Consider the following 57,671-nt stretch of genomic DNA (forward strand, 5'->3'; position numbering starts at 1 on the left):
CTCGGCTTCGCGTTCAAGGCGAACCAGCCCATCGACGCGGGCCGATTCCGGCGACGGTTCGGCATCGAGCTCTTTCGTGACGAGCCGTTCGCGGGGGTCTTCGCCGAACTCATGGACCGGGGACTCGTCCAGCCGGTGCCCGGCACCCCGGAGAGCGTCGCCCCCACCCTGGACGGCGAGGCGCTCCACGAGGAGATCATCAGCGTCTACTTCCACCAGCGCATCGGCGGCTTCGCCGAGGCCGTCTGCCACAGGTGATCCGATGAACGTGCATCAGCGCACCCAGTGGCGCAAGGACCCGGACGGCGCGCGGTACCGGATGCGCCGGTCCTTCCCGGCAGAACCGGCGAACGCCACCGTGCTGCTCGCCGCGCCCGGCACGGTCTCCATCCTGGACGGGCAGGGTCGCGACGACCGCCTCCTCGACGAACTGACCGGGCGGCTCGTGGCCGGGGGCGCACAAGTGCTCTCGTGCGACATGCCCGGCTACGATCCGAACGCGCCTTCCACGGCGGACGATCAAGGCGAGCGGGCCGCACGACTCTCCCAGCTCATGGACGCACACGCGCACTTGCTCGTCCCACCGCTCGTCCTGCTGGGGTTCTCGCTGGGCGGGCAGGCCCTGCTGCGCCTGCTGCGCTCCGGTGAGCCCCGACAGGCGGACCGGGTGGTCCTGGTCGGCACAGTGGTCGAGGAGGACGTCTTCATCAACTCCCTCGTCTCCTCGATCGATCTGGTCTACGGCAGCCTCGACCTCGTCGGATACGTGACCGACTCGGACGACGAGAGTCTGCCGCCCGCCGTGTTCGCGCCGGACATGTACGGCCAGTGGTCGGCGAGCCGGCTGGTCGGCCGGCGCTCCTTCGAGGTCCGCGTGCATCTGCTCGAAGGGCTCGGACACACCCTCCACCCGTGCGGCCCCGGTCCCTCCAGGGACCCGCTCCCGGCGCTCACCTCCCTGATGAGCACCGCTCGATGACGGATCGTCAGTAAGCCAGAAGAGGAAGAAGGCGGCGCAGGACATGCTCTCCAGCCAGCGATTCGACAAGATCGCCGAAAACTTCGCGACCAGTGAGGTGCACCGGTCGAGCCCCACGATGGAGGCGCTGCACGAGACGCTCGGTCCGCAGACGGGCCGCGAGATCTGCGATGTCGCCTGCGGCGCGGGGCATCTGGCGCTGTCGTTCGCCGACGAACTCCCGGCCCGTCTGGTCGCCGTGGATCCCGCGCCCAACATGCTGGCGTCCGTCCGCAAGCTCGCCGCCGAACGTGGCGCCACCGTCGAAACGACGCAGGCGTACGCCGAGGAACTCCCCTTCCCCGACGCCTCCTTCGATCTCGTGGTGTCCCGTCTGGCCCCGCACCACTTCCGTGACATGGCGAAGGCGGTGGGCGAGATGGCCCGGCTGCTGCGCCCCGGCGGACGGCTCGCCGTCATCGACCTGGAGGGGCACGAGGACCCCGACATCGACGCGCTGAACCACGAGTTGGAGATGCTGCACGATCCGACGCACCAGCGCAGCTACACCCTCACGGAATGGATCGGCTTCCTTCAGGGCGCCGGGCTCAACGTCCCGGTGGCCAGGGGCTCGCAGTCCGAGAGCCGTACCGGGGTACCCGTCAAGCGCTGGTGCGAGATCGCCTCGTCCGGCGCCGAGGCGGAGCGGGCGATCCGGGCACGGCTCGCCGAGGCGCCCGCGCGGTACCGGGACGCACTCGGGATCCGTCAGGACGGCGACGAGTTCTTCATCCCCGTGCGCACCTGCATGGTGATCGGCGTCAAACCGCTCGGCGGGGTCCGCTGACATGCCGGTGATCAGGCTCTTCTCGCCCGCCCCCAGCCCCGGAGCGGCCGTGCTCGGTGAGTTGGCCGATTCCGTGACCGCGCTGCTCGGAATTCCACGCGGCCACTGCTGGCTCTGGTGGCAGACACTCGGACCCGACAGCTTCCACCGGCCCGAGTGGCGCGCGGGCGAGGCGGCCCCGGCCCCGGTCGGCTTCGTCGTGTGCAAGGAGAGCTACAGCAAGTCCCAGGTGCGACAGCTGCTGCGGCTGCTCCAGGACCGTCTCGGTGATCTTCTCGACGTACCCCGCGATGAGGTCTATCTGACGGTGCAGCGCGCCGTCGCAGGTGAGTTGCTCGTACGGGATCAGCTGTGGTCTCTGGACGGAGATGCCGCAGGGACGGCCCTGGCCGGCGCAGACGGAGGGACTGACATGACCGGTGACGCGATCACGGACCTGGTGCCGATCGCCCATGTGCACAACGAGCGGCGTGAACTCATCGACGACAACTGGGGCGAGGTGGCCTCCGTCATCCGGCTGGACGCCGAGCGGTTCACCACGGACGCGCTGCTCTCCCTCGACTCCTTCTCCCACCTCGAAGTCGTCTTCCACTTCCACCGGGTGCCCCTGGACAAAGTGCAGGAAGGCGCCCGCCATCCGCGCAACAACCCGGAATGGCCGCTCGCCGGCATCTTCGCCCAGCGCGGCAAGAACCGGCCCAACCGCATCGGGGTCTCCCGCTGCCGGCTGGTCAAGACGGACGGCCTCGATCTGCATGTCGTCGGGCTGGACGCCGTCGACGGCACCCCCGTGCTCGACATCAAGCCGTATCTGCGGCAGTTCGGACCGCGTGAGGAGGTCGTCCAGCCGGAGTGGGTGGACGACCTGATGCGCACCTACTACTGAACTCCTACCGAGTGAGGGCGACATGACACAGGCAGCGGAACGGGCGCGGCGCGGGCCGCTGTCCGATGCGGCGGCCGCTCTGCTCGTCGCGGTGTTCATCGACGCCCTCGGCAGCGGTCTGTACATGTCCGTGTCGGTCGTCTTCTTCACCCGGTATCTGCATCTCAGCGGCGCCGAGGTGGGCATCGGGCTCTCCGTCGCGGGTGCGGTGTCCTTCCTGTCCCTGGTGCCGATCGGTGTCCTGGCGGACCGGGTCGGCCCGCGGCGCACGCTGATCGGCGCCCATCTGGTGCGGGCCGCGCTGCTCACCTGCTACCCGTTCGTGTCGGGCTTCGCGCCGTTCCTCCTCGTGGTGTCCTTGCTGGCGGTGGCCGACCGCGCGGCCTCCCCACTGGTCCAGGGGCTGTTCGGTACGGCGGTCGGCAAGGAGCAGCGGGTCCGGGCCATGGGGCGCGCGCGGTCGCTGCAGAACCTCGGGCTCGCGCTGGGCGGCCTCGTGGCCGGTGCGGCGCTGGTCCCGGACAGCCATGGCGTGTACGTGGGCATCGTGTACGCCAACTCGCTCTCGTTCGTGCTGGCCGCGGCTCTGGTGGCGCGACTGCGGACGGCGGCGGACACCGCGCCGGGCGGCGGGCGGCCGCTGCCCTGGAAGCAGCGGATCAGTGTCTTCCGGGACCGGCGGTTCGCCCTGCTCACCGGCCTGAACTCGGTGGTGAGCCTGCATGTCACCGTCCTGACGGCCGGTGTCCCGCTGTGGGTGCTGGCCCATGACCGAATGCCACGGGCGGCCATCGCCTGGACCCTGGTGCTGAACACGGTCGTCGTGGTGATCTGCCAGGTCCGGGCCACCCGCGGTATCGAGACCGCCGAGGACGGTGGGCGCGCGCTGCGGCGCAGTGGTCTGCTGCTCGCCGTGTGCTGCTGCGGGCTCGCGGTCACCGGGGCGGTGCCCACGGGCGCCGCCGTGGCGTTGCTGCTGGGCGCCGTCGCGTTCCAGGCGTTCGCCGAGATGTATCAGCAGGCCGGGGCCTGGGCGATCTCGTACGACCTGACGCCGGAGGACCGGCGGCAGGTGTATCTGGCCTTCTTCGGCCTGGGGAACGCGGCGCGCAATACCTACGGGCCGCTGGTCATCGCCTTCCTCGTGGTGCAACGGGGCGCGGTGGGCTGGCTGTTGCTCGGGACGCTGGTGCTGGGTGCCGGCGCGTGGGCGGCCCGGTTCAGTCGGTCGCTCGCCACACCCGCTCCCCTGTCGTCGTCACCCGTGCCCCACGTCCAAGGAGGAATCCGTGGCCATCGCTCCTGAACAGTCCGTGATCGTCGTCGGGGCCGGGCCCACCGGTCTCGCCCTGGCCTGTGAACTCGCCGCCGGGGGTGTGTCCTGCACGGTCCTCGAACGCCGTCTCGTGCCGTCCACGCAGTCCCGGGCCATGGGCCTCTACAGCAGGACCATGGAGGTGCTCGATCTGCGCGGTCACGCCTACGGGCTGGTGGCCCTGGGCCGGCCGGTCAGCCGGATGGTGCCCGCCCGCGGGGCCCGCGTCGACTTCGCCGAACTCGACACCCGGTTCCCCTATCTCAACGTCATCCCGCAGAGCCGCACCGAGGAGGTGCTGCAGCAGCGGGCCCTCGACCTCGGGGTCACCATCGAGCGCGACGCCGAGGTGTACGGGCTCGCACAGGACGGCTCGGGCGTCACACTCCAGGTGCGGTCGGGCAGCGGGGAGTGGGAGGAGAGCGCCGATTTCGTCGTCGGCTGCGACGGCGCCCACAGCGTCGTACGAGAACTCGCCGGGATCGCGTTCCGCGGTCGTACGTACGGGATCGCGCCGATCCTCGCCGATGTGCGGCTGCGCAAGCCGCCGCCGGACGATGTGCTGATCCTTTCCGGCGGGGGCGGCGTCATGGTGTCGGTGCCGTACGGCGACGGGCTGTACCGGATCGCGGTGGCGCGCCGGGACCGGCCGTGGACACGGGAACCCGTGACGCTGGAGGAACTGGGCGAGGTGCTCACGCGGGCGCTGGGGTTCGATCCCGGGCCGCACGATCCCGAGTGGCTGGCCCGGTTCAAGATCCATCAGCGGATCGCCGACCAGTACCGGCTCGGGCGGGTGCTGCTGGCCGGGGACGCGGCGCATCTGCACTCGCCGCTCGGCGGACAGGGGCTCAACCTCGGCATCCAGGACGCCGTGAATCTCGGGTGGAAGCTCGCCGCTCAGGTGCAGGGGTGGGCGCCGGTCGGGCTGCTCGACTCGTACGAGGCGGAGCGGCGGCCACAGGCGGAGCGGATTCTGCGGGCCACGGACCGGGCCACACGGGTGGCCACCACCGCGTCGCCGACGGTGACCGCGTTGCGTCGTACCGCGATGGCTAAGGCGCTCTCGTATCGGCGGATCCGCAAGGTCGCCGGGGAGTCGATCTCGGGGCTGCGGAACGGGTACGCGGCGGGGCGTGGGGCGCGGGTGCCCGGTGGTGGCCTGCGCGGTCTTCCGGTACGGGCGGGGCAGCGGGTGTCGGATCTGACGGTGCCTCGGGTCGGGGCGGCGCCGGTGCGGCTGTACTCGCTCATGCGGGACGGGCGGTTCGTACTGCTCGATCTCGGGGAGGACGGCGGCTGCGCGGCGGTCACCGAGGCCTGGGGGTCGCGGGTGAGTCCGGTGCGGGTGGGTGCCACGATGCCCGAACTGCCCGGCGTGGGCGCGTTGTTGGTGCGACCCGATGGTTACGCGGCCTGGGTCGATGGCGACCAGGACCCGGGCGGGCGGGAGGAGCGGATGCGGCTGGCGCTGCATCAGTGGTGCGGGGTGGAGGGGCCGGCTCCGCAGCCGGCCCCCGAGGTGACGGGCGGTGTGGTGAGCGTGGCGCCGGAGCCGGCCGCCTCGCAGGAGCCCGCCTCTGTTGACCAGGCCTGATGCGCCTGCCGGTCGGTGGTGGGTCGGGGCCGTGCCGGTACCTCCACCCGTCGCGAGTCGATCAGACGTCGGGTTCGTGGGAGGCGCTTCCAGATCCGGACGTGAGCGACGCGCGCGCGACGTACCGGCAGGGCCCTCCCTTGCGTTCGCGGGTGCGGGTGGTGGGGCGTGACTGACTAGGAGGGCGTTGTGGAGCAGCGCGTGACGTCTCGGTCGTTGCGTACGCGTGAGGCGATTCTGTATGCCGCGCGCGTGCACTTTGCCGCGGACGGGTATCAGCGGGCGACCATACGGGCCATCGCCTCTACCGCGGCCATAGACCCCTCGATGGTCATGCGGTATTTCGGGAACAAGGAGCGGCTGTTCGAGGCCGCGCTCGATGTCGAGCTGAGGCTTCCCGATCTGACGGGGACGCCGGTGGAGCGGCTGCCGCATGCTCTCATCTCGCATTTCCTCGCGCCGTGGGAGCAGGATGCGGCCGAGGGGTCGCTGCGGCTGCTGCTGCGGTCGGCCGCGACCAACGAGCGGGCCGCGGAGCGGCTGCGCGGCGTGCTGCACGAGCAGCTGACGAGCAGTCTGAAGGGGGTGCTGGGCGCCGAACGCGCTGCTGCGGGAAGTGGGCTGGTCGCCGCCCAGTTGTTGGGAGTGGCGTTCGCCCGGTATCTGCTGCGGCTGCAGCCGATCGCCGAGTTGTCCGTGCAGGGCCTGGCCGATCTTGTCGCCCCTTCGATGAGGGCTGCGCTGGCCGATCTTTGACCGACATAGGGAGGGGGCCCGTTGCCGCTTTTCGGCAACGGGCCCCCTCCCTATGTCAGTTACGCCAGCTCAAGGGGGAGCGGTAGCGGGTGGTGGGCAGGGGACGTTCCCAGAGGGGTACTACCGTCGCCGGTTTCGATTCCTCGGTGGCCGCTGCGGCTCGGGCCAGGAGGACCGCGGTCAGGGCCGCCAGTTCCTCGGCGGGGATCTCGCCGCCCTTGACGACGCGGACCAACGGCGGTGCTGCTTCGGTGGCTGTGGGCATGGTGATCCTTCAGGTCTATTGAGGCGGGTTGCCGTGTTTGCGGGCCGCCAGGTCGGCGTGCTTCGTTCGCAGCATCCGCAGGGATTCGATGAGGACTCGGCGGGTGTCCACCGGATCGATGACGTCGTCGAGCAGGCCGCGTTCGGCGGCGTAGTACGGGTGCATCAGCTCGGCCTGGTACTCCTTGACGAGCTGGCGGCGGGTGGCCTCGGGGTCGTCGGCCGACTGGATGCGGCGACGGAAGATCACGTTGGCGGCACCCTCGGCGCCCATGACCGCGATCTCGTTGGAGGGCCAGGCGTACGAGAGGTCGGCGCCCACGGAGCGGGAGTCCATGACGATGTACGCGCCGCCGTAGGCCTTGCGCAGGATCAGGGAGATCCGGGGGACGGTCGCGTTGCAGTAGGCGTAGAGGAGTTTCGCGCCGCGGCGGATGATGCCGTTGTGCTCCTGATCGACGCCGGGCAGGAAGCCGGGCACGTCGACCAGGGTGACCAACGGGATGTTGAACGCGTCGCACATCTGCACGAAGCGGGCCGCCTTCTCGCTGGCGTCGATGTCGAGGACGCCGGCCAGGACCAGGGGCTGGTTGGCCACGATGCCGACCACCTGGCCGCCGAGCCGGGCCAGCGCGACGATCACGTTGGCCGCCCAGCGTTCGTGGATCTCCAGGTATTCGTTGTCGTCGACGATTTCCTCGATGACCCGTCGCATGTCGTACGGGCGGTGACCGCCGGCGGGAACGAGGTCGAGGAGCGGGTCGCAGGGGCGGTCCGGGGGGTCCTCGGGGAGCTCGGCGGGGGCGGTCTCGCGGTTGTTCTGCGGGAGGAGCGAGAGGAGGTAGCGGACCTCTTCGAGGCAGGTTTCCTCGTCGTCGTAGGCGAAGTGCGCCACGCCCGACACCTCGGCGTGTACGTCCGCACCGCCCAGGCCGCCCAGGGTCACTTTCTCCCCGGTGACCGTCTGGACCACGTCGGGGCCGGTGATGAACATCTGCGAGGTCTCGCGGACCATGAACACGAAGTCCGTCAGGGCGGGGCTGTAGGCCGCGCCGCCCGCGCACGGGCCGAGCATCACGCTGATCTGCGGGATCACTCCGGAGGCGCGGGCGTTGCGGCGGAAGATCCCACCGTAGCCGGAGAGCGCGGTGACGCCCTCCTGGATCCGGGCGCCCGCACCGTCGTTGAGCGAGACGAGCGGGGCACCGGCGGCGATCGCGCGGTCCATGATGCGGTGGATCTTCTCCGCGTGTGCCTCGCCGAGGGCGCCCCCGAAGATGCGGAAGTCATGCGCGTAGACGAAGACGGTACGGCCGTGGACCGTGCCCCAGCCGGTGATCACGCCGTCCGTGTGCGGCCTGCGGTCTTCGAGGCCGAATCCCGTGGCGCGGTGGCGGCGCAGGGGCTCCACCTCGTTGAAGGAGCCTTCGTCGAGGAGGAGTTCGATGCGTTCGCGGGCCGTGAGTTTGCCCTTGGCGTGCTGGGATGCCGTCGCCTTCTCGCCCGGTCCCTGGCGGACCTGCTCGCGGAGCCCGTGCAGTTGGGCGACCCGTGCCCTGATGTCGGGGGCGGCCGCGTCGTCGGCGGTCACGGCGCCAGCGGGCCGACGCGGTCGCCGGCCGTGAGGAGGTGCGGGACCGCGGGGTGCGCGCCGAGTGCGCCGACGCCCTCGTGGGCGTCCATCGACCAGTTCAGCAGCGCGATGCCGAGGCTCATCCCGCCGCCGAACGCGGCGAGTACGACCAGGTCGCCGGGTGCGGCCGCGCGCCTGCGGTTCATCTCGGCGAGGGTGATCGGGACCGAGGCGGCGCCTGTGTTGGCGTAGCGCTCCAGGGTGAGGTGGAGGGCGGCGCGGTGCAGGCCGAGGTCGGGCCAGAGTTCGGCGAGCATGATGCCGTTGGCCTGGTGCGGGACGAAGTGCTGTACGGCGTCTGCCGTGACGGCGGCCCGGCGCAGCAGCCGGTCGATCTCGTACGGGAGGCTACGCGTGACGAAGTCGCGTACGCCACGGCCGTCCATGCGGAAGTAGTGGTCGCCGTCGGCCAATGTCTGCGGCGAGGCCGGGCGGCGGCTGCCTCCCGCGGTGACCTCGATCAGGCGGTGGGCGTCACCCCTGGAGACCAGGGAGATCTCGCGCAGGCCGAGGCCCGGGGCGACCGGGCCGAGGACCGTCGCCCCGGCGCCGTCCCCGAAGAGGGCGGCCGTACGGCGGTCGCTGTAGTCGAGGATGCGGGAGTAGATGTCGGCGCCGATGACGAGGCCGTGCCGGGGTTCGCCGGGGGCCGCGCCGCTCAGCAGCTTCTGCACCGTCTTGAGGGCGTACACGAAGCCGCTGCACACCGCGTTGACGTCGAAGGCCGCGGCGTGGCGGGCTCCGATGCGGTGCTGGACGAGGGCGGCCGTGGCCGGTTGCGGATGATCGGGGGTGGACGTGGCGACGACCACGTATGCGAGTTGATCGGCCGTCAGACCGGCGCTGTGAAGAGCACGTTGGGCCGCCGAGACGGCGAGGTCCGAGGTGGCTTCGTGCGGGGCGGCGCGGCGCCGCTCACGGATTCCGGTCTTGCGGACGATCCACTCGTCGGTCACGCCGGCGCCGTGCCCGATCTCCGCGTTGCTGATGATGGCCTCGGGCAGGTAGGAGCCCACTCCGATGATGCCGATGGACTGCACGATTCCTCCTCGGGCAGCGGCGAGCCACGACTTAACTCACCAGGCGTTGAAATCATCGCAGAGCGGCTTGACAAATTCAACACCGAAAGAGTTCACTAAAGTATGAATTAATCGAGCGGCAGTGCGGCGCCGCACCCGTCGCACACCGGTCAACATGCCTCACACCAACGGGAGTTGCAGTCATGACCGTCACCAGCGCAGGGGCCGCGGCCGAGACCCGGGCCGAGGCGACCCAGGCCCTGATCTCCGCGGGCCGCACCCTCTTCACCCAACTCGGCTACCGACGTACCGACTTCGCGGACCTGGCTTCGACGGCCGGCCTGACGGAGGAGTTCGCCCGCGAGCTGCTGCCCGACAAGGCCGCGGTCTTCGGCGCCCTGATAGAACGGACCGTCAAGGTGGCCGGAATCCTGCGCCCCGTGGTGACCGAGGGTGTCGACGAGGACCTTCCCGTACGCCTCGCCCGAACCTATCTGGCACTGTGGGAGCCCAACGAGGAGGACTCCCCGATGGTCGAGCTGTACCGGGTCGCGCTGTCCGACAAGGAGGCCTCCCAGGTGCTGCGCGAACGCATCTCCAAGACCCTGAACGGCCAGGTCGACCGCGAGCTGCCGAGCGGGGACGCCGAGTTGCGGACCGCGCTCTTCGGCGCACAGCTGGGCGGCGTAGCCTTCGTACGGCACCTCATACAGGTGGACGCCGTCGCTTCGGCGGACCTGGAGACGGTGATCGCGACGATCGCGCCCGGACTGCGGCAGACTCTGCTCGGGAGCGACGCCACGCCGTAACCGCGTCTCGCGGCGAAGGAGACCCGACGGGGAGTCGAATTCCATGCCAACGGTCGGATACCACCATCGAGTTGCTGAGTGCCACCTGTGGATGGAATCCCGGGGAACCGACTGGTAGGATGCTTTTCACTATGCAGTGAATTACCCGCTCACAGAACCCCCGAAGTGCAGTGATCCCATGACATCCACGCGTGCAGACGGTTCGCCCACTCCCGCCCGAAAGTCCGGCTCCCCTCGGCGGGCCGCCTCCCCCGCGGCAAAGAAGCCGCGTCCGGTGCGTGCGCGCAGCGGACGTCGGCCCGGGGACAGCGGCACCAGAGAACAGATCCTGGAGTCGGCACTCCACCTCTTCGCCGAGCGCGGCTACGCCAGGACGACCATCCGCGCGATCGCGGAGGACGCCCAGGTGGACCCGGCGCTGGTGCACCACTTCTTCGACAACAAGGAGGGGGTGTTCGACGCCGCGGTCAACTCGCCGCTCAGCGTCGCCTCCATCTTCGACCAGCTGCCTCCGTCCATGGTCGGCGACGGTACGTCGGAGGCCTCCTGGCTCGCCCGCACCTATCTGGAGTTCTGGGAGAGCGAGGAGACCCGTTACGGCATGACCGCCATCTACCGGGCCGGCCTCGCGGACAGCGCCACTTCCGAGACACTCCGCGCCCGTGTGGAGGAAAGCACCAAGAAGTGGGCGGCGACCTCCGGCTACAAGGACCGCCCGGACGCCGAGACCCGCGCCACCCTGGCGTCGAGCCATCTGATCGGTCTCGCTCTCATGCGCTATGTGCTCAGGGTCCACCCACTGGCCGAGATGGACTTCGAGGAGTTCCTCGCCTGGGTCGTCCCGTCGCTGGAGATGCGCCTGTCGACCGACCTGGAACCCCGCAGGACGCAGGCGAAGGACTGACTCCGTCCGTCCGGCGGTCCGCCGGGCGAGCGGGAGCGATGTGCCGGGCGGACCGCCGGGCATGCGAAAGCCGGTGGCTCCGGACCGGAGCCGCCGGCTCAACCATCGTGCGAGCGTGGCCATTCATCGCGCCGCGCAGCTTCCTCCAGCGCGCGAGCGTGGCCATTTCACCGCGCCGCGCAGCTTCCCCATCAGTCCCACGGACGCCAGACGGCTCGCACGGCGATCAGGGACACACCCGGACCCGCCGAGAACAGCAGGCCGTGATCGCCGTCGGCGGGCGACTTGGCGAAGGTCCGTTCCAGGACGTCGAGGACCGAGACCGACCCCACGTTGCCGACCTCCCGCAGCGAGTCCCGGGCGAGGTCCACCATCTCGGGAGCGCAGCCGAGGCCGCTGACGACGGCGTCCAGGATCCTGGGACCTCCGGTGTGCGAGACCACGAAGCGCGGCGCGGGATCCGTACCGGGTGGCGCGATGCCCTTCAGCCACTCCAGCAGACGCGACATCCCGCCCTCGATCGTGTGCCGCAGCCCCGGCGAGTTGTGGGCGTGCAATCCGTCGCCGTCCAGATGAGTGCCCACCATGTGATGACTGTTGGGAAGAACGTACTCCCAGGAGTCGGTGAGCTCCATACGGGGCCCGTTGGCTCCGGCACGCACCACGCAGGCGCCGGCCGCGTCGCCGAACAGGCCCTTAAGGATCATGCCGTCCAGGGCAGCGTCACCCCGGTGCATGTAGTGGCTGAACACGTCGGAGCAGACCACGAGGATCGTGGAATCCGGGCGGGCCGCGGCCATCTCCATGGCACGGGCGAGGGCGAACACCCCTCCGGCGCAGCCCACTTGGCTCACCGGTATGCGACGGACCGAGGGAGGCAGGCCGAGCCTCTCCATCAGGACCACGTCCAGCCCCGGCATCGTGTGCCCGGTGGCGCTGAGGACGACCAGACCGTCGATGTCGGCGGCGGCCAGCCCCGCTTCGAAGAGCGCCCCGAGCGCGGCTTTCTCCGCCAGTTCCAGGCTGTCCAGCAGATGCGTACGTGTTCGCTCCGCCAACGAGGGGGCGGGGAGGAACTGCTGCTCCAGCGGGCGGCTGTACCAACGCGTGCGCACGGTGGTGGACCGGATGACACGCAGAGCGTCGGGAAGACCGGGGTGATCCGGGTACAACTCCGTGATCCAATCCAGCAGTTCATCGGTGGTCACCTGATGGCGAGGCAAGGCGACGACAGGGGCACTGACGACGGACATGGGACCTCCAAGAGCTCTCGGACAGGTGCGAACTGAGAACGAGCCCGCTTCGAACGGCGAAGCACCACTGCGGGTCACCGGAGTCCGGTGACGACCGCCGGTACGTTCGACAGCTCTCGCCAAGGAAGTCTGCGCACGCGAAACACCCCCCAGGTGTCTGATCGTGCTCCCCCCGTTGGGAGCGCCGTACAGCGCGGAAGAAAGTACGTCGAGCTCGATGGCGCGTGACGATCAAGAGCGTGGTTCCTGGGCTCACCGCCGTGCGGGCGCGCCGCGAACGGTGGGGGTGTCCGGGCAGAGCCCTGGGCACGTCCGTCCGCACTGCCCGAGGCCCCGTGCGGTGGGCCCGGCGGGTGAAGCCAACGTGACCGTACGCCAGCGGAGTTGGTGCCAGCAAGCCCCTATTTCAACAAGCGTGGAATCCACCGGAAGACCGTCACACCTTCAACTTTTGCCCACATCCTGGGCCTTGGCGCGCACCCTCCCGGAGCAGATATCAACAAGCATTGAAATCATTACTTGTTGAGTTTATTCTCGGTCTGTGCGAACCGTCCACGCCCACACCGAGGAAAGGGCCGACCGCCATGCACGCACCGGCGCACCACCGTGCGGACACCGACCCCTGGGTGGAGCGCGCGGCCTGCCGTGACGCCGACCCCGAGACCTTCTTTCCGCCCTCCGGAGGCACGGACGACGAACGGGAGGCGGCCGCCAAACGGTTGTGTGCCGGCTGCCCCGTGGTCGAGGACTGCCTGCGCGAAGCCCTGTTCAACGGGGAGAGCACCGGGATCTGGGGCGGTCTCAACGTCCGCGAACGCCGGGACCTGCTGCGGGTCGCCGCCACCCTCGGCGCGATCAGCTCCGAGCTCGCCGCGTTCTTGGCGAACGGAGGCCGGCGGATCGATCCGCACCCACGCCAGCGCCCGGCGTACGTGTGGTTCCTGCGCAGGCGCGGCTGGAGTCCGCAGCGGATCGCCGGCGTGCTGGGACTGACCTCCGGCCAGGTCCAACAGGCCTGGCGCACCGCCCAGTCGGCGTCCGCGTACGTCCGCACCCCCGAGCCGCGCGTTCAAAAGCCTCGTGTCCGAAGGCCCCGTACGCGCAGGACGGGAACGCTCGCCGCCGACCGTGGCCGGGTGTCATGACCGCCCTCGCCCTCGCCGAACCCCGCCGCCTGGCGCGTTCGGTGACCACGGACGACGGTGCCGAGATCGCCGTCTACGCCCACGGCGATCCCGACGCTCCGACCACCGTCCTGTTCTGCCACGGCTGGACGATGTCCGCCCAGGACTGGCGGCCGCACATCGACGCGCTGACCCGCCCGCGCCAGGGCTTCCCCGCGGTCCGCGCGGTCAGCTACGACCAGCGGGGCCACGGCCGCTCCACCCGGGGCGGCGCCCCGCTCGACATGGCGCTGCTCGGCCGTGACCTGGCCCGGGTACTCGCCGAGGCGACCCGGGACGACGCGCCCGTGGTCGTCCTCGGCCACTCCATGGGCGGCATGGCCATCCAGCAGCTGGCCGCCCGTCAACCCGCCCTGTTCGGGGCCCGAGTGACGGGCGTGGGCCTGATCTCGACCTGTCTGAACGAGGTGGCCGAAGGCCTGACCGTACCTGTCGCCCGGCCCGGCGCGGCCGTACGACGGCTCACCCGGGCCCGCGAGCGGATCGCCGACGGACTGCTGCGCTCGCCCCGTTCGGCCAGGACCGTGCACCGGCTGCTCACCGGGCCGCTGTCGCACCCGAACACCGCACCGCTGTGGCGCGCGGTGTTCGGGGCGGGGCCCCACACCGATTCGGTCCGCGAGGGCGCCCGCGCCTTCCGGGACATTCCCGCGATGGCCATCGCCGAGTTCTACGCCGCCCTGACCACGCACGACTGCGCGGGCCGACTCGGTGCGCTGGGTCGGGTGCCCACACGAATCCTGGTCGGCGCGCTGGACTGCGTCACCCCGCCGGCGCAAGCCCGGCGGCTGACCGACGACATACCCGGCGCCGTGCTGCAGACCGTGCCCGGCCAGGGCCACGACCTGCCGTACGAACGCCCTGTCCTCGTCGTGGAAACCGTCCACGCGTTGCTGCGCGAGATGTCCCGGACTCTGCCGTCCGCAGGCCTCGCCCTGTCCACCGCCGCAGCGCGGTGAACGGCACCGCGAGCACCGGATCGACCGGTGAACAGCCCCTGCGCACCGATGTCCTCAATGCCCGTCGCATCGTGGTGAAGGTGGGCTCCTCGTCCCTCACCACGGCCGCCGGGGGCCTCGACTCGGACCGGGTGGACGCCCTCGTCGACGTCCTCGCGCGAACCCGGGCGGCGGGCACCGAGGTCGTGCTCGTCTCCTCGGGCGCCATCGCCGCCGGGCTCGCTCCGCTGGGCCTGACCGAGCGGCCGCGGGACCTCGCCAGGCAACAGGCGGCGGCCTGTGTGGGCCAGGGACTCCTGGTGGCCCGCTACACCGCCTCCTTCGCCCGCTACGGGCTGCGGGTCGGCCAAGTCCTGCTCACCGCGGACGACATCAGCCGCCGCACCCACTACCGCAACGCCTATCGCGCTCTCGCCCAGGTCCTCACCATGGGCGCGGTGCCGGTGGTCAACGAGAACGACACCGTGGCCACCGCGGAGATCAAGTTCGGCGACAACGACCGGCTCGCCGCCCTGGTCGCGCATCTTGTCCGGGCCGACCTGCTGGTCCTGCTCTCGGACGTCGACGGCCTCTACGACGGCGACCCCGGCAGGCCGGGATCGCAGCGGCTGCGGGAGGTCCGCGGTCGCCAGGACCTGGCGGGCGTGGAGATCGGCAGCGCCGGCCGCTCGGGGGTCGGTACCGGAGGCATGGTCACCAAGGTGGAGGCGGCCCGCATCGCCACCGACGCCGGGATCCCCGTCGTGCTCACCGCCGCGCGGCACGCCACGGATGCCCTGGCCGGGCGCGAGACGGGTACGTTCTTCCACCGTACCGGGGAGCGGGCCGCCGACCATCTGCTCTGGCTGGAGCACGCCAGCAGCCCGCGCGGCGCGGTCCGGCTCACCGCGCACGCGGTCTCGACCGTCGCGCAGCGCCGGGGGCCGCTTCTCGCGGACGGGGTGACCCGCGTCGACGGGGACTTCGTCGCCGGTGACCCGGTGGAGCTGCAGGACGAGAGCGGGCGGGTGGTCGCCCGCGGGCTCGTCGGCCTCGACGCGCGCGAACTCCCGCGGCTGCAGGGGGATTCCACCCGGGAAGTGGTCCATCAGGACGACCTGGTGCCGCTGGTGACCACCGCGCTCCCCCCGGCCCCCGCCCCGCCGCCCCCGACCCGCGTCAGGATCCGCATCCACTCCGCGGAGGAGTACGCCCGCTCATCACCGCAGGCCCAGGCCACGGCCCGGGGAGCGCGTGCCCAGGCACGGCCGTGACCGGAGCCGGGGCCGACGCGGGGGTGCGACGGCGAAACCACCCCGCTCCCCCGCCCCCGGGGAGCCCGTACCCAGGCACGCCCCCGACCGGCTCCGGAGGCCGGTGCGGCGAGACGGCGAACCCGCGCCTAACGGTGTGCCGCTCACCCGGGGATGGACGCCGCCCCAGCGGCACGACTACCCGCAGCCAAGTCGACCGCGCCGGTACGGCGGCACGCCCCCACACAGCCGCACTCGCCCACACGCGAAAGAGGCCATGCCCGTACACCGAACGTACGGCGGCACGCCTCCACGCGGCCGCAGTCGCCCACGCGCGGAACGGACCGTGCCGGTACGCCGAACGCGCACCCCTGGACCGGTCGCCCGGTGCCGGACGACACGCTCACCCCGGCCGCAGGCACGCCGACCCATGCGTACGAACTGCTGCGTGACGGCCGCTTCCTGCTGCTCGGCACGGCCGCGCCGACCGCCGGGAGCGCACTCGTCGACGCCGTGCGCGGATGGCGGGACCAGGTGCGCGCGGTCCCGGTGACCGTGGCGCCGGGCGGCGCGCGGTGGCCGGCGGCCGTACTGGTCAGGCCGGACGGCTATGTCGCGGCCGCGGCGGACCGCGTCGACGCCCGGACCGTGACCGACCTGCTGGAGCCCTGGTGCGGCACGCCGAAGGCGACGGCCGCCACTCGGGGCTGACCGCCGCCTTCCACCGATGAGGGGTCCCGCCGAACGCGGGACCCCTCATCCAGTGGATCAATCGATCAGTCGATGCCACGGACGATGTGGAACTCGGCCGGGTCTTCGTCTACTCCGGCCAGCCCCGGCCAGTGTCGGGGCACGGCCGCGGTGTGCCGTTCCCGGCGCGGCTCCTCCTCGTACAGCAGCCGGCCGGACGGATCCGTCGCGGTGATGATGCGTACGTACATGACCGGACCTCCGATCTAAGGCAGCGGGGCGGCGGCTCCGCCCCGGATGTGCCCGTCGCCCACGAGGACGTACTTGGTGGTGGTCAGCGCGGTCAGCCCCATCGGACCGCGCGCGTGCAGCTTCTGGGTGGAGATACCGAGCTCGGTGCCGAGCCCGATCTCCCCGCCGTCGGCGAAACGGGTGGAGGCATTGACGGCTACGACCGCGGTGTCCAGGGCCGCGACGAACCGGCGCGCGGCGCTCTGCGAGTCGGTGACGATCGCCTCGGTGTGCCCGCTGCCGTACCGGCGGATGTGATCGACTGCCGACTCCAGCGAGCCGACGACGGCGCAGGCGAGGTCGAGAGAGAGGTACTCGCGTCCCCAGTCCTCCTCGGTGGCGGGCAGCACCGCGGGGTGGAAGGAACGCACCCGCTCGTCCCCGTGCAAGGTGACGCCGTGGGCCACCAGCGCGGCCAGGGCGCGGGGCAGGAAGGCGGGCGCGACGCTTTCGTGGACGAGCAGCGACTCGGCGGCGTTGCAGACGGACGGGCGCTGTGCCTTGGCGTTGAGCAGGATCGCCAACGCCTTGTCCAGGTCGGCGTGTTCGTCGACGTAGACATGGCAGTTGCCGACGCCGGTCTCGATGACGGGGACCGCGGAGTCGCGGACGGTGGCCTGGATGAGCTCGCGGCCGCCGCGCGGGACGAGAACGTCCACCAGGCCCCGCAGCGACATCAGTTCGTGGACGGAGGCGTGGGTCGTGCCGGGAACGAGTTGCACGGCGTCGACCGGAACGGCGGTGTCCGCGAGGGCTTCGCGCATGACCGCGACGAGGGCCGCGTTGGTGTGCCGGGCGGTCGAAGAGCCGCGCAGGAGGGCCGCGTTGCCGCTCTTGAGGCAGAGCGCGGCGGCGTCGACTGTCACGTTCGGGCGTCCCTCGTAGATCAGGCCGACGACGCCGAGGGGCACCCTGATCCGGCGTACCTCCAGGCCGTTGGGCATGACGGAGCCGCTCGCGACCTCACCGACCGGATCGGCCTCGTCCGCCAGGGCGCGCGCCGTGCCCGCGAGCGCTTCGAGTTGTTGCTCGGAGATGGTGAGGCGGTCCAGCACGGTCGCCGACCGCCCGGTCTCCCGGGCCGCCTCCAGATCCTGCCGGTTCGCCGCGAGGATCTCCCCCGAACTTCCGCTCAGCCGAAGGGCCATGGCCATCAGCGCGGCATTCCGCTCACCACCGGTCGTGGTCGACAGCCGCGTGGCCGCGGCACGAGCGGCCAGCGCCGCGCCGCGCACGGTACCGGCACCGGTGGCTGCGACAGAACCAAGACCGGTACCAGTACTCGTGCCCGAACCGGAGCCCGCGCCAGAACCCGACCCGGACCCCGGACCCGACCCAAAGCCCGAACCCGAGCCCGACCCAGAACCCGAGCCCGACCCCGACCCGAAGCCCGAACCCGAGCCCGCGCCAGAACCAGACCCAGCCCCAAACCCAGCCCCAGGACCAGATCCAGCCCCACACCCGGTACGACCACCCACAACCCGCGAGGCCGCCCCGCTCACTTCTCGCCCCCGTCCAGCACCACGGAGTCCCCGCCGTCCACCCCGTCCCCCGGCGCCGGTCCCCCCAGCGCCCAGACCACGTCCGCGCAGCCGGTCAGCTCCGCGAGCATCGCCCAGCCAAGAGCATCGGCGGAGGCGATTCGCTCGGAGTTCGTGCTCGTCATCTGCTTCCTCCTTGAGTCGGACGGTCAGCCGTACACCCGGAATCCGGCCCCGGACTTGCGTCCCGCCCGGCCCGCGGCCACGAGGTGCCCCAGCAGAGGTGCGGGGACGGTACGGGGATGACGGTCCGCGTCGTGCAGCACACGCTGGATGCTCAGCGAGATGTCCAGGCCGATGATGTCGAGCAGCTCGAAGGGGCCGAGCGGGTAGCCGCAGCCCAGCTTCATCACATCGTCGATCTCGTCGGCGGTGGCGTAGTGGCTCTCCGTCAGACGTACGGCGCCGTTCAGGTACGGGAAGAGCAGCGCGTTGACGATGAAGCCCGGCCGGTCCATGCACTGCACCGGATGCTTGCCGAGCCGTAGGCACAACTCACGTGCCACGTCGATGTGTTGGGGTGCGGTCTCCAGCGAGGGAATCACCTCGACGAGCCGCATGAGTGGGGCCGGGTTGAAGAAGTGCAGCCCGATCACGTCCTCGGGGCGCCCGGAGGCCAGACCGCATTCGATCACCGGCAGGCTGGAGGTGGTGGTGGCCAGCAGAGCGCCCGGTCGGCAGAGCTCGCCCAGCGTGCGGAAGAGCCGCTTCTTCACGTCCAGGTCTTCCGCGATGGCCTCGATCACCAGGTCGCAGTCGGTGAGTTGAGCCAGATCCCCGCTCGGAGTCAATCGCTCCAGGGTGGCGTCGCGCTCCGCCTCGGCCAGCTTGCCGCGGCGTACCGCCCGTGCCGTCGAGGCGGCGACGGCCTCCCACGCGGCCTTGGCGCGTTCGTCGGTGCGGCCGACCAGCACGGTGGCGACGCCGCCCTTGGCGAAGACCTCCGCGATGCCGGTGGCCATGGTGCCGGTCCCGACGATGCCGACCGTGCGGAACGGCGTTTGTGCGGGTGACCGCCGTTCGGCGGTGGGCGCGGTGCCGTCGGACTCCCGGTAGTCGTAGAAGCCGCGCCCGGACTTGCGGCCGAGAAGGCCCGCGAGCGCCATGTGCCGTAGCCGGCGGGCGGGTTGGAGCGTCGGTTCGGCCCAGCGGGCGGCGAGGATGTCGAGGATGTCGCAGGCGGTGTCCGTGCCGATCAGGTCGAGGAGTTCGAGCGGCCCCAGGGGCAGTCCGCAGCCATAGCGCATCGCGGCGTCGATGTCGTCGCGCCCGGCGAGCCGCTGGTCGTACATGGTGACGGCCTGGTTGAGGAAGCCGAAGAGGAGCGAGGTGGAGATCTGCCCCGCCCGGTCGCCCACGGTCACATGTCCGAGTCCGATGGCTTCGGCGAGGTCGCGGACCTGCGCCACCGCCGACTCCTCGGTCATCACCGTACGGCCGATCTCCGCGAGACCCGCCGTCGGCAGGGGCAGGTGGAGGCCCACGAGCCGGCCCGCGCGCCCGGAGGCGGCCGCGAGGTCGGTGAGCGAGAGGGCCGCGGCGCTGCTGGCCAGGACGGTCTCGGGCGGGCAGGCCCGGTCGAGGGCGCGCAGCACCTCGATCTTGGCGTCACGGCGCTCGGGCACCGCCTCCAGCACGGTGGCGGCCGGGGTGAGTTCCTCGAAGCGCCGCACGAGACGGATGCGTCCGTGAGCCTCGGGTGTCCGCTCGAGGAGCTGCCGCAGCCGCTCCTCGACCCGCGCGTCGGGATCCAGTACGAGGACCGAGTGCCCGGCGGCCGCCGCCCGGCCGGCGAGTGCGCCGCCGATGGTCCCGAGGCCGACGACGCCGACCGTGCCGTACCGGGCGCTCATGCCGCGACCTCGCTCAGGACGGGCGCCGCGTTCTCGGGCAGCGGGGTGCGGAAGCGGTTGATGGCGCTCTCGTGGAGGGCGCGGAACTCGGGGGCCGTGATGCCCAGTCCCTCGGTGGGTGCGAGGCAGCGCACCCCGACCTTGCCGTGGTGTTCGTTGAGGTGGATGGACTGGACGGCCTGGGCCACCTCGTCGAGGGCGTACGTCCGCGAGAGCGTCGGGTGGATGCGTCCCTTGGCGATCAGACGGTTGGCCTCCCAGGCCTCGCGGTAGTTGGCGCAGTGGGAGCCGACGATCCGCTTGAGGCTCATCCAGAGGTAGCGGTTGTCGTACTCGTGGGTGTAGCCGGCCGTGGAAGCGCAGGTCACGATGGTGCCGCCCTTGCGGGTGACGTACACGGAGGCGCCGAAGGTCTCGCGGCCCGGGTGCTCGAAGACGATGTCGACGTCCTCTCCCCCGGTCAACTCCCTTATGCGTGCGCCGAACCGGCGCCACTCCTTGGGGTCCTGGGTGTGCGGGTCCCGCCAGAAGCGGTAGCCCTCCTCCTTGCGGTCGATGATCAGCTCGGCGCCCAGCTCACGGGCCAGCGCCGCCTTTTCGGGCGAGGAGACCACACAGATGGGGTTCGCTCCGCCGGCCAGCGCGAGCTGGGTGGCGTACGAGCCGAGGCCGCCGACGGCACCCCAGACGAGAACGTTGTCGCCCTGCTTCATTCCGGCGCCGTTACGGGTGACCAGCTGGCGGTACGCGGTGGAGTTGACCAGACCGGGCGAGGCGGCCTCCTCCCAGGTCAGGTGTTCGGCCTTGGGCAGCAGCTGGGTCGACTTGACGAGGGCGAGTTGGGCGAGTCCGCCGTAGTTGGTCTCGTATCCCCAGATGCGCTGCTCGGGGTCGAGCATCGGGTCGCCGTGGCCCTCCGCGTGCTCCAGTTCGACGGAGACGCAGTGCGCCACCACACGGTCGCCGATTCCCCAACGTCGCACGCCGGGCCCACACTTGAGGACCACGCCCGCCAGGTCGGAGCCGATGACGTGGTACGGCTGGTCATGCCGGGCGGCGAGACCGCCGAGGCGGGCGTAGCGCTCCAGGGCCGCGAAGGTGGGAACGGGCGAGAACAGCGCGCTCCAGACGGTGTTGTAGTTCACCGCGCTCGCCATGACCGCCACCAGTACTTCGCCGGGTCCCGGGGTGGGGGTCGGCACCTCCTCGATGTGGAGGGAGTCGGCGGGCCGCCGGTCGCGCAGCTCCACCCCCTCGAACATCCCCGCATCCTCCTTGTGGAGGACGGCCGCCCGGAAGGACTCGGGGACTCCCAGGGCCGCCACATCGGCCGGCACCGAGTCCGGGGACTCGATCACCTCCACCAGTTCGCGCATGGTCAGGCACCACCTTCCGCGGTTCACACTCGACAAGAACTCAACAAACAGTGAACTCAACAAGGAAGGAGTTTTGCATGAACCCGAAACCCCGGCAAGCCCCGACTCCCCACCCCCGCACACCCCTTGACGGCGGGGCGGACACCCCGCCGACGCCCCTTGTGTGCACACCACCCCGCATGTAAAACTCATCATCAGTTGAGTTCAACGTATAGTGAATTAAGTTCAATGTCCGACGAGTTTCGATGCCGGAGGAGATGCCGTGACGCATCCGCACGCAGCCGAAGCACTGCAGGCCACCGCCATCGCCGGCATCGCCGGCATCCTGATCGCGGGTACGGTCCTCGCACAGCTCGCCCGACGCATACGCCAGCCCGCCGTCATCGGCGAGATCACGGCGGGAATCCTGCTGGGTCCCAGTCTGCTGGGGCTGCTTCCCGGAAACCCGACACAGCGTCTGTTTCCGGACGAGGTGCGCCCCTTACTTTCCATGGTCGCCCAACTCGGCTTGCTGCTCTTCATGTTCACCGTGGGGTGGGAGCTCGACTGGACGACCATGCGGCGCAGGAAGAGCTCCGTCGCCGGCGTCACCGCGGGCAGCATCCTGGCCCCGATGGTGCTCGGCTTCGGGGTCGCCGCGGTGATCTACCACAGTCACTCGCACGTCAACGGCGAGAAGGTGCCGTTCAGTTCGTTCGGCCTGTATCTGGGCGTCAGCATGTCGATCACCGCGTTCCCGGTGCTGGCCCGGATCCTCAAGGACAACAACCTCAGCCGTACCAAGATCGGCGCGCTTGCGCTGACCAGCGCGGCCTTCGGCGACGTACTGGCCTGGTGCCTGCTGGCCGGAGTGGTGGCGATCGTGACCGCGTCCGGCCCCTCCGGTTTCACCGACACCCTGTGGATGTCGGCCGGTTACGGCGCCGCGATGATCGTCGTCGTCCGCCCGCTGCTGGCCCGGGGTGTCGGCTGGATCTCCAAGCGCGGCACCGGCGTCCATCTGGCCACGCTGGTCACGGCCGGACTGCTGCTCTCCGCGTACACCACGTCGAAGATCGGCATCCACCCCATCTTCGGCGCCTTCGCCTTCGGCCTGGTCATGCCCCGCAAGCCGCAGGCCCTGCTGGAGGAGAAGATGCTGCGCCCGCTGCAGCACGCCGGTGAACTCATGCTGCCCGTCTACTTCATCGTCACCGGACTCTCGGTCGACGTCGCGGCCATGTCACTCACCGCCTGGGGCGAGCTGGGCCTGATCCTCGCCGCGGCCATCCTCGGCAAGCTGCTCGGCGCCGGGCTGCCGGCCAAGTCCTTCGGGCTCGGCTGGCGGGAGTCGACGGGCGTCGGCGTCCTGATGAACACGCGGGGCCTGACCGAGCTGATCATCCTCGGCGTCGGTCTCAGCCTCGGGGTGCTCGACCAGACCCTGTTCACCGAGATGGTCCTCATGGCGCTGATCACCACGGCCATGACCGGCCCGCTCCTCCCGTTCCTCTTCCCCCGTTCCCGGATGGATCTGATCGCCACGCCCACGCGGTCCGACTCGGCCACGTCGCTGGTCCGGATGCCCGAGCCGGCCGGCGGGCAGGCCTCGGACCTGGCCGGATAGCCGGCTCAGGCCACACACGTGGCGCGTCGCTCAGTCGGTCAGGGCCACCACCCGGAACCGGCCGCACACCGGGACCGCGACGCCACACATCACGCCCCTTCGTCGCTCGGCACCCGCAGGAGAAGCGACGCTCAGACAAGGAGATGGCCCAGGTGCACCCCGTCATCAGCACTCTTTCCCGCGTCTTCGACATGCCGTCGGAGTTCATCGGCGACGAGATGCAGCTTCGCGCCGTGGCCAGCTGGGACAACCTCACCGCTGTGGAACTCCAGGTCCATCTGGAGCACGAGTTGGGCACCACCCTCGACGACCGTCTCATCGAACACATCGAGTCGGTGGGGCAGTTGCGCGCCTTCTACGACGAACGGCTCGCCGAACTGTCTCACATCAAGGCCCCGCCGGACGCGTCGTCCATCGCCCCCGCGCTGCCCGGCCCGGTGCCGTCCGCCGTCGAGCAGGAGCTGACCGACATCTCGGAGGTGGTGGTCGGCGAGACGGGGATCTCCGAGGTGGACCCCGTGCGCGGGCGGCTGGCCTACCGGGGTTATCCCATCGAGGAGTTGATCGGCCGGGTGACCTTCGAGGAGGTCGTCCATCTGCTGATCCGCGGCTGGCTGCCGGACACCGAGGAGCTAAGCGCCTTCAAGGCCCGACTCGTCGCGGCCCGTGAACTGCCGCCCATGGTCGCGACGAACCTGGTGCTCAACGCCAACTCCAGTACCTCGTCCGTGCTGCGCACCGCGGTTCCCGCGCTCGGCGTCGCCGCGGAGGCGAACGCCGACCCGGCCGCCCACATCGACCTGCGTGAGCGCCTGGTCGCGCGGATCCCGACGATCTTCGCGACCCAGCAGGCGGCCCGCGCCGGGCGGCGGCTGCCGAGCCCGGCACCCGAACTGTCGCACGCCGAGAACATCCTCTACATGCTGGGCCTGCCCCGCGATCCGGAGCGGGTTCGCCTGGTCGACCTCTGCCTGGTGCTGCAGGCCGAACACGGCTGCAACGCTTCCGCGTTCGCGGCCCGGGTCGCGGCCGGCACCGGCGCCGACACCTTCGCCACCATCACCGTCGCGCTCGCCACGTTCACCGGGCCGCTGCACGGCGGCGCCGCCCACCAGGTGATCGACCTGGCACGCGAGGACGGCAACCCCGACACCACCGCCGCCTATCTGCGCGGACGGGCCGACCAGGCCTCCACCGCCCGGGTAAGGCCCGGCTCGCACGCCGAGGAGGACCCCCGGGTCAGGCCGCTGCGCGAGGCGGCCCGCCGGTTCAACGCGGGTCCCGGCAGCGACCGCATCCTGCAGGTCCTGGACGCCGTACGGGCCGCGGCCCACCCGTCGAAGGGCCCCCGCCCCTATCTGACCGTGGACTGCTACGCCGCCGCTATCTACCACCTGCTCGGCATGCCCTCCGACCTCTTCGTCCCGATGTTCGCGGCCGCCCGGGTCCCCGGCTGGCTCGCCCACGTCGAGGAGCAGCGGGCCCAGCAGGGGCGCATCCATCCACGGCTGCGCTACGTCGGCCCGCGGAACCTGCGCCACTTCCCCGAGCACAACTGACCAGCGATCCGATGAGAGACGGACTTCGAACGTGGGCGGCACGCCCGGCCGGGGTTCGAAAACCGCCTCTCGGGGAGGGCGCGCCCCCTTCCCCGTACCCCAGGAGCAGATGTGGAGTTCGGCTGGAACGAGGGCCAACAGGCCCGCTACGACGAGGTACTCGAGGCGACCCGGGCTGCCTTCCCCGCTCCGCCCGGCGCGGGCCACGGGTTCTACACCCGTAAGGACTGGCTGCGGCTCGGTGAGATCGGCATGCTCGGCTCCTGCCTTCCCCAGGAGTACGGCGGGCAGGGACTCGGCGCGCTCGACACCGCGCGCGTCGTGGAGGCCGTGGGCCGTGGCTGCGCCGACACGGGGCTGGTGTTCGGCGCGGCCGCGCACACCTTCGCCTGCGCCGTGCCCGTCGCGCGGTTCGGCACCGATGCCGTACGCCGGAGGCTGCTGCCCGAACTGGCCTCGGGCCGGCTGATCGCGGGCAACGCGATGACGGAGCCGGAGGCCGGCTCGGACTCCTCACGGCTCGGCGCGATCGCGACGCCCGCCGACGGCGGGTTCGTGCTCAACGGCACGAAGAGCTTCGTCTCCAACGGACCGGCCGCCGATGTGTACGTGACGTACGCGACCGTCAATCCCAAGATGGGCTTCCTCGGTGTCACCGGCCTGGTCGTCGACCGGGAGACGCCCGGTGTCGTCGTGGGCAAGCCCTACGAGAAAATGGGCATGCACTCCTGCCCGGCCGGCTCGGTCACCTTCGAGGACTGCTTCGTGCCCGAGGAGCAGGTGCTCGGCGGTGTCGGCGCGGGCGCGGCGATCTTCCAGCACTCCATGGGCTGGGAGCGCGCCTGCCTCTTCGCGCTCTACGTCGGGCTGCTCGACCGGCTCCTGGAGCAGTGCGTGACGCACGCCCGGGAACGGCGTCAATTCGGGCGCAGGATCGGCGAGTTCCAGTCGGTGTCCAACCGGATCGCCGACATGAAGCTGCGCCTGGAGAGCGCCCGGCTGCTGCTGTACCGCGCCTGCTGGTCGATGGACCAGGGCGATCCTTCCGTGCTCGAAATCGCCCTGTCGAAGCTGGCCGTGTCCGAGGGCGTGCTGGCGTCCGCCGCCGACGCGGTCCGGATCTTCGGCGGCCGCGGCTATCTGCGCGAGGACGGCATCGAGGCCGCACTGCGCGATGCCGTGCCCAGCACGATCTTCTCGGGAACCTCGGACATCCAGCGTCAGTTGATAGTGAAGGAGATAGGCCTGTGAGGCTCCACCAGCTCGTCATCGACTCCACCCGGCGCGCCCCGGACGCCCCGGCCGTGCGCTCGTCCCAGGGGGTGTTCAGCTACCGGGAGCTGGACGACCTCGCCGACCGGTACGCGGCCGCGCTGCACCGGCGCGGGGTGCGCCCCGGCGACCGGGTCGTGCTGTGGACCCACAAGACCCTGGACGCCATCGCCCTCATGCAGGGCGCGCTGCGCATCGGCGCGATCTACGCACCGGTCAGCGCCAACAACCCGGCCGCCCGGGTGCAGCGGATCGCCGCCAGTTGCACGCCTGCCCTGGTGGTCGCCGACGCCGACGGCATCCGGCGGGCCGCGGACGTCGACTGGGACGACGCCCTGCGGCTCGCCTCCTTCGCCGAGGTGCGAGAGGAGGCCCCGGCCGCGGACGCCCCGGCGCCGTACGAGAACGAGCCGGACGAGCCGGCGTACATCCTCTACACCTCCGGCTCCACCGGCGAGCCCAAGGGCGTCTGCATCAGCCACCGGAACGCGCTGTCCTTCATCCGCTGGGCCGCCGAAGAAGTGGGTGTCACGGCGGACGACCGGCTGTCCAACCACGCGCCGTTCAACTTCGACCTCTCCGTCTTCGACCTGTACGCCACCTTCCTCGCCGGTGCCTCGGTCGTCCTGGTGCCCGAGGGCCTGGCGTACGACCCGGCGCAGCTGGGCGCGCTGCTGCGTCGCGAGCGGATCACCGTCTGGTACTCGGTGCCGTCCGCGCTGGTCCTGATGATGCAGCGCGGCGAACTGCTGACCGGCGAGCCGCCGGCCGATCTGCGGGTGTGCGTCTTCGCCGGGGAGCCGTTCCCCATCCAGCAGGTCCACGAGCTGCGCAAGGCGTGGCCGGACGTGCGGATGCTCAACTGGTACGGGCCGACCGAGACCAATGTGTGCACCAGTTACGAGGTCACCGACCGCGATCTGGGCAGTACCCGTCCGCTGCCGATCGGCACCGCCGTCAGCGGCGACCGGATCCGGATACACCCGCCGCGCGAGCGCGAGGGCGAGATCGTGGTCAGCGGTCCGACGGTGATGCTCGGCTACTGGGGCCAGGAGCCGCAGAAGGGCGCGTACTTCACCGGTGACATCGGCAGGATGGGGCCCGACGGAATGCTGGAGTACGTGGGCCGGCGCGACCACATGGTCAAGGTGCGCGGGCATCGCATCGAGCTCGGCGACATCGAGGCGGTGGTCGCCGCCAACCCCAAGGTGGCCGCCGCCTCGTGTGTCGTGGTGGGCAGCGGTCTGGACGCGAAGATCCACGCCGTGGTGGTCCCGGAAGGCGCCAAGGGGCCCGGGCTGCTCGAACTCAAGCGCGAGTGCGCCGACCGGCTGCCCCTCTACATGGTGGTCGACGCGGTCCATGTCGTCCCCGAACTGCCGCTGACCGGAAACGGGAAGACGGACCGTCAGGCCCTGCTGAACCAGATCACCGCCGTCGACGCACGGTGAGCGCCGGTGCCAGACATCCGGCGCATCCCCGTGACAGCCACCCGGTGAACCCCGATGACTTCCGCGGCCCTGATCCGCCTCGGCCTCAGAGACGAGGACCTGCCCATGTCTGAACGACTCAGCTCTCCCGACACCCTGTTGGACCAGGTCGACCTCCACACCTTCCGTTCGGTGATGGGGTCCCTGCCGACCGGGGTGAGCGTCGTCACCAGCCTCACGGCCGACGGCGAACCACGCGGCCTCACCTGCAGCGCGGTGTGCAGCGTATCGGCCTCGCCGCCACTGCTGCTGGTCTGTGTCAAACAGCCCAGCGCGACCCTCGAAGCCATCCACCAGAGCTCGGTTTTCGCGGTGAACTTCCTCTCCGCCGGCATGACCGAGACGGCGCGCACCTTCGCGTCGCCGGTGCCCGAGCGGTTCGAGGGCGTGCCCTGGTCCGCGGGCAAGCGAACCTCCGCGCCGCTGCTCGACAACACCGTGGCGTTCGCGGAGTGCATCCTGACGAGCAGCCACCTGGCGGGCGACCACCAGGTGCTGATCGGCCGCCTGGTGCACGGCGACGTCTCCACCACCCATACGCCGCTGGCCTATTGGCGGGCCCAGTTCTCCGAGGTACACGCACACCCTGCCGCCTGAGACGGCTTGTTGCGCCGCCGGCCCTCGCCCCTGTTCGGCAGGGTGAGGGCCGACGGCTCTGAGGACCAGTGTGTCTCGGCGTGGGCGAACACGTCAGCACCTCGACAACCTGCTCGGATACCGGCACGTTGCTGCCTGCCTGCTGCCACCGTCAGACGGGCTGCCACAGCTCGAGCCGATTGCCCTCGGGATCGGTGACCCAGCCGAATCGACCGACACCCTCCATGTCCTGAGTCTCTTGGGCCACGTCCGCTCCCTTGGCGCGCAATTGCGCGAGCATCGCGTCCAGGTCACGGACTCGGAAGTTGAGCATGGTCTGCTGGGCGCGGGACCCGAAGTAGTCGGTCTCGGACTCGAACGTCGCGAACACCGTCACCCCGGTCTCCTGACGCCACAGGCCGTTCTCATCGGCGTCCAGGCCCAGGCAATCGCGATACCACGCGCTCAGGGCCCCCGGGTCGGTGGCGCGCACGAAGTATCCGCCGATTCCAAGCACACGTTCCATGCCGCTATCTTGCCAGGACGGCGATCGGGCGGGTCGGCACCACACCATCGCCCGCCTCACACCGTTCCTGGGGACTGAGCGGAAGTGAGTCCCGTTTCCACCCTCTGATACCCCGTCACATTCTTCTGGGTGCCTGGGCGTCCGTCTCAGACGTTCTCCGTCCACGTACGGAGTTTCTCCGGGTTGCGGACCGCCCAGATGTGCGTGATGCGGCCGCCGGTGAGGCTGAACGCCGCCACGGTCACGGTGACGCCGGCGTGCTGGGCGACGAGGCCGGGCTGGCCGTTGACCGTCCGCTCCAGGAGTGTCAGCCCAGGGGCTTTGTCGGCGATGTGGATCAGGTACTGGGCGATGCGCTCGCTGCCCCCGACCGGGCGGAGGACGGTGCCGACCAGTCCGCCGCCGTCGGCGATCATCGTGGCGTCGGGGTCGAGGAGATCGACGAGGGCCTCGATGTCCCTGGCCTCCCACGCCTCTTTGAAATGCCGCACCAGACCGGCCTGCCCGGCCGTCGGAACCGCCGGAGCGTGCGCGGCACGAATGCGCCGACGGGCCGAGGACGCCAGCTGCCGGCAGGCCGCCGGCGTCCGGCCGACGATGTCGGCGACCTCGGCGAAGGGGTACCGGAAGACGTCGTGCAGGATGAACGCCACGCGTTCGGCCGGCGTCATCGACTCCAGTACGACGAGGAAGGCCATGTTCACCGACTCGTCCAGGGTGACCCGGTCGGCGGGGTCGGCCGGCTCGGCCCCGCCGCCCACCGCCGGCCCGCTGATCCACTCCGTACGGTCGGGCAGCGGCTCGGGTATCCATGCGCCGACGTAGCGCTCGCGCCGGACCCGCGCCGAGCCGAGCAGGTCCAGGCAGACGCGGGTGGCCACCGTCGTCAGCCAGGCGCCGGGCGACTCGATGGCCTCCTGCCGTTGCCGCGGCATCGCGTACCAGCGGGCGTAGGTCTCCTGGACAGCGTCCTCGGCCTCGGCCAGCGAACCGAGCAACCGGTAGGCGAGATTGATCAGATGCCGCCGCTCGCCGACGATCGCGCTCAGGCCCGGCTCGGGCCGGTCATGCCCTGGTTCGGATGGGGTGCTCATGGTCGCGACCGCTCCCTGGTTCTTCTCGTCCGCCACGGCTCTCGCCACTTCGGCGAAACACCGCACCGGGCTATGAGGGTGGCGCTTCGCCTCACGTTTCGCGGGCCCACGTCGTCGGACCACCGAGACACTACCGATCACCGCCGCGAGGCAGAAGAGGGGACCGTGCCATGTCCACACAGACGACGGCAGCACACCGCAGCGTTACGTTCCTGCAGGTCGCGATCGCCCTGCAGACCTTGGCCATCTTCTTCCAGGCGGTCACCGCCGGACTGCTGCTGTCCTCGTCCCACGGCGAGGTACTGCACAGCGCCGGAGCGCGCGTGATGTACGGCGCATCGATGTTGTACGTGCTGGCCGCGATCCTGGCGTGGCGGCCGGGCGGCGGGGCGCCCCGTCCCATCCTGTACGCGTCGGGCTTCCTCGTACTCGCATCGGTGCAGGTGGTGCTGGGCATCGCGCACATGCCGTCGCTCCATATGCCCCTGGGCATCCTGATGTTCGGTCTGAGCGTGCTGGCGTTGGGCCAGGTGCTGTCCGCCCGCTTGTCGGAGCGCTCCGGCACCCGGTCGTAACCGCCGCGCGAACTGGTGTCGCCACTGCCACCACAGTCAACCATCCACTGAAAACGGACCGGAAGTTGCCGTGCTCGACCTCGTGGTCCGCCCAGACCACAGGCTCGACGGGTTCAGGCCGTCGTCCCGGGCTCGGGCAACGTCCGCAGCACCCCCGCCACGTACGCATGGAACGCCGGGTCGTCGAGCAGGAAGTGGTCGCCGGGCAGCCACTCGATGGCGACGTCGCCGGCGCCGTGGTTCTCCCAGTCGCGCAGGCCCGGGTCGTCCACCATGGGGTCCTCCACGCCCGCGCACACCCACAGGGGACAGGCCAGCGGCGGCCCCGGCAGCGGGGTGTACGTCTCGGAGATGGTGAAGTCGGCACGCAGGACCGGGGTGAACAGCTTGACCAGTTCGGGGTGTTCGAAGAGCTGCGGCGGGGTGCCGCCGAGGCGGCGCACGGACTCCAGGAAGGCCGGGGCGGACAGGGTGTGCAGGTCCGGCAGGGTGCGCCGCGCGGTGGGGCCGTTGCGGCCGACCACGACGACACCGGCCGGTGGGCGGCCCAGGGCGCTCCAGTAGCGGCCTATCTCGTACGCGAACGCCGCCCCCATGCTGTGCCCGAGCAGGACGTACTGCCCCGTGGTGTGCGGGGCGGAACCGCGGATCAGGTCCTCCATGACCGTGCCGAAGTCCTCGCGCAGCGGCTCGGCCATCCTGGTGCCGTGTCCCGGCAGTTCCAGCAGGGTCATGCGCGCGGCATCGGGCAACGCCGCCTCCAGGCTCGCGAAGGCCCGTGCGGCCCCGCCCGCGTGCGGCAGGCACAGCAGCGTGGGGCGGCCCTGCCGGGCGCGGCCGGGCGCGGACGTGGTGGTGGTCGGTGCGGAGGTGCTGCTCAACTGCTGCATGGCGGGGTCTCCTTCGTGACGTGGGAGTTCATGGCCGACGGCTCGGGCGTGCGGGGCTCCAGGGCTTGGCCGGCGAGGGCAGCTCGGGCCGCTCGCCGGGTTCGAGGGCGAAGTTCCGTACGACGTGCCCGCCGCCGGCGACCGCCACGGCAGCCCTGAACTCCGGTCCGACGTCGACGAGTCGGAGGTTCCACGTCCGCGCCGCCGAGCCGGGAGCCGACTGCACCCGTACCGGCCCCGAGCGTCGCGCACCGGGAGTGACCCTGACCGCGGTGAGATCGCCTGCCAGTCCGCTGCCGAGGGCCTTGAGGACCGCCTCCTTGCACGCCCAGTGGGTGAACAGCCCACTGTTCAGAGGTCCTTCGCGATCCGCGGGCCAGTGCTCCGCCTCGATGTCGGAGAGCACCTGGCGGCGCAGCCCCGCGGGATCTCTGAGCGGCCTGATCCGTTCGATGTCGACGCCTGTGGGACCGTCGCGGCTCACGGCCACCAGGGACATCCCTTCGGTGTGCGCGAGGCTGACCCTGAGCCCGGGGTCGCCGCACACGTAGGGCTTTCCCAACTTGCCTGTTGTAAAGGTGACTTGGGACGCCATCAGACCGGCGTACACCGCCGTGACCGCCCGTAGCGCCGCATGTGCCGAGGCGTAGAGCGCGCGCTGCGAGGGCACCATGTGCCGCCATCGTCGCAACTCGTCCGGCGAGAGCAGTTCCAGACAGCGCCACAGCGCCCGCTCGGAACCGGGGCCGGGCTCCCGTACCGCCCAGACATGCACTTCTCCGGCGGGCGGCCCGAACCGGGCCGCGGTCACCGGTCGCGCCCTCACTCGGGGCACCGTCGGAGTCATCACATGAGCCATCGCTTGGGGCATCGCATCTCCAACCGCTCGGTCATCACTGCCCGTTGGCCTCTTGACGATGAACTCAACACTAGTAGAGTTCATCAGGAAATGACATCATCAGGTGTTGAAATCAACGGGCGTTGAACTCCATTGGGTCCCCCGTTGAACCCCGGCGGGACCACCCGCCCCTCAACGCATCTCCAGGAGGTACGGCGTGGCCAGTGACCGCGACGAACTGATCACCCAGCTCACCGAGTTCATCCAGGAACGGCTGCTCGCGGAGCCCGACGCCCAGGGCATCGCCCCGGACACCCCGTTGCTCGAGTGGGGGATCCTCACCTCGATCAACACCGCGCAGCTGCTCACCTTCATCCGGGACGAGCTGGGGACCAACATCCCGCCGACCGAGCTGACCGGCACCAACTTCCAGAACCTGGACAGCATCACCGACCTGCTGCTGTCCCTGCGTACGCCCGCTCACTGACCTGGGCCTGCGGCCTGACCCGCCGCACCGGCCTCGCGGCCACGGCACAGCGCATCCACCCGAATTCGCGACAGGAGATCACGTGTCCGAGACATCGGCGAACTACGACTACGACATCGGCATCATCGGCGGCGGGCCGGCCGGCTCCACCGCCGCCTCCTACCTCGCCAAGGAGGGGCTGTCCGTGGTGGTCTTCGAATCGGAGACCTTTCCGCGCGAGCACGTCGGCGAGTCGCTGGTCCCGGCCACGACGCCGGTGCTCATCGAGACCGGCGCCATGGAGAAGGTCGAGGCCGCGGGCTTCCCCAAGAAGTACGGCGCCGCCTGGACCTCCGCGGAGGACCGGGACATCGACCACATGGGCTTCCAGGGCCTGGATCACGACTTCCGCGCCGCCGAGGTGCTGTTCAGCGAGCGGGACCAGGCCGGCGTCGACCGGGACCACACCTTCCACGTCGACCGCGGCAAGTTCGACCAGATCCTGTTGCAGCACGCGGAGAGCCTGGGCGCGAAGGTCTACCACGGAGTCCGCGTCAACCGCGTCGACTTCACCGACCGGGACCGCCCGGTCATCCAGGCCAAGGTCGGCAACCAGTCGGTCGGCGTCCCCGTCCGCATGGTCATCGACGCGAGCGGCCGCCGCACCATGATGGGCAGCCAGCTCAAGGTCAAGGAGCCGGACCCGGTCTTCAACCAGTACGCGGTACACACCTGGTTCGACGACTTCGACCGCAAGGCGCTCGCGGTCAACAAGGACCAGGCCGACTACATCTTCATCCACTTCCTCCCGCTGGAGGACACCTGGGTCTGGCAGATCCCGATCACCGACACCATCACCTCCATAGGTGTCGTGACCCAGAAGGCCCGGTTCAAGGAGGCCAAGAACGACCTGGAGACCTTCTTCTGGGACACCATCGGCAGCCGCCCGGCCCTCCAGGACGCGCTGAAGAACGCCAAGCGGGTCAAGGAGTTCAAGGCCGAGGGCGACTACAGCTACGCGCTCACCAAGATCGCCGACGACTCGCTGGTGATGATCGGCGACGCGGCCCGGTTCGTGGACCCGATCTTCTCCAGCGGTGTCAGCGTCGCGCTCAACAGCGCGCGCCTGGCCGCCGCCGACATCATCGCGGCGCACAAGGCCGGGGACTTCCGCAAGGAGCGCTTCGACGGCTACGTCAACACGCTCCGCGGCGCGGTCAACAACTGGTACGAGTTCATCTCGATCTACTACCGCCTCAACATCCTCTTCACGGCGTTCGTCCAGGACCCGCGTTACCGCCTGGACGTCCTCAAGATGCTGCAGGGCGATGTGTACGACGGGGAGCCCAAGGCCCTCGCCGCGATGCGGGAGATCGTCGAGGCCGTGGAGAGCGACCCCAACCACCTCTGGCACAAGTACCTGGGGACGCTCAAGGCACCCTCCGCGGCGGCCAAGTTCTAGGCCCCGGCGTCCCGGGGGCCGCTTGGGCCCGCACCGGCGGACCAGGGCCGGCGAGGCCCTGTCCGGCCGGCCGCACACGCCCTCGCCGGCCGGGCGTACCTGCCCCGCCCGGCCGGGAGGCACCACGGCAGCCGACCGCTGCCGGGCACGACCCGGGTGGCGTGGACGCCCCTCCCGCCACCCGGACCCGGACGTCCGTCCGCACCATCCGTCTGTCGCACTCCTGGAGGGGGATCCATGCCCGCCCGCAACGGAATCACCACCGATCCGGCCATAGCCCTTGTCGGCATCGGGTGCCGTTATCCGGGTGGGGTGGTCGATCCCGCGTCCTTCTGGAACGTCCTGCGCGACGGCGTCGACGTGATCGGAGAGATCCCCCCGGAGCGCTGGGGCCCCGAGTACATCAGTGAGGACGGGGCCGCACCCGGCACCGGGTACTGCCGTTATGCGGGAGTGCTGCCCGGGCTGGACCGGTTCGACGCCGACTTCTTCGGCATCTCGTTCCGCGAGGCACGCGAGATGGATCCGCAACAGCGGCTCCTGCTCGAAGTCTCCTGGGAGGCCCTGGAGCACGCCGGTCTCACCAAGCCCCAGCTCGCGGGCTCCCGCACCGGCGTGTTCTTCGGCATGCTCGGCATGGACTACACGCTGCTGCACTCCAAGACGCGCGGAGTGAAGGGCATCGACCCGTACTACGCGAGCGGTAAGGAGTTCAGCTTCGCGCCCGGCCGGGTCGCCTACACCCTGGGGCTGCACGGGCCCGCCCTCGCCGTGAACACCGCGTGCTCCTCGTCCCTGGTGGCCGTGCACCTGGCCTGCCGCGCGCTGGCCGGTGGCGAGGCCGACACCGCGCTCGCGGGAGGCGTCAACGTCCTCGCCGCCCCCGAACTGTCCATCTTCATGAGCAAGGTGCAGGCCCTGTCGCCCACCGGCCGGTGCAAGCCGTTCGCCGCCGACGCGGACGGCATCGTGCGCGGCGAGGGCTGTGGTGTCGTCGTACTGAAGCGGCTCGACGACGCGCTCGCCGACGGCGACCATGTGCTCGCGGTGATCCGGGGCAGCGCCTTCAACCACGACGGCCGCAGCGCGGGCCTGACCGTCCCCAACGCCTCGGCGCAGGAAGCCCTGTTGCGGGAGGCCCTGCGGCGCGCGGACGCCACCCCGGACGAGGTCGCATTCGTCGAGACGCACGGCACCGGTACGCCGCTCGGCGACCCGATCGAGGCCTTCGCGCTGTCGGAGGTGTTCGGCCCCGGCCGTGACCCGGGGCGCAAGCTGCACATCGGCTCGCACAAGGCCAACTTCGGGCACACGGACGCGGCCGCCGGTGTCGCCGCCCTGATCAAGACCGTGCTGACCGCACGGCACCGGGTCGTCCCGCCGCAGCTGCACCTCGGCACGCCCAACCCCGCCATCCCCTGGACCGACGGACCGCTGAGCATCTCAGCCGAGGCCAGGGCGCTGGAGGCGACCGCGGACACCCTCTTCGGCGTGAGCGCCTTCGGCCTCAGCGGTACCAACGCCCATCTGCTGCTGTCCGCGCCTCCCGAGCAGGCGCCCGCAGCGGGTGCGCCCGAGGCGGACGCCCCGCGGGTGCTGCTGCTCTCCGGTTCCACGGAGGCCGCCCTCCAGGAACGCGCGCGCGACCTGGCCGGCACCCTCGACGGGGTGCGGCCGCTGGCCGACGTCCTGCACACCGCGGCGGTACGGCGCACCCATCACGAGGCGCGCGCCACCGTGATCGGCGCCGACGCCGAGGAACTGCGCGCCTCGCTGCTCGAACTCGCCGAGGGCAACCCCGACGAGCGCACCGTCACCGGCACCGCCGAGCCCCGGCGGCGCCACCGGACCGTCTTCGTCTTCTCCGGGCAGGGCTCGCAGTGGCGCGGCATGGGCCTGGACCTGTGGGACCGCGAGCCGGTCGCCGCGGCCTGCCTGGAGGCCGCCGACGCGGTGCTGCGCGAGGCGGGCCTGCCCGGTCTGCGCGAGTTGCTCGGCGACAGCGATCTCGCCGCCACCGAGCTTGCTCAACCTGCCGTTGTCGCCCTGCAGTTGGCGGTCGCCGAGGTGTGGCGCTCCCGTGGCGTGGAGCCGTCCAAGGTCGTCGGGCACAGCCTCGGCGAGATCTCCGCCGCCTGTTTCACCGGCGCCCTCGACCTGCCCACGGCGCTCGACCTCGCCGTGCGGCGCGGGCGCATCATGGCCGCCGCCGCGGGCACTGGGCGGATGCTCGCGGTGGCACTCTCCGAGGAAGAGGCGGTCGAGGCCGCCACCGGCACCGGGCGGGCCGTCACGGTCGCCACGGTCAACGGGCCCACCTCGACCGTCCTCGCCGGCTCCGAGGACGACCTGAACGCAATCGCCTCGCTGCTGCGCGAGCGGTCCGTCACCGCCCGGTTCGTACCCGGCGACTACGCGTTCCACAGCCCGGCGATGGCCCCCTTCGCCGAGGGACTCCGCGCGGAACTGGGTGACTTGGCGGCGGTGGCCCGGCCCGAGACGTTCGTGTCGACCGTCTCGCCCGAGGAGCCGCCGGCCACGCTGGACGCGGCGTACTGGGCCGCCAACGTGCTGCGGCCCGTCCGCTTCTGGCCCGCCGTGCGAGGCCTGCTGCAGGACATGGGTGCCGACTTCATCGAGATCGGCCCGCACCCCACCCTCGTACGCCCGCTGACCGATGCCCTCAAGGCGCTGCGGCGCCAGGGCGTCGCGGTCGGATCGCTGCGCCGGGACACCGACGGGCCCGCGACGCTGCTCTCCTCGCTCGCCGAACTGCACTGCGCGGGCGCCGAGGTCCGCTGGGCCGATCTGGTCCCGGGCCGGCTCACGGAGCTGCCCCGGCACCCGTGGCAGCACGAGTCGTTCTGGCTGCCCGAGGTCACACCCGGTGCGCAGTACGCCCCGGGCGCGGTGCCAGGCGCGGAGGTCGCGCCCGCCCGGCTCGCCGTGCAGCTGCTCGACCCGTCGGGCAAGCCCCTCGGACCCGCCCAGCAGCTCGACCTGACCGGCACGCCCTCCGGCGCGCCCACGACTCCGCCGGAGCCGCTCGGCTCCGGCGGTGCCGCCCCGGTCATGGCCCCACCCCCCCTGGGGGCCGACCGGGAAGCCGACTCGTCCGCCACCGCCCCGTACCATCCCCCGGCGGGAGCGGTGGCGGACGGGACCGGAACCTCCGCGCAGACAACGGAGTCCCCGGACACCTCCGGCACGGCCGCCGCGGGCCCCAGCACCGCCGACGCGGCCGACGCGGCGGGCACCGACCGCGAGCGCCGGTCCCTGATGCGGCTGATGTCCGAGACGCTGGCGGAGATCCTCGGCCAGGATCCGGGGCGGCGCATCCCGCCCCGGCGCGGCTTCGCCGACCTCGGTCTGGACTCGCTGAGCATCGTGGAGTTCGTGGACCGCCTCGGACTGCGGCTCGGTCTCGACATCCCCCTGTCCACGCCCTTCGAACGCCCCTGCCTGGACGAACTGGTCGACCATCTGCTGCCGCAGCTGCTCGCGAAGAAGACACCGCAGGCGCCCACCGCGGAACCGGTTCCCGCGGTGGAAGCCGCCCCCGTGAAGGCCCCCGCCGACGATCCGATCGTCGTGGTCGGCATGAGCTGCCGCTTCCCCGGCAGCCCCTCCGTGCGGGACTACTGGCAGCTTCTGCTCGACGGCCGCGAAGTCATCCGCGACGTGCCCTCGGACCGCTGGGACGGCCAGGCGTTCCTGTCCGACGGACCGTGGACGCCCGGCACGATGACCTCGCTACGGGGCGGCTACCTCGACGACGTACACGGCTTCGACGCGGCGTTCTTCCGCATCTCGCCCCGTGAGGCCCGCAGCCTCGACCCGCAGCACCGGCTCTTCCTCGAAGTCGCCTACGAGGCCCTGGAGGACGCCGGGGCGACCCGGGACCGGCTGCGCGGCTCCGCGACCGGCGTCTTCGTCGGCATGAACAGCTCGGACCACGCCCAGCACATCGGCAGCCATCTCCAGGACGTGGACCTCTACTACGGCACCGGCAACTCCTTCGCCGGGGCGTCCGGAAGGCTCTCCTACTTCCTGGGGCTGACCGGGCCCAGCATGGCCGTGGACACCGCCTGCTCGTCCTCGCTGACCGCCGTGCACCTGGCCCTGCAGAGCCTGCGCCAGGGCGAGATCGACCTCGCGGTGGCCGGCGGTGTCAACGTGATCCTCAGCCCGGTGATCCCGGTCGCGGTCTCGGCCGGCGGCGCCCTCTCCCCCAGCGGCCACTGCCGTACGTTCGACGAGGCGGCGGACGGCTATCTGCGCGGCGAGGGCTCCGGAGCGGTCGTGCTGAAGCGGCTGTCGACCGCGCTCGCCGACGGTGACCGGATCTACGCGGTGCTGCCCGGCAGCGCGGTGAACCAGGACGGCGCCAGCAGCGGTCTCACCGTGCCGAACGGCACCGCGCAACGGGCACTGATCGAACAGGCGCTGGAACAAGCCGGGTTGAGCGGACGCGACGTGGGTTACGCCGAGGCGCACGGCACCGGCACCCCGCTCGGCGACCCCATCGAACTGCGTGCGCTCGCACAGGCGTTGCGTCCCCGGGGAGCCGACGGCGCACCCCTCCTGGTCGGCTCCGCCAAGCCCAACATCGGACACCTGGAGGCCTCGGCCGGAATGGCCGGGCTCATCAAGGCGGTCCTGTCGGTGCATTACGGGCGGATCGCACCGCACATCGGCGTGACCACCACACCGACCCGCCAAGTCGCCTGGGAACAGCTGGGCTTGGAGATCGCGACGGGCGCGGAGCGATGGCCCGAGGACGGGCGGCGCCGGATCGCGGGCGTCAGCTCCTTCGGCTTCACCGGCACCAACGCGCACATCCTGGTGGCCGAGGCCCCGGCTGCCGAGGAGACGGGTGGCGAGCCGCCGGCCCGCTTCGCGCTGCCGCTGTCCGCCGCGCAGGAGTCGGCGCTGCCCGATGCCGCCAGGCAGTACCTCGCGCTGCTGGATTCGGGAGACGCAAGGACCCTGGCCGACCTGGCGTACACGGCGTCCGCGCGCCGTAGCCATCTCGACCACCGGGCCGTCGTGGTCGGCCAGGACGTCATCGGCGTCCGCTCCGCCCTGCGCGCCCTGACCAAGGGCGAGGAGCATCCCCAGGTGCTCACCGGGACGGCGGAGTTGGAGCGCTCCTGTGTCTTCGTCTTCTCCGGGTTCGGCTCCCAGTGGGCCGGCATGGGACGGCAACTCCTCGGGAGCGAGCCGGTGTTCCGGGACGCGGTGCTGGCCTGCGAGGAGGAGATGCGGAAGTGGATCGCCTGGTCCCCGCTGGCCTCGCTGCGCGGTGAGCCGGACAGCCGCCCGTTCGACGAGGGCATCCCGCAGGAACTGATCTTCATGGTGCAGGTCGGCCTGGTCGAGCTGTGGCGCAGCTGGGGTGTGGTACCCGAGGCGGTCGTCGGGCACAGCATGGGCGAGGTCGCCGCCGCCTGGGCCGCCGGGGCGCTGACCCTGGCGCAGGCCGCGGAGATCCTGTGCCTGCGCTCGCGGCTGCTCGACACGCTGGTCGGCACCGGCGGTTCGATCGTCGTCGGGCTGCCCCGCGAGGAGCTGGCGCCGTATCTGGTCCTGTACGAGGACACGTTGGGCATCGCCACGATCAACGGCCCGCGCACGACGGTCGTCGCCGGCGACGTGGGCGCCCTGGAGGAGCTCGCCGAGGAGCTGACCGAGGCGAATGTGTTCGTCCGCCGGGTCAAGGTGCCGGTGGCGCCGCACTCCCCGCTGATGGAACCGTTGCGGGAGCGGCTGGTGTCCGGCCTGGCGCACCTGGCGCCGTCCGAGGCCCGGATCCCGCTGTACTCCTCCGTGGAGGGCGGCGAGGTGGCGGGCTCCGCGCTCACCGCCGCGTACTGGGGCCGCAACCTGCGCAACACCGTACTCTTCCAGGACGCGGTGAGCGCGGTCGAGGACCCGCAGGACCGGGTGTTCGTCGAGGTGTCCCCGCATCCGGTGCTGGTCTCCGGCACCGAGGAGTCCCTGCAGGCCGCCGGCGTGGAACGCCCCGTGGTGCTCCCCTCCCTGGTCCGCGACGAGGACGAGGTGGGCACGCTGCTCACGAGCCTGGGCACGCTGCACGCGCAGGGCGCCCCGGTCGACTGGGCAGCCTTCGCCGGCCCCGGCCGCGCGGTCGTCGATCTGCCCGGCTATCCGTGGCAGCGCAAGGAGCACTGGCTGCCGGACACGCCCGTGAACCGCGCCACCGGATCGGGCGCCCTCGTCGGCGCGCCGGTGCGGCCGACGACCACGGCGTGGACGGCGCTGCTTCCGGTGACGGTCGACGGCACCCGCAGCCCCTGGCAGATCAGCCGCCACGGATCCCGTACGACGGTGTCGGCGCCCGCGCTGCTGGAGGCGGCCCTCGCCGGCGCCGCGGCGACGGGCTCCCCGGCGCCGGCGCTCGACGACGTACGGTTCGGCACTGCGCCCCGAGCGGACGCGGAGGGCCGGGCCGACCTGCAGGCCGTGGTCGACACCCGGCAGGGCACGGTCGTACTGCGCCCGTTGTCCGGGGACGGGGACGGTCACGGACCCGCGCTGAGCGCGTCGACCGATGCCTCGACCCGGCCTGCCTCGGACGCTCCCGGCCTCGGCCTGCTGGCCGATGACGAGCCCCTCCGGGCCACGCTGGCCGACCGCTTCCCGGGGCTCGGGGTGCGGTCGGCCGGCAGTGGCCGGGGCGGTGCGGACGTCACCGTGGACCTGCCGGACGGAGCCTCACGCCACTGGCTGCCCGCCGATCTGCTGCGGCTGGCACTGCACTTGGTCGCGGACGACGCCGCGGAACCGTCCGACGCTGAGCCCCTGCCCGCGGCCATCGCGTCGGTCCGGGTCAGGGCCGCGGTCGAGGGCACCGTACGGGTGTTCCGGGGGCCGGTCCGCGCGGGTGCGGACGGGCAGCCCGAGGCGGACGTGACCGTGCTCGACGCGGCGCATCGTGCCGTGGTGGAGCTGACCGGGCTGCGCCTGGCCGCCGGCCCCGAAACGGCCGCGCCGGACGCGGACCGCGACCGGATGGCGAACCTGCTGTACCGGATGGAGTGGAACGCCGCGGGCCAGCGCCCGTCCGGCCGGGACGGTGCGCAGGTCGCGCCCGCGACGCGCTGGCTGGTGTGCGGTGACACCGAACACCTGGCTGGCACGGTGGCCGACGGGCTGCGGGCCGCGGGCTGCGAGGTGCGCCGGGTGCGCTCGGCGGACGTACCGGGCGGCGAGGGTCTCGTCCTGAACCCGGCGGACCGGGCGGAGTGGGAGACGCTGCTCGCGGTGCACGCGAACGAGGGCACCACCGGGATCTGCGACCTGTGGCCCCTGGAGGACCTCGACTCGCGCCCCGACGGCCGGCGCGTCACCACCGCGCTCACCGCGGCCCTGGCCAACGCCGACGGGACTCCGCCCCGGCTGTGGCTGGTCACCCGGCACGCCCTGCTGCCGACCGGCCACGAGGGCTTCCCCGACGGCAACCAGGGGGCCCATGCCGGGCTCGGCCGCACCCTGGCGATGACCCGACCCGAGGCCTGGGGCGGCCATGTCGACCTGAGCCGGGGCAGCGCCGAGGAGCTGCGCACGCTGGTGACGCGGCTGTTGTGCGCACCGGGCGACGAGCACATCCGGGTGGAGCACTCCTCGGTCCAGGTCGGCTCGCTGGTGCGCGCCGACGCGCCGGACCGGGCCGAGAAGAGGCCGCTGTCGGCCGAGCGCTGGCATCTGGTGACCGGCGCGGGCGGCGCCCTGGTGCCGCCCGTGGTGGACTGGCTGGTCGGCGCGGGCGCCCGGCGGATCGTGCTCGCCGACGCGGAACCCGAGCAGGCCGAGCGGCTGTCCGTCGAGGACCGGGTCGCACAGTGGCGTGCCGCGGGGGCCGAGGTCCGCACCGTACGCACCCAGGGCTCGCGGGACGAACTGACCGCGCTGGTGGAGGAGTTGCGGGCCGACACCGGGATCGCGGGCGTGGTGTGCGCGGCGGCTCCCGAGCTGGCGACCCCGCTGGAGGAGACCACCGAGGCCGCGCTGCGGGCCGAGTGGAACCGCGCCGAGACGGCCGAGCTGCTGCACCGGCTGACCACCAAGGATCCGGTGCGCCTCTTCGTCCTGCTGGGTTCGGTGCCGGGCACCTGGGGCGGTGCCGTCACGGGTGCGGCGGCCCCGTCCGACTGGTCGCTGCGGGCGCTGGCGGCGCGGCGCAGGGCGAGCGGGCTGCCGGTGACGCACATCGAGCTGATGCCGCTCGAAGGCAGTCAACTCCTCGACGAACGGACGACTTTACTGCTGAAGTCGAGCGGGGTCGCCCCGCTGCGGGAGCGGGACCTGGTCACCGCCCTCGACCTGCTGGCCTGGGATCACACAGTGCACGCGTGCGTGGCCGACGTGGACTGGGAGCTGTTCGGGAGCGCGCTCGCCGACGCCCCGCACCGGGAGCTGTTCCGTGCGGTCCTGGGGGCGGCGCGGCAGACCGGCGGTACCGAGTTCGTGGCCGGGCTGCGCTCGCTGGACCCGGTGCAGCGCCGGGACCGGATGCTCGACTGGGTGTGCGCCCAGGTCGCCGGGGTGCTCGGCCTGTCGGAGGACGAACTCCGCGCCGACCAGGGCTTCTTCGAGCTGGGCATGGACTCGGTCATGTCGCTGACACTGCGGCTGCGGCTGTCCCGCGAGCTGGAGACCGAGCTGTCCTCGACGGTGGCCTTCGAGCACCCGACCGCGCTGGCGCTGACCGCGCATCTGCTGGAGCAGCTCGGCCATCCGGGCGCCGGTTCCGAGGGCGCCGCCGCGGATCCGGCCGAACTCGACGAGGCCGGCGCCGAGCCCGCCGACGACCTGGACGACCTCGACGACGACGAACTGCTACGCCAGTTGGAGGCGGAGATCTCCGACTCACGGGCGCTGGGATTTGAGGAGAACTGATGACGAAGAGCCAAGCCGAGCAGCCGAGCCAGGAGGTCCTCCGCGGCCGGCTCAAGGACTCCCTCGGCACGATCCGCAGTCTGCGCGCCCGGGTCCAGGAGCTCCAACAGCCACAGCCCCTGGCAGTGATCGGTCTCTCCTGCCGGCTGCCGGGCGGCGCCACGCCCGAGGAGTTCTGGCAGTCCCTGGCCGACGGCCGCGACTCGACTTCACAGTTCCCCGAGGAGCGGCACTCCATCGCCGGTTTCTACAACCCGGACCCGGACCATCCGGGCACCGCGTACACGCTGTCGGGGAACTTCCTCGAAGGCCCGGTGGACACCTTCGATCCGACCGTCTTCGGGATCTCGCCGCGTGAGGCCGCGGGCATGGACCCGCAGCAGCGCCTGGTGCTCGAACTGGCCTGGGAGGCCATGGAGAACGCCTGTCTGCCGCCGAGCGAGCTGGAGGGCAGCCGGGTCGGCGTCTTCCTCGGTGCCAGTACGAGCGACTACGTACGGATGCGCCAGCAGAAGGGCTCGATGGCGGACGTCGACGCCTATCAGCTGATCGGTGAGCCGAGCTTCCTGGCCGGCCGGATCTCGTACACGTTCGGGTTCCAGGGTCCCAGCATGGTGATCGACACGGCGTGCTCCTCCTCGCTGGTGGCGCTGGAGCAGGCCGTCCTGTCGCTGCGGTCCGGTGCCTGCGACATGGCGCTGGTCGGCGGGGTGAACCTGATGCTCTCCCCGTACGGCTTCGTCCTGGTCAGCAAGTTGCGGGCGCTGTCGCCCGACGGACGCTGCAAGACGTTCGACGCCTCCGCGGACGGCTACGCCCGCGGTGAGGGCGGCGCGCTGTTCGTGCTCAAGCGGCTCAGCGAGGCCGAGGCCGCAGGGGACCGGGTCCTCGCGGTGGTCCGGGGTGTCGCCACGGAACACGACGGGCGCAGCAGCGGGCTGACGGTCCCGAACCCCGCCGCGCAGCAGAACGTCATCACCTCCGCGCTCAAGGACGCCGGGGTCTCCCCCGCCGAACTCACCTATGTCGAGGCGCACGGCACCGGCACCCAGCTGGGCGACCCGATCGAGCTGAAGGCCCTGAACGCGGTCACCAGCACCGGGCGACCGGCCGGACGACCGCTGCTCGTCGGCTCGGTGAAGACCAACATCGGCCATCTGGAGCCGGCCGCCGGCGCGGCGGGCCTGTTGAAGGTCGTGCTGGCCCTCCAGCACGACACGCTCCCGAAGCATCTGCACCTGAACAGCCCGAACCCCCAAGTCCCTTGGGACGCCATCAACTTGAAGGTCACCACCGAGGAGACGGTCTGGCCGGACGGACCCCGGATCGCCGGGGTCAGCAGCTTCGGCGCCAGTGGCACCAACGCGCACACCGTGCTCGCCGAGGCGCCGCAGCCCGCGCCCCGCGAGGGCACCCCGCGCGAGGTGGGCCTGCTCACCCTCAGCGCCAACAGCCCCGAGGCGCTGCGTGCGATGGCCGGCACGTACGAGAGCCGGGTGCGGGTGGCGGACGCCCGCACCCTGTCGGACATCTGCTACTCGTCGCACATCGGGCGGGCCCGGATGAAGCACGGGCTCAGTGTGACCGGCGACCGCGAGCAACTCGCCGCCGGGCTGGCCGCGTTCGCCGCCGGTGAGCGCGCCGACCAGGTCACCACGCACGGCCCGTCGGGCGCGAAGGCGCGCCGGCTCGGCTGGTTGTTCACCGGCCAGGGCTCGCAGTACGCCGGGATGGCCGCCTCGCTCGCGGCAGCCGAGCCGGTCTTCGCCGACGCGCTCGCCCAGGTGGTCGAGGCGCTCGACCGCTATCTGGAGGAACCGCTCGGCCCCGTCCTGTCCGACGGCGAACGCATCAACCGTACGGGCTTCACCCAGCCCGCCCTGTTCGCCGTGGAGTACGCGCTGGCGAAGATGTGGGAGTCCTGGGGCATCCGGCCGACCGCGCTGATCGGGCACAGCCTGGGCGAGATCACCGCCGCCTGCGTCGCCGGTGTGCACTCCCTCGACGACGCCGCCAAGCTGGTCACGGCGCGTGCCCGGCTGATGGAGGCGCTGCCGGCGGGCGGTGTCATGGAGACCCTGGTCTGCGACGAGGAGACCGTCCGGGCGGCGATCGCCGAGGCCGGTCCGGTGCCGCGCGTGGCGGTGGCGGCGGTCAACGGGCCGACGGACGTGGTCCTTTCGGGTCCCGAGGACGAGGTCGCCAAGGTCGTCGACGTACTGGCCGGACGCGGCGTCAAGCACCGCAGGCTCGTCGTCTCGCACGCCTTCCACTCACCGCTGATGGCCCCGATGATCGACAAATTCCGGGAGGTCACCGAGACCCTGACGTTCCATCAACCCAGGTACCCGATCATCTCCAACGTCACCGGCCGCGAGTGGGGGCCCGAACAGCTGCGCCCCGCCTACTGGTCCGAGCACGTGCTCGCGCCGGTGCGCTTCTACGCCGGCGTCACCACGCTGTACGAGACGGGGTGCCGCACCTTCCTGGAACTCGGCCCGGCTCCGGTGCTCCTCGGGCTCGGCGCCCGCTGCCTGCCCGAGGACGGCGTCGGCTGGATCCCGTCGCTGCGCCGCGACCGCGAGGACACCCACATCGTGGGCCAGGCCCTGGGCGCGCTGCACCACCGCGGCGTACCGGTCGACTGGACCGCGGTGCACCGCGACGAGAAGCCTCGGCCCACGTCGCTGCCCAGCTACCCCTGGCAGCGCGAGCGGTACTGGTTCAACGACGACGCGCAGGGCGACGCCCCCGAGTACGCGGCCGACGATGCCCCAGGGGCGCTCTTCGAGGGCCATCTGCTGTCCGGCGCGCCCACCTTCTCGCCCGCGCTCGACGAGCTGTCCGAGGTGTTCGTGCAGACGGGCCCGGACGGCCGCCGGTCCGTGTCGGCGGGCGGCTTCTGCAACTGGGCGCTGGCGGGCGCCGCGAAACTGCCCGGCGCGCAGCCCCGGCTCGTGGACCGCTTCGTGGTGGGCGAGCCGCTGCTCCTCGACCCCGAGCACCGGCCCGCGCAGATACGGGTCTATGTACTGCCCCAGGACGACGAGGGCCGATCGCTGTTCCTCTGCTTCTCCCGGCACGGCGTCGACTCCGCCGAGAGCGGCAGCTGGCGGCTGCACGCCCGTGGTGTCCTGGTGCGCCGCTCCACGGACACCCGGCGTGCCGACGGCGACCTCGATGCCGTACGCACCCGGTGCGTGCCGGTCGACCCGGCCGACATCGTGGTACCCGGCTGGGCCGAGCCGGTCCTCAACGAGGTCTACCAGGGGCCGGGCGAGGTGCTCGCCGAGGTCAACCGCGCCGCGGAGGAGCTGCCCCGGGGCGCCCTGCTGGACCTGACGCTCGGACTGCTGCGCCAGTCGGAGAAGGCCCCGGGGGCCGGTGGGGCACCCGTGCCCACGGCGGTGCCCGAGGGCACCCGCCGCTACATCCACGGGTGGCTGGACCCGGCCGAGGAGGACGGCGAACTCCGGGGCGGCCTGGAGATCCTCGGCTCGGACGGCAGCGTGCTGATCATGATGCGGGACGTCCATCTGCGGTCGTCTACCCAGCCCGCACAGGAGATCCCGCGCAGCGCGCGGGCGGAGACCGTGTGGGAGCAGGTCTGGCGCCCGGCCGACCCGGATGCGTTCGGCGAGCGGAGCCTGCGCGACGAGCGGGTGCTGCTGGTCGGCTCGGGAGGCTCGGACACGGGGCTCCTGGAGGCCGTGTCCAAGCAACTGACGCTGCGCGGGGCGGTGGTGACGCAGGCCGAGCCGTCCTCGGAGGCGGTCCTGCGGGCCCTCGACGCGGGCCGGCCGTACGGACATCTCGTGCTGCTGAGCGGCCTGGACCTGCCGGTGGCCGGGTACGACGCCGAGTCCGTCGGGCAGGCCAGGGCCGAGGCGGAGCACGTCTTCCTGGCCGCCACCCGGCAGCTGGCCGTCGAGGAGGCCGCCACCCAGCTGTGGGTGGTGACCCGGGGCGCCCAGTGGACCGGACCCGAGCAGAGCGAGATCTGCCTGCCCGCCGCCCCGTTGTGGGGGTTGGGCAAGGTGGCCGCCCTGGAACACCCCGAGCTGTGGGGCGGCCTCCTCGACCTGGATCCGGCGGGCGAGCCGGACGAGGCGGAGCGGATCGCCGACCTGCTCGCGACCCCGAGCGCCGAGGACCTGACGGCCCGGCGCGGCGGCACCGTCCTGGTGCCCCGGCTGGTGGCGGCCGGTTCCGGCGACGAGTCCGCGGAACGTCCGGCACCGCACCTGAGCGACCTCGGAAGCTACCTGGTCACCGGTGGTCTCGGCAGCCTCGGCCTGCTGATCGGCGAGTGGCTCGCACGCAACGGCGCGGGCACCGTCGTCCTGGCCGGCCGTACGGGGCTGCCCGACCGCTCCGTCTGGGACGAGCCGCACGACGACACCACCGCCGCCAGGATCGCCGGGGTGCGCCGGATCGAGGCCCAGGGCGCCGACGTACGGGGGGTGGCGCTGGACACCGCCGACGAGACGGCGCTGCGTTCGCTGACCGCCCAACTGGGGCTGTCCGGGCGGCCGTTGCGTGGCGTGGTACACGCGGCGGGCCTCTCGGAGCCGCAGTTCCTGCGGGAGAGCGACCCGCAGACGTACGACCGCTGCCTGCACGCGAAGGTGGACGGCACCTGGGCACTGCACAACGCCACCGTCGACCAGGACCTGGACCTGTTCGTCTCCTTCTCCTCGATCGCCTCGGTCTGGGGCTCGCAGCACTTGGCGGGCTACTCGGCGGCCAACGCCTTCCTGGACTCCTTCGCGTACTACCGGCAGCTGAAGGGCCTGGCGGCCACGACGGTCAGCTGGGGACCGTGGGCGGCACGGTCGGGGCTGGCGGACGACTCGGTGATGGCGTTCCTGCGCTCCATCGGGCTGCACCAGCTCAACCCCGACCACGCCCTGGAGCTGCTCGGCGAGGCCGTGGTCGACTCGGTCGCCCACCGTACGGTGTGCTCGGCGGACTGGACCCTGTTCCGCGACCTGATGGAGGCGCGGCGGGAGCGGCCCATCCTCAGCGAGATCCGCAGCGCGCCTGCCGCGGACCAGCCGCAGAACGCCGAACTGGGGGCGCTGACGGCCCGGTTGCTCGGCCTGAGCCGCACCGAACGCCTTGCCGAGCTCAATGAGTACATCCGCGTCCAGCTCTCCGAGATCCTGCGCCTGGAGCTGGACACCCTCACCGAGGACACCCGGCTCGCGGACATGGGCCTGGACAGCCTCATGGTGATGGAGCTGATCAGCCGCTGCCGGGACGATCTGGGCCTGGAGATCAACAGCCGTGACTTCTTCGCCTGCCCCGGCATCCACTGGGGCTCCTTCCTCCACGAGCTGATCGAGGAGAGGTACCCGGCCACCACCGTCGCGTCCGGCCCCGAGCGGCCGACGGACCAGGCATGACCGCCCGGGGGCCCGGGCCGCGCGGCCCGGGCCCCCGGCACCACAACTCCGCCCCGACCTCTGGAGGAACGAGCATCATGCAACCGCTGCCCGCGTCCGGCTCGCCCGACAAGGCCGTCCATGACGTCGCCATCCTGGGCGCCGGAATCGCCGGCTCCATCCTCGCGGCCATCCTGAGCCGCAACGGGGTGAAGACGGTCCTGATCGACGCCGGCACCCACCCGCGCTTCGCGGTGGGCGAGTCCACCATCCCGTACACCTCCGTGATGCTGCGGATCCTCGCCGCGCGTTACGGAGTGCCGGAGATCGCGCATCTGAGCCACTTCTCCACGATGCGCTCCAAGGTGTCCTCGAACTCCGGTCAGAAGCGCAACTTCGGCTTCGTCTACCACCGCGAGGGCGAGGCCCAGGTCTCCAGTGAGATCAACCAGTTCGTGATTCCGGTGGCGCTGTCCACCGAGTCCCACATGTTCCGCCAGGACGTCGACGCCTACATGTTCAACGTCGCGGTGCGCTACGGTGCCGTGCCGCGCCTGGGCACCCGCGTGTCGGACGTCGAGGTGGACGGCTCGGGGGTCACCCTCGCGGTGGAGAACGGTCCAGCGATCCGTGCCCGGTACGTCGTCGACGCGGGCGGCCACAACTCGCCACTGGCCAAGAAGTTCGCGCTGCGCGACGAGGTGCCCCAGCAGCGCACGCACTCGCGGACCCTCTTCACCCACATGATCGGGGTGCGCCCGTACGACGACTGCCCCGCCGGGCGCAAGCACGACAACCCGAGCCCCTGGCACCAGGGCACCCTGCACCACGTCTTCGACGGCGGCTGGGTGTGGGTCATCCCGTTCGACAACCACCGGAGCGCCACCAACCGGCTGTGCAGCGTCGGTCTGACCCTGGACCCGCGCAAGCACCCGAAGACGGATCTGCCGCCGGAGCAGGAGTTCGCGCAGTTCCTCGAACGGTTCCCGGACGTGGCCCCGCAGTTCAAGCACGCGAAGGCGGCCCGCCCCTGGGTGTCCACCGGGCGGCTGCAGTACTCCTCGCACCAGGTCGTCGGCGACCGCTTCTGCCTGACCTCGCACGCCGCGGGCTTCGTGGACGCGCTGTACTCGCGTGGTCTGACCAACACCACCGACGTGGTGAACTCGCTGGCCTGGCGGCTGATCGAGGCGGCCAAGGACGACGACTTCTCCGCCGAGCGGTTCGGGCACATCGAGACGCTCCAGCAGGGCCTCGTGCGCGCCCACGACGAGGTGGTGGCGTCGTCCTTCACCTCGTTCCGCGACTACGGGATGTGGAACGGCACGTTTCGCATGTGGGCGCTCGGCACGGTGCTCGGCACGCTGAACGCCCAGGACGCCCTCGTACGGTTCCAGCGGTCCAAGGACCCGCTGATCTGGCGGGAGTTGGAGGCGCAGCCGCACCCCGGCGCCCTGTTCCCGGCGAGTGTCGGCTTCAACAAGATCACCGATGCCGCCTGGGCCGCCTGCCGGGACGTCGAGGCCGGTCTGATGACGCCCGACCGGGCAACCGGCGAGCTGTTCGACCTGTTGCAGGACGACGGCTACGCGCCGCCGCCGTTCGGTCTGCACGACCCGGCGAACCGCTTCTACAACCCCAACCCGGCGCGCATGATCCGCACCATGCACTGGGCCAAGCGCGGATCGGCGGCCGCGGACACCGGCCCCGTGGTGGCCGGTGCGCTCGGCGGCTTCCTGCGCTCCCGCTTCCGCAGGCACTCATGAGGGAGGACGGGCCCATGCCCCGGAACGAACACACGGAACGACCACCCACCCCGGGCCCCGCCCGACCGCCGGACCACAGCTGGGCGGAGGGCGCCGATACGGTGGGGGCTGCCGAGTCGGCGTTGCCGTACGAGCCGGCGACGGAGACCGCGCCGGCGGCCGACCGCCCGCGCGGGACGAACAGGCCCGCCAAGCCGCTACCCACACCGAGCCGGCTCGCCGAACCGAGTGCCGTGCCTGCTCCTGCTTCTGCTTCTGCTTCTGCTTCTGCTGTGAGCAGTCGTGCCGCAGGGCGGGCGCAGCCCGCGACTCCGGGTGCCGGGGCAACGCCCAAGGCCGCCGGGCCGGCCGCACCGGCCCCGAAGACCGCTCGGTCCGCGGTACCCACGCCCAAGACCGTCCAGCCCACCACGCCGACGCCGAAGACCGTCCGGCGCGGCGAACAGACGCGCGAGGCTGTCCCTGCCGTCGAAGCCGCAGCCACGCCCGCCGCGCAGGCTGCGTCAACTTCCGCCGCTCCTGCCCCTGAACCGGCGGCCGAGTCCGGTCCGGTTCCCGGCACGAGGGCCGAGTCCGGCGCGTCCATCACCCCGGAGGCCGGCCCCGCGCCGGCATCCGGCCGTCCCGGGAACCCGGCACGGCACACCGTCGCCGTCCTCGGCGCCCACCTCGGCGGCGGCATGCTCGCCGCGATCCTGGCCCGCGCCGGGATCGACGTGGTCCTGGTGGACTCACCGCACGACGCCACCACCCCGTCGGGCGAGACCACCGTCCCGTACACCGCGGAGGTCTTCGAACTGCTCGCGCGCCGTTACGGCGTGCTCGAGCTGTCCGCGCTCGGACACTTCGGAGAGCTGCCCGACGAGGTGCGCAGGACCTCGGGAATCAAGTCGAGCATCGGCTTCGTGTACGCGCGCCCGGGCGCCCCCGTACGGCCGCACCACGTGGTGCAGTTCAACGTGCCCAGCGAGCACGGCGAGTCGCATCTGTACCGGCCCGACGTCGACGCCTGGGTGCACCGGCTCGCCGTGGGCTACGGCGCCAAGGTGCCGCAGGGGCGCTCGCCGTTCACCGAAGTGCGCGGTGAGGCGGGCGACTTCACCGTCGAGCTGGCCGACGGCAGCAGTGTCGGGGCGGCGTTCGTGGTCGACATGTCCGGGCCCGACGCGCCGATGCTGCGGCGCCTCGGCCCCGATCCTGCGCTGCGCCCGCTTGGGCACTCCTCACGGGTGCTGACCGCGCACCTGCGAGGCGTACGGCCGCTGGAGCGGCGGGTGGACCCGGGCAGGGGCGGCACCCCCTGGACGGGCGGCACGACCCAGGTGGTCTTCCCGGGCGGCTGGATCCAGCTCGTCCCGTTCGGCGACGAGCGCACCGGCGAGACCTCGCTGACCAGCGTCGCGGTGAGTCTCGACGCCAAGCTGTGGCCGCAGCGATCGGCCTCGCCGGAGGACGACTTCCAGCAGCTGATACGCCAATTCCCGGACTTGGAATGGCAGTTCGGTGAAGCCACCCCGGTCCGCCCGTGGACGGGCTCGGAACCGTGGCAGTACGGCGCCAACGCCGCCGCCGGCGACGGCTTCGTCGTCCTCGAACGCTCCGCCGTACGCTGCGACTTCACGCTCTCCAGGGATGTCACCCTGACGGCCGAACTGGTCCACGAGGCGGCCGCGCACCTCATCTCCGCGGCGCACAGCGGCGATTGGTCGGTGGAGCGTTTCCGCCCCCTCGAGTCGTTCCAGGCGTCACTGATCGAGCACGGGGACCGGCTGCTGCGTACGGCGCTGACGGCCACCACCGACTTCCGGCTCTGGAACGCCTTCTGCCGGGTCTGGCTACTGCACTCCATGTTCGCCGCCCTGTCCCTCAAGCGGGCCCGCAACGACGCGCTGGCCCGGCCGGGACGGCCGGACCAGTGGCGGGAGTTGGAGCGCTACCGGGGCGCGGGGTTCTGGTTCCCCGTCTACCCTGGCTTCGTCGCCCTGTTCGACGACATGGTCGCGGCCGCACGGCAGGTGGCTGACAACCGGCTGGCACCGGGCGCGGCGGCCGAGCGGATTTTCGGCCAGATGGACAGCGCGTCGTTCGTCCCGCCACTCTTCGCCTTCGGCGATCCCACCGACCGCTACTACAACTTCACTCCGCTGAAACGGGTCAAAGTACTGCTGTGGGCCAAGCGCAGGGCGCCGTACATGGTTCAACGGGTGCTCACCCGGGGGGCCACCGTCCTGCCCGACGTCGAACGGTAGACGGGAACCTCACAGGCGACTGAAAGAATTCGGGCAAAGGAACCGCCGCCCCGCAGGAGCTCGCCCGCGCGGGCCGGGGACGGCGGTTCCTTGTCGCGTCGGCGCGCGCGGGGCCCGCGACGGCGCGGTCCGCTGATCGAATCCGGCCAGCTCCCGCACCGGTTCGCGAGGGGGACTCGACACCGCAACGGACTGCCGGAATGCTCCCTACCGGGGAGTCTTCCCATGTGGGATGCTGATATCGTCGATTTCCTGCACTCATGAATTAGTACCCGAAGGGGGACTGGTGAGCACCGGAAACGGGATCCCCTGTGCCACGCAGGCGGACGCACAGCCGGGCATTGCCACCCGCCGCGGCCGGTCGCCTTCGCGCGGCGGCGGCCGACGCCCGGGACAGAGCAGCACCAAGGAGCAGATCCTCAACGCCGCGCTCGAACTCTTCGCGGCCAAGGGCTACTCGGGCACCACCATGCGGGGCATCGCCCAGCAGGCACAGGTCGACCCGGCCCTCATCCACCACTTCTTCAGCAACAAGGAAGGCGTGTTCCAGGACGCGGTCTCGTCCCGGCTCGATGTGTCGGCACTCTTCGACTCCCTGACGGACACGGACGCCGAGCCGGTCCTGGAGCGCCGCGGTGAGCGGGTCGCGCGGACGTTCCTGTCCTTCTGGGAGGACGAGTCGACCCGGCCGGCGCTGATCGCCATCTACCGGACCGGGCTGTCGGACGAGGCGACCTCGAAGACCTTCCGGGACCAGATCGAGGACAGCTTCGCGGCCTGCGTCCGGCGCATCGCGCCCGAGGACAGCGACCGCACCCCCGCCTTCGCCTCACTGGTGTCCGCGCAGCTAGCCGGCCTGGTGATGCTGCGGTACGTCCTCCAGACGGAGCCGCTGGCCTCACTCGACTTCGAGGAACTCATCGAGTGGTTCGTGCCCGCCATCGAGGTCCACTTCGACCGGCTGTCCCAGGGATAGCCGCCGCTCCGGGACGGTCGCCGCGGAGTGCGTCCAGGCCTCGGGGTGCGCGTAGGCCTCGGGATACACAGGTGCCTCCGGGCGGGTGCGGGCCTCGGAACGTGTGTGGGCCAGTACGAAGACGCCGCGCCCCGCCGCGGCCGCCGCGGCGAGTCCCGCCAGCGCGCCGGGGATTCCGGTGGCATACCGGTCCCCGAGGACCACGGCACCGATGACGGCCGCGAACACGGGATTGACCAGGGTCATGGTGGCCAGCGGGGCCTCCAGCCCGCCCCGGTAGGCCAGTTGGCACAGGATGAGGCCTCCGACCGCCAGGCAGATCACGCCGATCGTGAGAACGACGGCCGAGACCGGCAGCCGTAGCGCGCCGTCGTCCGTCAGCTCCAGCACCGCGGTCTGCGTCAGCGCCGAGGCGGCACCGAAGGCGACGCCGGCGGCGACGGCGTACCACAGGCTGGTGGTCATCATGCGACGGCCCACCGCGGCGGCCACCGTGGAGATCGCGAGCACCGCGACGGTCAGACCGACGACGCCCGCCGTCTCCGACGGCGCGAGCGTCCGGCTCGACTGCGCGGACCGCGTGAGGAAGAGCAGTCCGACCACACCGGCCACGGTGAAGGCGATGCCGGAGCACTGGGCTCTGCTCATACGTCGACGCAGTACGGCCGCCGACAACAGCGGAGCCGCCACCAGGGTGAGCACACCGAGCATCTGCACGGCGACGAGCGAGCCGAAGCGCAGCGCCGCCGCGTGCAGCGCCGCGCCCAGCGAGTTGAGCAGCAGCGACACCCACCAGGCCGCGCCGCGCAGTACTCCGCGGCGTCCCCGCTCGCTCACGTACGAGGCCACCGCTCGCTGTGCGACGGCCGCACCGGCGTACGCCAGGGCCGAGGCCACGCCGAGCGTGAGAACCGAGAACACGGTTCGTCCTTTCACCGCGGGGGGACGGGTGTTGGGGGTGGGGAGGCCGGGGCGAAGTCGGAGGCGCGGCCGCGCCGGGACAGCGCGGCGGCCGGCGCCGAAAGGGAAGGGAGGACCGGGACCGGGGCGCACCTCCCCCGGCCCCCGGCCCTCGTTCCTCGGTCGTTCCTCAACGATGTACGTGTGTCGTGCCTCAACGATGTACGCGTGTCGTTTCTCAGCGATGTACGCGGTGTTGTCAGCGGATCCCGACCAGGCGAGCGATGCGTCGACATCGCTCGCCAGGCCGGCGCGGGCGCGGTGCCCGCACGTCGATGCGTCCAGACGTCCATGGGTGCCGACGTACGGGCGCGGCAGGCGCCGTGCAGGGCGGCCCGGCCGCCCGCGTACGGGCGGGCGGGTATACGGGCCCGGTCAGGCGCCCCCGGGAACGTCCTGGACGTCCTCGGGACGGATCTTCGGCAGGGCGAGGACCAGCAGGCAGGACAGGCCGAAGCAGCCGATCTGCCAGAACACGACCTGCTCGAAGCTGTCGCCGAAGTTGGCCTTGCGCGCCTCGGGCACGGCCTTGCCGAGCACCGCGGCCTGCACCTTCGCCTTGGTCTGTGCCGGCACGGGCGCGTTCGCCATCTGCTTCTCGATGGCCGCGCAGCTCGCCGGTGTCGCGGTCAGGTCCTTCTGGTTCATCTTGTCGTGGAAGCAGGTCTGGAAACCGGCGGTGACCTGCGCCTGCTGTGCCTGGGAGAGACCGGCCGCCGCCAGGTCGCTGCGCAGCTCCGGCAGCGCCGTTCGGCTGGCGCCGTCGGCGTTCGAGCCGAGCAGCCCGTAGAAGAGGATGCCGGCGACGGCGATACCGATCGCGATGCCGACCTGCTGCACGGTGGCGAGCATGCCGGACGCCGAACCGGCCTCACGGGAGCGGATGCCGGCCAGGATGATCCCGGTGCACGGAGCGAGGAAGAAACCACCACCGAGCCCGGCGATCATCAGTGAGGGAACCAACTGGTAGCCGTGCAGGTCCGATCCGGCCCAGTGCAGTGTGCCGATCACACCGGACATGCCGACGAGCAGCAGCCCGGTGCCGACCGCGAGGGTCTTGGTGCCGAGCCGCTTGACCACGGCCGCCGAGCGCGCGGAACCGACCGCGATGAGCGCGGCGAAGCCGAGGCTGACCAGGCCCGCGGAGATCGGGGTGTAGCCGAAGCCGATCTGCAGGCTCATGAAGAAGACCATGAAGAACGACGGGATGCCGGCGAAGAACACCACGCTGATCACGAGCCCGACGGTGAACGACCGCTCCTTGAAGAGCCCGCTCGGCACAAGTGGTGACCTGTCGGCCAGCTTCGACAGCTTGTTCTCATACACGAAGAACTCGGCGAGCACGAGCGGGCTCAGCACCAGGAGCACCAAACTCCAGCCCGGCCAGTCGTGTTCACGGCCGATGACCAACGGCAGGATCAGACTGAAGAGTCCGGCACTGAGGATGACCGCGCCGGTGACGTCGAGCCGTCGTGCGCCGTCTCCCGAGGACTCCGGGATCTTGGCCAGGCCGAGCAGCAGGGCGATCAGACCGACCGGCAGGTTGACGTAGAAGATCGCCCGCCAGTCGGTATTCATGATGTTCAGCTCGATGAGCCAGCCGCCGAGCACCGGCCCGAGCACCGTACCGAGTCCCACCGAAGCCCCGTACATGGCAAGGGCCTTGGGCCGTTCCTTCGTCGAGAACGTGACCTGGATGATCGACAGCACCTGGGGGAACATCAGGCCGGAGCACATGCCCTGGAGCACCCGGGACGCGATCAGGAAGGTCGAACTGGGTGCCGCGCCGCACAGCGCCGAGGCGAGGGTGAAGCCCAGCATGCCGATCAGGAAGATCTTGCGGCGGCCGTAGATGTCGCCGAGCCGACCGCCCGTCACCAGCACACAGGCGAACGCGAGCGAGTAGACCGCGACGACCAGCTGGATCTCGGCGAAGGTCGAGCCGAGGTCGCTCTGCAGCGAGGGCAGGGCAACCATCGTGATCGTGGTGTCCAGCATCTGCATGAAGATGGCGGACAGCGTGACGGCGAGGATCACCCAGCGCGCCGGGTTCGCGACGGACCCCGGGCCGGGCGAAGTACCTGGCGGGGCCGCCGCCTTCACGCCCGTGTCGATCGATTCCATGTTTCCTCCTTGGGTACGCCGTCCGCTGACAGCACCCCGCGAGTTATTTCATTCTCCAATGAAGTCTACGAGTACTGAATTCCAAACCGCAAGCGCGATGGCCATGTTCCGGACAGGGCGATCCCGCCCAACGTCCGTGCGCACGCGACCTGTTGACGTGCAGTGACACCTGAGGGATGGTCGGAAGCAGCTGCGCCCTGAGCAGTTCCGGATCACGCGCGAGCGGCCGAGTCCGACACCTCGGCAACCACCTGCGGCTCGTACGGTCATCGACTGGTGAACATGAGGACACCGGGGAGCCGTTCGCCGTTCGGAAGCGCGAAGGGGGTACGGAAGGACATACGGATGAGGTACGACGACGGCGGCACCGTCAGCCGACTTGGCGACGGCGATACGCGGCGGGGCGGCGGGGCGGCGGGGCGGCGGGGCGGCGGGGCGGCGGGGCGGCGGGGCGGCGGGGCGGCGGGGCGAGCGCAGCATCCGGGAGCGCCAAGTACTCCAAGTACTTGAAGCAAGCCTGAAACAACGCAAGTTGATGCACACGCAGCCCGACAGGACCTCGAACGCCCTCATCACGAGCGGCGTTCACTCACTCCGATCGGAACCGGCGCCCCCTGTCGGCTCGGCGACCAGAAGCGCGGCCACCGCCGGGGCCAGCGCACGCACCAGTTCCGCGGAGTCACCATCGTTGGCCAACTCGGGTGGCAACAGACCCATATGACGTGACGTCATCACACCCACGAGCAGACTGCTGATCAGTGCGAGCCTGATCTCGTCCGCCCCGGCGATTCCCTCCGGAACCAGGGACTGAGTGAATCGCTCCCGAGCCGCGGGCAGATCGAGCGCGGAGCGCAGCACACCCAGGATGCGCCGTCGCTGCACAGGGTCGCCCCAGTCGGTCACCGCGTGACGCAGCAACCACTCCGCCGCGCCGGGATCTCGTCGCCCGATCGCCTCCCGGAACAACTCGGCCGGCCTGACGGTCTCCGCGACGACGGCGTCGTAGAGCGCTTCCTTGGAGGCGAAGTAGTGCCCGATCAGGGCGGGGTCACAGCCCGCGTCCGCGGCGACGGCGCGCAGCGAGGTGTTGCGGTAGCCGAGTTCGGCGAAGAGATCCGCGGCAGAGCGCATGATGGTCTGGCGGGTACCGGGTATGCCTCTAGTTTCGGCCACGGCGGCACTTCCTCTCGATCACGAGTCCCCCCGAAGGACGTGCTTCCCGCCCGGCCTCGACACGGGTGTCCGCTACGACGGGACAGCGTGACGCCGAGCCCCACAATAATTCATTCGGCCATGAAGTCTACACTCAGTGACTTCTTGGGTCAAAGCTTTCCGTACATCGATGTTGATCCTCAACACCCTTGCCCCATCAGGCTTTTGGCACCGTACCAGCACAGGTGAGCGACACCCCCGGGGCTCGCCGATCCAGGTCCACGCCGACCCGCCTACACAATTCAACGCCCATTGAAATTAGTCCTCGATCCCCCTACGCTCGCAGCGGGCGCCCAACCCTCGTTCAGTGCGACGGCTCTGCGGGTGCATGCCCGCGCACGCGCATTTCCGCCC

40 protein-coding genes and 2 pseudogenes (1 of these 42 running past the window's edge) are annotated in these 57,671 nt (G+C 71.2%); 26 read left to right on the forward strand and 16 right to left on the reverse strand.

All coding sequences use genetic code 11. The features are described 5' to 3' along the window. From ACIBK0_RS14090 to ACIBK0_RS14120, 7 genes are all read left to right on the forward strand, one after another. Positions 1–258, forward strand: the 3' portion of a protein-coding gene (locus ACIBK0_RS14090) for a coproporphyrinogen-III oxidase family protein (RefSeq protein ID WP_399079189.1). It extends 1,239 nt beyond the left edge of the window; the window shows 258 of its 1,497 coding nt (coding positions 1,240–1,497); the start codon falls outside the window, past its left edge; its stop codon occupies positions 256–258. Positions 259–262: 4 nt separating this feature from the next. Next, a complete protein-coding gene (locus ACIBK0_RS14095; RefSeq protein ID WP_399079191.1) occupies positions 263–979 on the forward strand; it encodes a hypothetical protein in 717 nt (238 codons plus the stop codon). Positions 980–1,022: 43 nt separating this feature from the next. Next, positions 1,023–1,805: a class I SAM-dependent methyltransferase gene (locus tag ACIBK0_RS14100; protein WP_399079193.1), complete on the forward strand. Its 783-nt coding sequence runs from the start codon at positions 1,023–1,025 to the stop codon at positions 1,803–1,805. A 1-nt stretch (position 1,806) separates the two neighbouring features. Further along, positions 1,807–2,691 carry an SAM-dependent methyltransferase gene (locus tag ACIBK0_RS14105; RefSeq protein WP_399079195.1) on the forward strand — a complete coding sequence of 295 codons (885 nt, stop codon included), beginning with the start codon at positions 1,807–1,809 and terminating at the stop codon, positions 2,689–2,691. 22 nt (positions 2,692–2,713) lie between these two features. Next, complete coding sequence (locus ACIBK0_RS14110; RefSeq protein ID WP_399079198.1) at positions 2,714–3,997, forward strand: MFS transporter; 1,284 nt, start codon at positions 2,714–2,716, stop codon at positions 3,995–3,997. Further along, on the forward strand, positions 3,981–5,603 hold the full coding sequence (locus tag ACIBK0_RS14115; RefSeq protein ID WP_399079200.1) for an FAD-dependent oxidoreductase: 1,623 nt from the start codon (positions 3,981–3,983) through the stop codon (positions 5,601–5,603). Before ACIBK0_RS14110 ends, ACIBK0_RS14115 begins: the two co-directional genes overlap by 17 nt. A 201-nt stretch (positions 5,604–5,804) precedes the next feature. Next, on the forward strand, positions 5,805–6,359 hold the full coding sequence (locus tag ACIBK0_RS14120) for a TetR family transcriptional regulator (RefSeq protein WP_399079202.1): 555 nt from the start codon (positions 5,805–5,807) through the stop codon (positions 6,357–6,359). 55 nt (positions 6,360–6,414) lie between these two features. On the opposite strand, the gene ACIBK0_RS14125 is transcribed toward ACIBK0_RS14120, so the two are convergent. From ACIBK0_RS14125 to ACIBK0_RS14135, 3 genes are read right to left on the reverse strand one after another with little or no spacing between them, the layout of a single operon-like run. Next, positions 6,415–6,624, reverse strand: coding sequence for an acyl-CoA carboxylase epsilon subunit (locus ACIBK0_RS14125; RefSeq protein ID WP_399079204.1), 210 nt, complete (start codon positions 6,622–6,624; stop codon positions 6,415–6,417). 15 nt (positions 6,625–6,639) lie between these two features. Next, on the reverse strand, positions 6,640–8,214 hold the full coding sequence (locus tag ACIBK0_RS14130; protein WP_399079206.1) for an acyl-CoA carboxylase subunit beta: 1,575 nt from the start codon (positions 8,212–8,214) through the stop codon (positions 6,640–6,642). Further along, positions 8,211–9,296, reverse strand: a complete 1,086-nt coding sequence (locus tag ACIBK0_RS14135) for a 3-oxoacyl-ACP synthase III family protein (RefSeq protein WP_399079208.1) — start codon at positions 9,294–9,296, stop codon at positions 8,211–8,213. The genes ACIBK0_RS14130 and ACIBK0_RS14135 overlap by 4 nt, the downstream gene beginning before the upstream one ends. 182 nt (positions 9,297–9,478) lie before the next feature. On the opposite strand from ACIBK0_RS14135, the gene ACIBK0_RS14140 reads away from it, so the two are divergent. Next, entirely contained in the window at positions 9,479–10,084 is a 606-nt protein-coding gene (locus ACIBK0_RS14140; protein WP_399079210.1) for a hypothetical protein, read from the forward strand. 274 nt (positions 10,085–10,358) lie between these two features. Next, on the forward strand, positions 10,359–10,988 hold the full coding sequence (locus ACIBK0_RS14145; protein ID WP_399079212.1) for a TetR family transcriptional regulator: 630 nt from the start codon (positions 10,359–10,361) through the stop codon (positions 10,986–10,988). Between the two features lie 191 nt (positions 10,989–11,179). Here ACIBK0_RS14145 and ACIBK0_RS14150 read toward each other — a convergent pair whose 3' ends face one another. After that, positions 11,180–12,241 (reverse strand): PhlD, encoded by a 1,062-nt coding sequence (locus ACIBK0_RS14150; RefSeq protein ID WP_399079214.1) that lies wholly within the window; start codon positions 12,239–12,241, stop codon positions 11,180–11,182. Between the two features lie 584 nt (positions 12,242–12,825). On the opposite strand from ACIBK0_RS14150, the pseudogene ACIBK0_RS14155 reads away from it, so the two are divergent. From ACIBK0_RS14155 to ACIBK0_RS14170, 4 genes and pseudogenes are all read left to right on the forward strand, one after another. Further along, a pseudogene (locus ACIBK0_RS14155) lies at positions 12,826–13,080 on the forward strand (WhiB family transcriptional regulator); the annotation flags it as partial. A gap of 302 nt (positions 13,081–13,382) precedes the next feature. After that, positions 13,383–14,384, forward strand: a complete 1,002-nt coding sequence (locus tag ACIBK0_RS14160; protein ID WP_399079217.1) for an alpha/beta fold hydrolase — start codon at positions 13,383–13,385, stop codon at positions 14,382–14,384. Next, positions 14,381–15,637: a glutamate 5-kinase gene (proB, locus tag ACIBK0_RS14165; protein WP_399079219.1), complete on the forward strand. Its 1,257-nt coding sequence runs from the start codon at positions 14,381–14,383 to the stop codon at positions 15,635–15,637. Before ACIBK0_RS14160 ends, proB begins: the two co-directional genes overlap by 4 nt. A gap of 153 nt (positions 15,638–15,790) precedes the next feature. After that, positions 15,791–16,327 (forward strand): hypothetical protein, encoded by a 537-nt coding sequence (locus ACIBK0_RS14170; RefSeq protein WP_399079221.1) that lies wholly within the window; start codon positions 15,791–15,793, stop codon positions 16,325–16,327. 65 nt (positions 16,328–16,392) lie between these two features. Here ACIBK0_RS14170 and ACIBK0_RS14175 read toward each other — a convergent pair whose 3' ends face one another. The 5 genes and pseudogenes from ACIBK0_RS14175 to ccrA form a co-directional block, all read right to left on the reverse strand. Further along, positions 16,393–16,557: a hypothetical protein gene (locus ACIBK0_RS14175; protein WP_399079223.1), complete on the reverse strand. Its 165-nt coding sequence runs from the start codon at positions 16,555–16,557 to the stop codon at positions 16,393–16,395. 15 nt (positions 16,558–16,572) lie between these two features. Beyond that, a pseudogene (locus tag ACIBK0_RS14180) lies at positions 16,573–17,865 on the reverse strand (glutamate-5-semialdehyde dehydrogenase); the annotation flags it as partial. Positions 17,866–18,095: 230 nt separating this feature from the next. Then, on the reverse strand, positions 18,096–18,263 hold the full coding sequence (locus ACIBK0_RS14185) for a hypothetical protein (RefSeq protein WP_399079225.1): 168 nt from the start codon (positions 18,261–18,263) through the stop codon (positions 18,096–18,098). A gap of 24 nt (positions 18,264–18,287) precedes the next feature. Further along, entirely contained in the window at positions 18,288–19,991 is a 1,704-nt protein-coding gene (locus tag ACIBK0_RS14190) for a 3-hydroxyacyl-CoA dehydrogenase family protein (protein WP_399079227.1), read from the reverse strand. Beyond that, positions 19,988–21,373, reverse strand: a complete 1,386-nt coding sequence (gene ccrA / locus ACIBK0_RS14195; RefSeq protein WP_399079293.1) for a crotonyl-CoA carboxylase/reductase — start codon at positions 21,371–21,373, stop codon at positions 19,988–19,990. The genes ACIBK0_RS14190 and ccrA overlap by 4 nt, the downstream gene beginning before the upstream one ends. 256 nt (positions 21,374–21,629) lie before the next feature. Between ccrA and ACIBK0_RS14200 the strand changes: the two genes are divergently transcribed. The 5 genes from ACIBK0_RS14200 (at position 21,630) to ACIBK0_RS14220 (ending at position 27,891) form a co-directional block, all read left to right on the forward strand. Beyond that, positions 21,630–22,973, forward strand: a complete 1,344-nt coding sequence (locus ACIBK0_RS14200; protein WP_399079229.1) for a cation:proton antiporter — start codon at positions 21,630–21,632, stop codon at positions 22,971–22,973. Between the two features lie 143 nt (positions 22,974–23,116). Next, the gene (locus ACIBK0_RS14205) at positions 23,117–24,532 is read left to right on the forward strand and encodes a citrate/2-methylcitrate synthase (protein WP_399079231.1); all 1,416 of its coding nucleotides are present in this window, start codon (positions 23,117–23,119) and stop codon (positions 24,530–24,532) included. Between the two features lie 111 nt (positions 24,533–24,643). Then, positions 24,644–25,783: an acyl-CoA dehydrogenase family protein gene (locus ACIBK0_RS14210; protein WP_399079233.1), complete on the forward strand. Its 1,140-nt coding sequence runs from the start codon at positions 24,644–24,646 to the stop codon at positions 25,781–25,783. After that, complete coding sequence (locus ACIBK0_RS14215; protein ID WP_399079235.1) at positions 25,780–27,255, forward strand: amino acid adenylation domain-containing protein; 1,476 nt, start codon at positions 25,780–25,782, stop codon at positions 27,253–27,255. The genes ACIBK0_RS14210 and ACIBK0_RS14215 overlap by 4 nt, the downstream gene beginning before the upstream one ends. 105 nt (positions 27,256–27,360) lie before the next feature. Next, entirely contained in the window at positions 27,361–27,891 is a 531-nt protein-coding gene (locus tag ACIBK0_RS14220; protein WP_399079237.1) for a flavin reductase family protein, read from the forward strand. A 151-nt stretch (positions 27,892–28,042) separates the two neighbouring features. On the opposite strand, the gene ACIBK0_RS14225 is transcribed toward ACIBK0_RS14220, so the two are convergent. Continuing rightward, complete coding sequence (locus ACIBK0_RS14225) at positions 28,043–28,396, reverse strand: VOC family protein (protein WP_399079239.1); 354 nt, start codon at positions 28,394–28,396, stop codon at positions 28,043–28,045. Between the two features lie 146 nt (positions 28,397–28,542). Continuing rightward, complete coding sequence (sigJ, locus tag ACIBK0_RS14230) at positions 28,543–29,490, reverse strand: RNA polymerase sigma factor SigJ (RefSeq protein WP_399079240.1); 948 nt, start codon at positions 29,488–29,490, stop codon at positions 28,543–28,545. Positions 29,491–29,660: 170 nt separating this feature from the next. Between sigJ and ACIBK0_RS14235 the strand changes: the two genes are divergently transcribed. Further along, entirely contained in the window at positions 29,661–30,065 is a 405-nt protein-coding gene (locus ACIBK0_RS14235; protein WP_399079242.1) for a hypothetical protein, read from the forward strand. A gap of 113 nt (positions 30,066–30,178) precedes the next feature. On the opposite strand, the gene ACIBK0_RS14240 is transcribed toward ACIBK0_RS14235, so the two are convergent. Beyond that, positions 30,179–30,955, reverse strand: coding sequence for a thioesterase II family protein (locus ACIBK0_RS14240; RefSeq protein ID WP_399079244.1), 777 nt, complete (start codon positions 30,953–30,955; stop codon positions 30,179–30,181). A 28-nt stretch (positions 30,956–30,983) separates the two neighbouring features. Continuing rightward, entirely contained in the window at positions 30,984–31,766 is a 783-nt protein-coding gene (locus ACIBK0_RS14245; protein WP_399079246.1) for a 4'-phosphopantetheinyl transferase family protein, read from the reverse strand. A gap of 244 nt (positions 31,767–32,010) precedes the next feature. Here ACIBK0_RS14245 and ACIBK0_RS14250 point away from each other — a divergent pair, with 244 nt between their 5' ends. The 7 genes from ACIBK0_RS14250 (at position 32,011) to ACIBK0_RS14280 (ending at position 53,021) form a co-directional block, all read left to right on the forward strand. Then, positions 32,011–32,280 (forward strand): acyl carrier protein, encoded by a 270-nt coding sequence (locus tag ACIBK0_RS14250; RefSeq protein ID WP_189192031.1) that lies wholly within the window; start codon positions 32,011–32,013, stop codon positions 32,278–32,280. An 82-nt stretch (positions 32,281–32,362) separates the two neighbouring features. After that, positions 32,363–33,721 (forward strand): NAD(P)/FAD-dependent oxidoreductase, encoded by a 1,359-nt coding sequence (locus ACIBK0_RS14255; RefSeq protein ID WP_399079249.1) that lies wholly within the window; start codon positions 32,363–32,365, stop codon positions 33,719–33,721. Between the two features lie 237 nt (positions 33,722–33,958). Next, entirely contained in the window at positions 33,959–42,643 is an 8,685-nt protein-coding gene (locus ACIBK0_RS14260; protein WP_399079251.1) for a type I polyketide synthase, read from the forward strand. Further along, complete coding sequence (locus ACIBK0_RS14265; protein WP_399079253.1) at positions 42,643–48,051, forward strand: SDR family NAD(P)-dependent oxidoreductase; 5,409 nt, start codon at positions 42,643–42,645, stop codon at positions 48,049–48,051. Before ACIBK0_RS14260 ends, ACIBK0_RS14265 begins: the two co-directional genes overlap by 1 nt. Before the next feature lie 77 nt (positions 48,052–48,128). Beyond that, on the forward strand, positions 48,129–49,796 hold the full coding sequence (locus tag ACIBK0_RS14270) for an NAD(P)/FAD-dependent oxidoreductase (protein WP_399079255.1): 1,668 nt from the start codon (positions 48,129–48,131) through the stop codon (positions 49,794–49,796). A 272-nt stretch (positions 49,797–50,068) separates the two neighbouring features. Further along, positions 50,069–52,045 (forward strand): NAD(P)/FAD-dependent oxidoreductase, encoded by a 1,977-nt coding sequence (locus tag ACIBK0_RS14275; protein WP_399079257.1) that lies wholly within the window; start codon positions 50,069–50,071, stop codon positions 52,043–52,045. 286 nt (positions 52,046–52,331) lie between these two features. Beyond that, positions 52,332–53,021, forward strand: coding sequence for a TetR family transcriptional regulator (locus ACIBK0_RS14280; RefSeq protein WP_399079259.1), 690 nt, complete (start codon positions 52,332–52,334; stop codon positions 53,019–53,021). Here ACIBK0_RS14280 and ACIBK0_RS14285 read toward each other — a convergent pair. From ACIBK0_RS14285 to ACIBK0_RS14295, 3 genes are all read right to left on the reverse strand, one after another. After that, positions 52,944–53,942 carry a DMT family transporter gene (locus ACIBK0_RS14285; protein ID WP_399079261.1) on the reverse strand — a complete coding sequence of 333 codons (999 nt, stop codon included), beginning with the start codon at positions 53,940–53,942 and terminating at the stop codon, positions 52,944–52,946. The genes ACIBK0_RS14280 and ACIBK0_RS14285 overlap by 78 nt on opposite strands. A 414-nt stretch (positions 53,943–54,356) precedes the next feature. Then, on the reverse strand, positions 54,357–56,105 hold the full coding sequence (locus ACIBK0_RS14290) for an MFS transporter (RefSeq protein WP_399079263.1): 1,749 nt from the start codon (positions 56,103–56,105) through the stop codon (positions 54,357–54,359). Between the two features lie 585 nt (positions 56,106–56,690). Next, on the reverse strand, positions 56,691–57,278 hold the full coding sequence (locus ACIBK0_RS14295; protein ID WP_399079265.1) for a TetR/AcrR family transcriptional regulator: 588 nt from the start codon (positions 57,276–57,278) through the stop codon (positions 56,691–56,693). Between the last annotated feature and the right edge of the window lie 393 nt (positions 57,279–57,671).

Source organism: Streptomyces sp. NPDC050564, assembly GCF_044457265.1.
Lineage (GTDB): Bacteria > Actinomycetota > Actinomycetes > Streptomycetales > Streptomycetaceae > Streptomyces.

What these genes read in the sequence shown, in the direction of transcription:
- sigJ (WP_399079240.1), bottom strand. Translation starts at nt 29,490, where the DNA reads ATGAGCACCCCATCCGAACCAGGGCATGACCGGCCCGAGCCGGGCCTG.
- ACIBK0_RS14175 (WP_399079223.1), bottom strand. Translation starts at nt 16,557, where the DNA reads ATGTACGTACGCATCATCACCGCGACGGATCCGTCCGGCCGGCTGCTG.
- ACIBK0_RS14205 (WP_399079231.1), top strand. Translation starts at nt 23,117, where the DNA reads ATGGCCCAGGTGCACCCCGTCATCAGCACTCTTTCCCGCGTCTTCGAC.
- ACIBK0_RS14240 (WP_399079244.1), bottom strand. Translation starts at nt 30,955, where the DNA reads ATGCAGCAGTTGAGCAGCACCTCCGCACCGACCACCACCACGTCCGCG.
- ACIBK0_RS14185 (WP_399079225.1), bottom strand. Translation starts at nt 18,263, where the DNA reads ATGACGAGCACGAACTCCGAGCGAATCGCCTCCGCCGATGCTCTTGGC.
- ACIBK0_RS14190 (WP_399079227.1), bottom strand. Translation starts at nt 19,991, where the DNA reads ATGAGCGCCCGGTACGGCACGGTCGGCGTCGTCGGCCTCGGGACCATC.
- ACIBK0_RS14125 (WP_399079204.1), bottom strand. Translation starts at nt 6,624, where the DNA reads ATGCCCACAGCCACCGAAGCAGCACCGCCGTTGGTCCGCGTCGTCAAG.
- ACIBK0_RS14220 (WP_399079237.1), top strand. Translation starts at nt 27,361, where the DNA reads ATGTCTGAACGACTCAGCTCTCCCGACACCCTGTTGGACCAGGTCGAC.
- ACIBK0_RS14140 (WP_399079210.1), top strand. Translation starts at nt 9,479, where the DNA reads ATGACCGTCACCAGCGCAGGGGCCGCGGCCGAGACCCGGGCCGAGGCG.
- ACIBK0_RS14160 (WP_399079217.1), top strand. Translation starts at nt 13,383, where the DNA reads ATGACCGCCCTCGCCCTCGCCGAACCCCGCCGCCTGGCGCGTTCGGTG.
- ACIBK0_RS14225 (WP_399079239.1), bottom strand. Translation starts at nt 28,396, where the DNA reads ATGGAACGTGTGCTTGGAATCGGCGGATACTTCGTGCGCGCCACCGAC.
- ACIBK0_RS14235 (WP_399079242.1), top strand. Translation starts at nt 29,661, where the DNA reads ATGTCCACACAGACGACGGCAGCACACCGCAGCGTTACGTTCCTGCAG.
- ACIBK0_RS14270 (WP_399079255.1), top strand. Translation starts at nt 48,129, where the DNA reads ATGCAACCGCTGCCCGCGTCCGGCTCGCCCGACAAGGCCGTCCATGAC.
- ACIBK0_RS14290 (WP_399079263.1), bottom strand. Translation starts at nt 56,105, where the DNA reads ATGGAATCGATCGACACGGGCGTGAAGGCGGCGGCCCCGCCAGGTACT.
- ACIBK0_RS14110 (WP_399079198.1), top strand. Translation starts at nt 2,714, where the DNA reads ATGACACAGGCAGCGGAACGGGCGCGGCGCGGGCCGCTGTCCGATGCG.
- ACIBK0_RS14105 (WP_399079195.1), top strand. Translation starts at nt 1,807, where the DNA reads ATGCCGGTGATCAGGCTCTTCTCGCCCGCCCCCAGCCCCGGAGCGGCC.
- ACIBK0_RS14150 (WP_399079214.1), bottom strand. Translation starts at nt 12,241, where the DNA reads ATGTCCGTCGTCAGTGCCCCTGTCGTCGCCTTGCCTCGCCATCAGGTG.
- ACIBK0_RS14100 (WP_399079193.1), top strand. Translation starts at nt 1,023, where the DNA reads ATGCTCTCCAGCCAGCGATTCGACAAGATCGCCGAAAACTTCGCGACC.
- ACIBK0_RS14095 (WP_399079191.1), top strand. Translation starts at nt 263, where the DNA reads ATGAACGTGCATCAGCGCACCCAGTGGCGCAAGGACCCGGACGGCGCG.
- ACIBK0_RS14260 (WP_399079251.1), top strand. Translation starts at nt 33,959, where the DNA reads ATGCCCGCCCGCAACGGAATCACCACCGATCCGGCCATAGCCCTTGTC.
- ACIBK0_RS14170 (WP_399079221.1), top strand. Translation starts at nt 15,791, where the DNA reads ATGGACGCCGCCCCAGCGGCACGACTACCCGCAGCCAAGTCGACCGCG.
- ACIBK0_RS14265 (WP_399079253.1), top strand. Translation starts at nt 42,643, where the DNA reads ATGACGAAGAGCCAAGCCGAGCAGCCGAGCCAGGAGGTCCTCCGCGGC.